General features: G+C 50.1%; 37 protein-coding genes. 29 read left to right on the forward strand and 8 right to left on the reverse strand.

Annotation, left to right across the window (positions count from 1 at the left end; genetic code table 11):
- Nucleotides 1-202: 202 nt before the first annotated feature.
- The 9 genes from GJ688_RS15300 to GJ688_RS15340 all read left to right on the forward strand — a co-directional run bounded on the left by GJ688_RS15300 (nt 203) and on the right by GJ688_RS15340 (nt 12,892).
- A complete protein-coding gene (locus GJ688_RS15300; RefSeq protein WP_155477427.1) occupies nt 203-1,057 on the forward strand; it encodes a carbon-nitrogen hydrolase family protein in 855 nt (284 codons plus the stop codon).
- A 310-nt stretch (nt 1,058-1,367) separates the two neighbouring features.
- Nucleotides 1,368-1,706, forward strand: a complete 339-nt coding sequence (locus GJ688_RS15305) for an Hpt domain-containing protein (RefSeq protein ID WP_170292051.1) — start codon at nt 1,368-1,370, stop codon at nt 1,704-1,706.
- A 51-nt stretch (nt 1,707-1,757) separates the two neighbouring features.
- On the forward strand, nt 1,758-4,526 hold the full coding sequence (locus tag GJ688_RS15310) for a response regulator (protein ID WP_155477429.1): 2,769 nt from the start codon (nt 1,758-1,760) through the stop codon (nt 4,524-4,526).
- 36 nt (nt 4,527-4,562) lie between these two features.
- Nucleotides 4,563-5,531: a diguanylate cyclase domain-containing protein gene (locus GJ688_RS15315; RefSeq protein ID WP_155477430.1), complete on the forward strand. Its 969-nt coding sequence runs from the start codon at nt 4,563-4,565 to the stop codon at nt 5,529-5,531.
- 259 nt (nt 5,532-5,790) lie between these two features.
- A complete protein-coding gene (locus GJ688_RS15320; RefSeq protein ID WP_155477431.1) occupies nt 5,791-7,791 on the forward strand; it encodes a DEAD/DEAH box helicase in 2,001 nt (666 codons plus the stop codon).
- A 92-nt stretch (nt 7,792-7,883) separates the two neighbouring features.
- Nucleotides 7,884-8,087, forward strand: coding sequence for a YwbE family protein (locus tag GJ688_RS15325; RefSeq protein WP_155477432.1), 204 nt, complete (start codon nt 7,884-7,886; stop codon nt 8,085-8,087).
- Nucleotides 8,088-8,350: 263 nt separating this feature from the next.
- Nucleotides 8,351-9,376, forward strand: coding sequence for a uroporphyrinogen decarboxylase family protein (locus GJ688_RS15330; protein WP_155477433.1), 1,026 nt, complete (start codon nt 8,351-8,353; stop codon nt 9,374-9,376).
- A gap of 560 nt (nt 9,377-9,936) precedes the next feature.
- On the forward strand, nt 9,937-11,409 hold the full coding sequence (locus GJ688_RS15335; RefSeq protein ID WP_170292052.1) for an N-acyl-D-amino-acid deacylase family protein: 1,473 nt from the start codon (nt 9,937-9,939) through the stop codon (nt 11,407-11,409).
- Nucleotides 11,396-12,892: a hypothetical protein gene (locus GJ688_RS15340; RefSeq protein ID WP_155477435.1), complete on the forward strand. Its 1,497-nt coding sequence runs from the start codon at nt 11,396-11,398 to the stop codon at nt 12,890-12,892. The genes GJ688_RS15335 and GJ688_RS15340 overlap by 14 nt, the downstream gene beginning before the upstream one ends.
- 235 nt (nt 12,893-13,127) lie before the next feature.
- Here the strand turns inward: GJ688_RS15340 and GJ688_RS15345 are convergent, their stop codons facing one another.
- The 5 genes from GJ688_RS15345 to GJ688_RS15365 all read right to left on the reverse strand — a co-directional run bounded on the left by GJ688_RS15345 (nt 13,128) and on the right by GJ688_RS15365 (nt 19,891).
- Entirely contained in the window at nt 13,128-14,507 is a 1,380-nt protein-coding gene (locus GJ688_RS15345) for an FAD-dependent oxidoreductase (protein WP_170292053.1), read from the reverse strand.
- A 135-nt stretch (nt 14,508-14,642) separates the two neighbouring features.
- Nucleotides 14,643-16,094, reverse strand: a complete 1,452-nt coding sequence (locus GJ688_RS15350) for a DEAD/DEAH box helicase (RefSeq protein WP_407928959.1) — start codon at nt 16,092-16,094, stop codon at nt 14,643-14,645.
- 99 nt (nt 16,095-16,193) lie between these two features.
- The gene (locus GJ688_RS15355; protein WP_155477436.1) at nt 16,194-17,009 is read right to left on the reverse strand and encodes a hypothetical protein; all 816 of its coding nucleotides are present in this window, start codon (nt 17,007-17,009) and stop codon (nt 16,194-16,196) included.
- Nucleotides 17,010-17,076: 67 nt separating this feature from the next.
- On the reverse strand, nt 17,077-17,619 hold the full coding sequence (locus tag GJ688_RS15360) for a DUF4255 domain-containing protein (protein ID WP_170292054.1): 543 nt from the start codon (nt 17,617-17,619) through the stop codon (nt 17,077-17,079).
- Nucleotides 17,620-17,626: 7 nt separating this feature from the next.
- On the reverse strand, nt 17,627-19,891 hold the full coding sequence (locus GJ688_RS15365; protein ID WP_155477438.1) for an AAA family ATPase: 2,265 nt from the start codon (nt 19,889-19,891) through the stop codon (nt 17,627-17,629).
- Between the two features lie 507 nt (nt 19,892-20,398).
- On the opposite strand from GJ688_RS15365, the gene GJ688_RS15370 reads away from it, so the two are divergent.
- From GJ688_RS15370 to GJ688_RS15435, 14 genes are all read left to right on the forward strand, one after another.
- Nucleotides 20,399-22,168 (forward strand): phage tail sheath family protein, encoded by a 1,770-nt coding sequence (locus tag GJ688_RS15370; protein WP_155477439.1) that lies wholly within the window; start codon nt 20,399-20,401, stop codon nt 22,166-22,168.
- Nucleotides 22,169-22,235: 67 nt separating this feature from the next.
- A complete protein-coding gene (locus tag GJ688_RS15375) occupies nt 22,236-22,667 on the forward strand; it encodes a phage tail protein (protein WP_155477440.1) in 432 nt (143 codons plus the stop codon).
- 137 nt (nt 22,668-22,804) lie between these two features.
- Nucleotides 22,805-23,179: a phage tail assembly protein gene (locus GJ688_RS15380; protein ID WP_155477441.1), complete on the forward strand. Its 375-nt coding sequence runs from the start codon at nt 22,805-22,807 to the stop codon at nt 23,177-23,179.
- Between the two features lie 41 nt (nt 23,180-23,220).
- Complete coding sequence (locus GJ688_RS21400; RefSeq protein ID WP_328597383.1) at nt 23,221-23,364, forward strand: DUF6760 family protein; 144 nt, start codon at nt 23,221-23,223, stop codon at nt 23,362-23,364.
- 29 nt (nt 23,365-23,393) lie between these two features.
- Nucleotides 23,394-23,855, forward strand: a complete 462-nt coding sequence (locus tag GJ688_RS15385) for a phage tail protein (RefSeq protein WP_155477442.1) — start codon at nt 23,394-23,396, stop codon at nt 23,853-23,855.
- 45 nt (nt 23,856-23,900) lie between these two features.
- Nucleotides 23,901-29,570 carry a hypothetical protein gene (locus GJ688_RS15395; RefSeq protein ID WP_170292055.1) on the forward strand — a complete coding sequence of 1,890 codons (5,670 nt, stop codon included), beginning with the start codon at nt 23,901-23,903 and terminating at the stop codon, nt 29,568-29,570.
- A gap of 3 nt (nt 29,571-29,573) precedes the next feature.
- On the forward strand, nt 29,574-30,200 hold the full coding sequence (locus GJ688_RS15400) for a CIS tube protein (protein ID WP_155477445.1): 627 nt from the start codon (nt 29,574-29,576) through the stop codon (nt 30,198-30,200).
- A gap of 5 nt (nt 30,201-30,205) precedes the next feature.
- Nucleotides 30,206-31,300 carry a phage late control D family protein gene (locus GJ688_RS15405; protein WP_155477446.1) on the forward strand — a complete coding sequence of 365 codons (1,095 nt, stop codon included), beginning with the start codon at nt 30,206-30,208 and terminating at the stop codon, nt 31,298-31,300.
- Nucleotides 31,297-31,992, forward strand: coding sequence for a phage baseplate assembly protein V (locus GJ688_RS15410; RefSeq protein ID WP_155477447.1), 696 nt, complete (start codon nt 31,297-31,299; stop codon nt 31,990-31,992). Before GJ688_RS15405 ends, GJ688_RS15410 begins: the two co-directional genes overlap by 4 nt.
- 27 nt (nt 31,993-32,019) lie before the next feature.
- Complete coding sequence (locus tag GJ688_RS15415) at nt 32,020-32,418, forward strand: GPW/gp25 family protein (protein ID WP_170292056.1); 399 nt, start codon at nt 32,020-32,022, stop codon at nt 32,416-32,418.
- A 50-nt stretch (nt 32,419-32,468) separates the two neighbouring features.
- Nucleotides 32,469-35,498: a putative baseplate assembly protein gene (locus GJ688_RS21405; protein ID WP_155477448.1), complete on the forward strand. Its 3,030-nt coding sequence runs from the start codon at nt 32,469-32,471 to the stop codon at nt 35,496-35,498.
- A 5-nt stretch (nt 35,499-35,503) separates the two neighbouring features.
- On the forward strand, nt 35,504-37,777 hold the full coding sequence (locus tag GJ688_RS15425) for a putative baseplate assembly protein (RefSeq protein WP_170292057.1): 2,274 nt from the start codon (nt 35,504-35,506) through the stop codon (nt 37,775-37,777).
- 39 nt (nt 37,778-37,816) lie between these two features.
- Entirely contained in the window at nt 37,817-38,830 is a 1,014-nt protein-coding gene (locus tag GJ688_RS15430; protein WP_170292058.1) for a phage tail protein, read from the forward strand.
- Nucleotides 38,831-38,866: 36 nt separating this feature from the next.
- Nucleotides 38,867-40,507, forward strand: coding sequence for a hypothetical protein (locus tag GJ688_RS15435; protein ID WP_155477451.1), 1,641 nt, complete (start codon nt 38,867-38,869; stop codon nt 40,505-40,507).
- Here the strand turns inward: GJ688_RS15435 and GJ688_RS15440 are convergent.
- Both GJ688_RS15440 and GJ688_RS15445 read right to left on the reverse strand, forming a co-directional pair.
- Complete coding sequence (locus GJ688_RS15440; RefSeq protein WP_155477452.1) at nt 40,483-41,835, reverse strand: MORN repeat-containing protein; 1,353 nt, start codon at nt 41,833-41,835, stop codon at nt 40,483-40,485. The two genes, GJ688_RS15435 and GJ688_RS15440, sit on opposite strands and share 25 nt — an antisense overlap.
- Before the next feature lie 43 nt (nt 41,836-41,878).
- Nucleotides 41,879-42,268, reverse strand: coding sequence for a DUF4280 domain-containing protein (locus GJ688_RS15445; RefSeq protein ID WP_155477453.1), 390 nt, complete (start codon nt 42,266-42,268; stop codon nt 41,879-41,881).
- 85 nt (nt 42,269-42,353) lie between these two features.
- On the opposite strand from GJ688_RS15445, the gene GJ688_RS15450 reads away from it, so the two are divergent.
- The 6 genes from GJ688_RS15450 (at nt 42,354) to GJ688_RS15475 (ending at nt 56,249) form a co-directional block, all read left to right on the forward strand.
- Nucleotides 42,354-45,332, forward strand: coding sequence for an adenylate/guanylate cyclase domain-containing protein (locus GJ688_RS15450; RefSeq protein WP_155477454.1), 2,979 nt, complete (start codon nt 42,354-42,356; stop codon nt 45,330-45,332).
- A 257-nt stretch (nt 45,333-45,589) separates the two neighbouring features.
- Nucleotides 45,590-48,076, forward strand: coding sequence for an ATP-dependent helicase HrpB (gene hrpB / locus GJ688_RS15455; protein WP_155477455.1), 2,487 nt, complete (start codon nt 45,590-45,592; stop codon nt 48,074-48,076).
- A 306-nt stretch (nt 48,077-48,382) separates the two neighbouring features.
- Nucleotides 48,383-49,567 carry a hypothetical protein gene (locus GJ688_RS15460; protein ID WP_170292059.1) on the forward strand — a complete coding sequence of 395 codons (1,185 nt, stop codon included), beginning with the start codon at nt 48,383-48,385 and terminating at the stop codon, nt 49,565-49,567.
- Entirely contained in the window at nt 49,548-51,062 is a 1,515-nt protein-coding gene (locus tag GJ688_RS15465; RefSeq protein ID WP_155477457.1) for a replicative DNA helicase, read from the forward strand. Before GJ688_RS15460 ends, GJ688_RS15465 begins: the two co-directional genes overlap by 20 nt.
- Complete coding sequence (locus tag GJ688_RS15470) at nt 51,059-51,823, forward strand: DUF6063 family protein (RefSeq protein WP_207708826.1); 765 nt, start codon at nt 51,059-51,061, stop codon at nt 51,821-51,823. The genes GJ688_RS15465 and GJ688_RS15470 overlap by 4 nt, the downstream gene beginning before the upstream one ends.
- A complete protein-coding gene (locus GJ688_RS15475; RefSeq protein ID WP_155477458.1) occupies nt 51,798-56,249 on the forward strand; it encodes a coiled-coil domain-containing protein in 4,452 nt (1,483 codons plus the stop codon). The genes GJ688_RS15470 and GJ688_RS15475 overlap by 26 nt, the downstream gene beginning before the upstream one ends.
- A gap of 140 nt (nt 56,250-56,389) precedes the next feature.
- On the opposite strand, the gene rsgA is transcribed toward GJ688_RS15475, so the two are convergent.
- Complete coding sequence (gene rsgA / locus GJ688_RS15480; protein ID WP_155477459.1) at nt 56,390-57,457, reverse strand: ribosome small subunit-dependent GTPase A; 1,068 nt, start codon at nt 57,455-57,457, stop codon at nt 56,390-56,392.
- Nucleotides 57,458-57,671 lie beyond the last annotated feature (214 nt).

Consider the following 57,671-nt stretch of genomic DNA (forward strand, 5'->3'; position numbering starts at 1 on the left):
CGAATCAGAGGATGTTTTTCGCCTTTATCCCTGAAAAATCAAGGCTTTATGTCATTTTTCTTACTGCGAAACTTGAGTTACTTAAATAAAATTATATTTTTATACGCCGCAATTTTACTTCTATTATCTCTAAAAACGGGCATCGGTCACTAACGAAATGATACATATAGGGATATACGACCTTATGCCAAGGAGGTTTTCTATGAAATTCCGAGTATCGGCGGTACAGTATCACCTGCATACCATTCGCTCCTTTGAAGAATTCGCTCAGCAAGTGGAGCATTATGTTAAAACGGCAGCTGAATTTGAAGCCGATTTCGTCCTGTTTCCCGAATTTGTGACGACCCAGTTAATGTCTATGGGAGATAGCCGGGAGAACGCTCTGACGATTGGAGAACTGCCTGCTTTTACGGAGGCTTATTGTTCCTTGTTTACCGGACTGGCCAAGCAAATGAGGATGCACATTATCGGTGGGACTCACGTTATTCAGGAAAAGGATCGATTGTACAACGTGGCCCATCTGTTCTATCCTGACGGCAAAATCGCCCGGCAGCCGAAGATACACATTACGCCCACCGAAGTGAAGGAATGGAATATGGGCGCTGGGAATGAAGTCAACGTCTTCGAAACGGAAAAAGGGACTATCGCCATATTGACCTGTTATGACATAGAGTTTCCCGAGATTGTCCGGATGGTGAGAGCCAAAGGAGCCGATGTGATCTTCTGTCCCTCGTGTACCGATGACCGCCATGGATTCCATCGGGTCCGATATACGAGCCATGCCCGGACGATCGAAAATCAGATCTTCGTGGTGACCACCGGAACGGTCGGTTCCTTGCCTACGGTTGATTTCATGCGGGCGAATTTCGGCCAAGCAGCTATTCTTACCCCCAATGATATCCCCTTTCCACCGAAAGGGATCTTAGCCGAGGGGGAACTCAACCAGGATATGATTGTGACGGCCGATCTGGATTTGGAACTGCTCTATCAGGTTCGGGAGCGGGGGGCTGTCACCACTTGGCGAGACCGGCGAACGGATCTGTATCCCGATTGGTAAGAACACAAAATGAGTTGCCAACATAAAAATGGGCTGCCCCTAAGATTGGGGAGCCCACTTTTGCGTATATGACGTCGATGCGTTTTTTTGAGTTCTTAAAAAGGGCGTTCTTTAATAGGAAATGGATGCACTAGCTGTCGGGAATATAGCATGATGTGTAATGTGATAAAAAGGTTTTTGTTATTCCTTCGCGAACATGTAACCTAAGTAAGGAGTCACCATTTCTGTTCGTTGGGTGGGGCGATGAGGTATGTCTTTTGGCGATAAAGAAAACTTGATAAGACTCAATCTAAAGTTTATGAGAGATATCGTGGAGGATTTGGAGCCGGCAGATGCAGTGAACCTGCTGGAACAACTTATTTCCATCTATCTTCGGGAAACCCCAAAAAAATTGGATGCCATACAAGAGGCAATAGAACAAGAAGATGCAAAAGCGTTGCGCTCCAGCGCCCATAGTCTCAAATCAAGCAGTGCCATGTTAGGAGCCGTCACGGTGACCGAGTTGAGTTGGAAACTGGAATCACTGGGCCAGTCCGGTGAAGTAGCCGGGGTAAGAGAGATATATGGGATTCTAGAAAAAGAGTGTGAACAGGTCTATCAACAGCTTTGCACACTACAGACGGAGCAATTTTCTGTGCTTATCGGGTAATACGAGCCGGAACTTAAAGTCGAAGTGAACGAAGGCGGGGGTGAGACCCAAATGGCGCTGGATTCCGAAAAGTGGCATCATCGATTAGGAAGAAACGAGCGATTGAATCGTCTAAAGACACAGCTTAACCTTTGGGGGATTCTCCTTGTCTTATTCCCAGCGATAGGATTTCTAGTGCTCTCCTCGTACGAAGAATATCATCATGTCAGAAGTGATAAGTATCAACAGCTTTCGCATGTCATCATTCTACAGCGCGATGCTATCGACGAATGGTTTGATCAATGCCGTGGGGAAGTACAAACCTTGTCTCGCCTTAAAACCGTTCGAAGCGGAAGCCAGGAAGAGATATACGACACTTTTTATAGCTTCGTAGCAGGTCATTCGGATTTTAACGGATTTGCTTTTATCAACAAAGAGGGCTATAACGAGATAGACACAGGCGGTCGGGCAGGAGCCATCAACCTGTCCGACCGAGCCTATTTTCAAGAAGGGAAGAAGGGCAATTCATATATTTCCGATGTGTTGATTGGACGAAATACGGGGCGTCCGGTCATTATCGTTTCTGCGCCCGTTTACGATGAACATAACCAATTCAAAGGCATCGTCTTTGGTTCCGTCAGTTTGTCGGCGATTGAAAACGTGATGAAACGATATCAACCAGGGGAGACCGGTGAAACCTATTTGCTCAATGACCAAGGCGTCATGCTAACGGAGTCCCGATTTACATCTCATTTGATTGAGCAGGGAACCGTCGCGGATACGACACGGATGAGGTTAAAAGTCGATAGTGTTGCTTTTCAGAGCGCCAGTCGAGGTATATCGGGCGCATCTACATACATGAACTACGATGGAAAACAGGTTCTCGGTGCCTATGGGTGGATGCAGAGGCAGCGTTGGATTATCGTTGGGGAAATCACCGAAGCAGAGGTGTTCCAACCCTTCTATGATCGACAGCGCAAGCTGATCGCTTATTTGGTGCTGATTGTCATAGGCACGATCCCATTGACCGTATATGTTTCCAACCGGATTCGGGAACCGATCGATCGACTCATTCACGGTTCTCGGCTCATGCAACAGAGAAAGTACAACCACCGGATTTATTTGCCTGAGCGCGGAGGTACCCCTTCGGAGTTACGAGAGCTCAGCCGTGCCTTTAATCATATGGCCGAGACGATTGACGGTCATGTAGAACAGTTGCGTTTGACCAACGATGCCTTAGAACAAGCCCGCGATGCGGCTTTGTCTGCGTCCAAGGCAAAGTCGGAGTTTTTGGCGAGTATGAGCCATGAAATCCGCACACCGATGAATGCCATATTAGGGATGACGGAAATTCTTTGGGAAACAAAGCTGACTTTGGAACAGAGAGAATATTTGCGGATTTGCCGTGCAGCCGGAGACACGCTCTTGACTCTGATTAACGATATTCTCGATCTCTCGAAGGTCGAAAGCGGTCATATACAACTGGAGAGCCTGGACTTTCATCTGTCTGAAATGGTGGAAAAGACAAGTGAAATCATGGCGGTACGGGCACACAAAAAAGGCTTGGAATTGGCCTGTTATCTATCTCCGGAAGTGCCTGCCTATGTCGTCGGTGATCCAGAACGGCTGCAGCAGGTGTTGATCAATTTGATCGGCAACGCGATTAAATTTACGGAGCAGGGAGAGATCATCGTACGGATCGAGCGAGATCCGGAGAAGCCGGAAGAGAAAAGTGCCCTTCGTTTTAGCGTGTCTGACACGGGAATTGGCATCTCGACAGAAAAACTGGAGATCATCTTTGAACGATTCACCCAAGCCGATTCGTCGACGACTCGACGGTACGGGGGCACAGGACTTGGATTGACGATTTCTCGGCATTTTGTGGAAATGATGAACGGTAAAATATGGGTAGAGAGCATCCTCGGCCGGGGCAGCACATTCTACTTTACCGCACAATTTGGAGTTGCCGGACAAGAAGGTATTTTGTCGGAGACGCCGAAAACACATGGACACACCTTGAAAGGACTTCGTGTACTCATCATCGATGACAACGAAACGAACCGAAGGATCCTTGTAGAAACCCTCAAGTCCTGGGAGGTTGTCGCTGTCGAAGCGACAGGGGGAGAAGCGGGAATTGTAGAAATGAAGCGCTCGGCAGAACGAGGAGAACCCTACCAGTTGGTTTTACTCGATTGCCGGATGCCCGGCATGGACGGGTTCCAGGTGGCAGAACAGATCCAGCGAGAAACGGAGCTTCAAGGTTCTACGGTCTTGATGGTGACTTCCGATAACCGGCAAGGAGATATCCTACGGGCAAAGCAATTAGGTCTCGCCGCCTATTTAGTCAAGCCGGTCCGGCGGGCAGCCCTGTATGATACGTTAGCAAGAGTGGTCGGCATCAATAGCAGAGTTACGGAGCAGGACGTAGGTTCGATAAACGCAGGCGAAGTCAAAGAAGAACGGCCCCTACGTATTTTGCTGGTCGATGATGCCGAAGACAATTGCCTGCTTGTTCGCACTTATCTAAAAGATATGCCCTATCAGATCGATATCGCTGAGAACGGCAGCATCGCTGTGGAAAAATACAAAGAGGGCAACTATGATGTTGTGTTGATGGATATGCTGATGCCTGTTATGGATGGGTACATCGCGACGGCGGAGATACGACGTTGGGAGAAAGAGATGGAACGGAAGGAAATACCGATTATCGCGCTCACAGCCAATGCGATGCAAGAAGATGTCCGGCGCAGTCTCGACGCTGGTTGCAGCGCCCACTTAAGTAAGCCGATTCGGAAAAAAACCTTACTGGAAGCTATCCGATGGTATACATCACATTCATAAAGCGGCTGGGCTTGGATGATGAGGAAGGGAAAAAGGATGCATATCTTAATCGTTGATGATGCCGAAGACGTCCGAATTTACTTGGATGCAATCCTGTCGAAAGCAGGCTATCAAGTAACGAATGTCGATTCGCCCCATAAAGCGCTTGCCCTGTTGGCAAATGGGGATGCCGAAGTGGACCTCGTTTTATTAGATGTGATGATGCCCGAGATGGACGGAATTGAGGTTTGCCGGATTATAAAGTCTCAAGAGGTTTCGGCGGATATTCCGGTGATCATGGTCACAGCGCTGACGAACATGGATGAACTGGAACGGGCTTTTGCGGCAGGGGCGATGGACTACATCACAAAACCGATCAAAAGGGTGGAATTGCTCGCCCGAATTCGTTCCGCCTTAACCCTGAAAGAGGAGATGGATCGCCGGAAGGCGCGGGAAGAGGAATTATTGGAAGTGACCCGCAGTTTGCAGGAAGTGGTCAAAAAGCTAAAGACATTGTCTGCCCTGGACGGACTGACCGAATTGGCTAACCGGCGCAGGTTTGATGAATACATTCAGGCAGAATGGAAGCGGGCCGTCCGAAACCAAAGAGCTTTTTCCTTGATCATGGCGGACATCGACTTTTTCAAAGCCTATAACGATACCTACGGACATCTTGGCGGTGACGAGTGTTTGAAGATCATCGCTCGACTGCTGGAGTTCTTCGCTCGCAGGCCGGGCGATCTGGCTTGCCGCTATGGCGGGGAAGAGTTTGCGTTGATTTTACCGGAGACGGACTGTGATGGGGCGCTTCAACTGGCCGAAGCCATTCGACTCGCCGTCGAAGAGAGGGGGATCCCCCATCAAGCGTCTTCGATCACCGATAAAGTGACCGTTAGCATGGGTGTGGTCACAGTAGTACCGAAACCGGGTGATTCGTTGGAAGCTTTTATAGACAGAACCGATCAGGCCCTCTATGAAGCGAAGCGGACCGGGAGAAACCGGGTGGAAAGTGTCTGTTTGTTGTAAATAGAATCTATGTGAGTCTGTCTATATCGACTATAGTGATAATGCCGCTGTGGGAGTTACAGCGGCATTTGCTTTGGTTTTGGATGACGGCGGTCCTATCGGCCAGGATATTTTGTTTGTATAGCTGGAGAATCTGTTTTAATAAGACCCGTATTCTTTTTTCGTGTGCAGAAGCATGCCTTTTTGCTTTTTTCTGTAAGGGTGATAAGATAAGCATAAGTATGGAAAAGAGTTTAGGGGCTGACAAGGAGATAAAACGATGAATACACCATGGGAACTGTTACAATCCTTCCAACCGTTCATCCAGCAAATCTGGCAGAAAGCGCACTTTGAACATCCAACGGCAGTCCAGCGTCAGGCGGTCCCGGCGATTTTGGCCGGAAAAGATCTGATCGCCGAGTCACCGACGGGGACCGGAAAAACGCTGGCTTACCTTCTGCCCATTCTCACCCGGGTGAATCCGGAGTTGAAAAGTGTGCAAGCGGTCATCGTGGCGCCGACGCGGGAACTGGTGGCGCAGATTCAAGATGAAGTGAAGCGATGGACTGAGGGCAGCACTATCGCCTCGGTGGCACTCATCGGTGGTGCCGATATTCGCCGCCAGACGGAAAAGCTCAAAGAACGGCCCCAGATCATCGTCGGGACTCCAAATCGCATCGTGGAATTAATCAAAGGCCGCAAACTGAAGATGCATGAAGTAAAAACGGTCGTGTTGGATGAGGCTGATCAACTGACCGATATGGGTTTCGCCGATGCTGTGCAGGACGTGATCCGTGCGACCCTAAGGGACCGTCAGTTGCTGCTTTTTTCAGCTACTCTTCCCGAGCGGGTGACCGAGTGGGCAAAATCTGTGATGATCGACCCGGAATTCATACGGGTCCAGCGGAACCAAGTGCCTACCGGTTCGGTTAAGCATCGTTACTATGTCTGTGAACGACGGGACAAGGCCGACTTGTTGCGTCAAATCGTGAAAGAGCGCGGGACCAAAGCGCTCGTGTTTATGAACAATACCGCCTTTTTAGAGCATATCCTCACACGCCTGCGAGAAAAAAATGTTCCCGCTGCAGCGCTGCAAGGAGAAGCGACGGCATCGGAGCGGGAACATATCTTAAAGAATTTCCGGGAAGGCCGGCTCACGGTACTCCTCGGCACGGATTTAGCCGCTCGAGGCTTGGATATTCCTGAGGTTACCCATGTAGTCCATTATGACCTTCCAGAGAGACTGACTTCGTTCATCCACCGAACCGGGCGGACGGGCCGGATGGGCGCCGCCGGGCAAGTCATCGCGTTAGTAACGCCTCCGGAGGAGGCACGCCTAAAGAAGTTCTATGGAGAAATGGCTGTAAAAGCAGAGCGAAAAACTGCACCAGCCCGGCAATTCACTGATAACAACAAAGGAAAACCAGCCGGTAAACCTGCGAGAAAGCTCACTGGAAAACTTTCCGGAAAACCGGGAGCGAGTTCCGTCGAGAACCGGTCAGAACATCCTTATGGTAAGCCGCAAGGGAAGCCAAACGAAAGACCGACAGGTAAATTTCAAGGCAAGCCCTTCGAGAAGCCCGATGGAGAATTCCGAAGCAAGTCTTTCCAGAAGACAGAAGGTAAATTCCCAGGGAAGTCTTTCGAGAGATCGGAGCCGGGTTTTCGAGGTAAGTCCTACGATAAGCCTGAGGGTAGGTATCAGGGAAAACCCTTTGACAGGTCTGAGGATCGGAACCAAGTAAAATCGTTCAACAGGTCCGACGGTAGGAACCAAGGAAAGCCGTTCGATAAGTCCGAAGGCAGAAATCAAGGAAAGCCGTACGATAAATCCGAAGGCAGGTATCAGGGAAAACCACAGGATAGGTCTGAAGGTAGCTATCCAGAGAAGTCTCAAGGTAGACCTGAAAGTAGATTCCAAGGCAAGTCATACGGAAGAGCGGAAGGTAAATTCCAAGGTACACCATTGAAAAAGTACGACGGTGATTTTCGAGGTAAGCCGGAAGAAAAAGCGCAGGAACGATTACAGGGGAAACCCTATGAAAGACCTCCTGAAAAGTTCCAAGGCAAGCCATACGAAAAGCCTCCCGGTAGATCACAAGGCAACGCCTTCGGAAAGCCCACCGGTAAATCACAAGGGAAACCATACGAGAAACTGGCCGGTAAACTTCAAGGCAAGCCATTCGAAGGACCGCAGGGGAAACCGCAAGGAAAACCGGGTGGTAAGCCTGGGAAACCGACGCGGCCCGGAGGAAAACCGTTTAAGCCGAAAAGAGGATAGTCATTAATTATTGTAAGGACGCTCTACGAACTCACTTCGCTAACCTTTTGCAACTTATGCAAGGAGTCTTACACCAAGGAGTACCTGAGTCAATGACGAAAGACGGAAAAAGCCGGAAAGACATCTCGCCCGGGCTGGAAGTGGAAATCGTTCTAAAGAAAGATCAATTGACAGGCAAAGGAACCCGCGGGGTCGTGAAAGACATCTTGACTAAATCGCCTCATCATCCCCATGGGATCAAAGTTCGCCTTCAAGACGGGCATATCGGCCGGGTGCAAAGCATCGTCGAAGAGTAAAAAAACGTAACAGTGGAACGATGGCGGCTCATCGAAGAGAAGGCAAGGTCTAGATTGGAAGAAGGTGACCGGTAAATCCTTGACAATGAGTTGCCGTAGTGATAAGATTCGGATAACATTCCTTAGGCATTTGATAGACGCTCTTAGCCGAGGAAAGTAAGCAACGAAAAACGAGTTGGCTGATCAGAAAGCTGAAGGCCAAGTTTACCCCGTTGGGGTGGACTTGGCTTTTTTGTTTTGCTTAAGGAAAAGGAGGGTTTGTTATGACGAAATGGGAGAGGGTAAGAGCTGCCTTACAGGGTCGGGACGTCGATCGTCCGCCAGTGTCTTTATGGATGAATTATCCCCTCGTCGACCAAGATCCGGTTCAACTGGCCAAGGCCCACGTTAACTTTCAAGAAAAATATGATTTGGATTTTATCAAATTGACCCCCTTTGACCTGTACTGCGTCGAGGACTGGGGATGCCAGATCAAGTACTTTTGCACAAAGACACAATCTCCGGTCATATTCCGGCATGCAATTGAACACATTTCCGACTGGCGGCGGCCGAAGGTGTTACTGCCGACGATTGGAACGTTGGGGAAACAACTGATTTTTACTCGCCACGTCAAAGAGTTGGTAAAACCGGATGTCCCCTTTGTCCAGACCGTTTACAGCCCTTTGACGATCGCCAGAAAATTGGCTGGAGATCGAGTTGTCGAGGATTTACGGGAAGACCCGAAAATTCTGCACAAAGCACTGGAAGTGATCACGGAAACTACGAGCGAATTTGTCAAGGCGAATCTCGCGGCGGGAGCTTCTGGAATCTTTTTTGCCACGGCATGCGCCAACGACGGTTTTTTGACACCGGATGAATATGAAGAATTTTGCCGTCCCTACGATCTGGATGTGCTGCGAGCGGCCAGTGAGGGATGGTTCAACATACTTCACATCCACGGCAGCCGGATCATGTTTGACGAACTGCTCGATTATCCGGTACACGCTTTAAATTGGCACGATTCTCATGAGTACCCGCCCTTGAAACAGGCCCGGGAGATGACCGATAAATGCATCATTGGCGGTTTGGATGAGGCAGGTCCGATCTCTTACGGGAATCCCTACCAAGTCATTCAAGAGGTAGCATCCTTTTTACGTGAAACCGATCTGCGCGGAGTGATGGTCGGGCCGGGATGTGTCACCGTTCCCAATCCTCCGGAAAACAATATCACGACAGTTCGGCTGGTCGTTGAGCGTTATGCCGACAAAGCGAATTGGAAGTACCTATCGCAGGATTCGGCTTGCTTGTGATTCAGTGGCATCGAGGGTAGCCGCTGAGTTTTTGCTCGATGGGGACAGGTTGCCAGGGGAAAAACAATGTCGAATGAGAACGATTTTCTCTTGAGAAAAGTTATCATTGGTGCTATAATAACAACGTACCCAAGATAATGAAAAACAAGGAGTGCTCGATATGTTTCAACAATTCTTCTCCGACGAAGTAGCAGAAGCCAAAATTAAGAATGCCCTCCGGCGTTTTAACCGCTTCCTAGAAGAACAGAATTACCCCGTAGTCAAAGTAAATATGGACTGAGTCTTCACGGTCAACCATAAACATATAGGCTAGAACAAAAGAGACAAGGATTCTCTACCATAGTGGTATAGAATCCTTGTCTTTTCTTTTTTGCCAAAAGATAGACAATAGTTTACAAAATTTTTTTCGTTACAAGTAAAATATTGCGACTAAATTGACGAGTTGTCTCATAAGAATAATATGGAAAAATTTTCTTCTTGCGTTTGTTATGGTGGGGGGTGATGGTATCAAGAACCGTTGTCATCGGACCGACGACAGAGAGAAAGAGGCCCAGCCGAAGATGAGACGTCGGGATTTTTTACAAATGGCCGCAACTTTTGTCGGCGCGGCAATGGGCGGGAGTTACTTTGCGAAGGAGTATCTCGTTCCCTTAATGGAGAACGACCTGCCAGTGCCAGCGTTACCGACAGGACTCGTCCCGCAACCGGTCATGTTCCCTGCCAAGACACAGGATGTGAGTTGGAACCTTTTAATACATAATGGAAAAATTGTCGACGGGTTAGGGGTACCCGCTTATGAGGGCGCTATCGCCATCAAGGGAGATCGGATTGAAGCGGTCGTGAAGGCAGAAGCAGAAACCCGTCTGGAGAAGGGTCTTTACATCAATGGAAACCAGCGCTATCGACTACCGGAACAATGTCAGATTATTGACGCCGCCGGTGGCTGTATCACACCCGGTTTTGTCGACATACATACCCATAACGAAGACTATCTAAAAGCCAATCCGATCGCCGGGGTACGTCTTTTTCAGGGGATCACCTCCCAAATTGGCGGCAACTGTGGCGACTCTGTCGACAATATCAAGGATTTTCGAAATCAACTGGGGTCGCTAGGGGTCAACTATGGACAGTTAGTCGGGTACTTAAACCTTCGCCGGCAGGTACTAGGCGGGGACGTAGACCGTAAAGCGTCGCCGAAAGAGATCGATCAGATGCGGAATTTGCTCCTTCGGGGGCTTGGCGAAGGTGCCACCGGGATGTCAGTGGCCCTTGAATATACGCCCCAGTACTCCATGACCAAAGAGGAGTTAAAGCAGTACGCTCAAGCCTTGAAGAGCAAAAAGGCTCTTTTGGCCGTGCATCTGCGCAGTGAGTCACAGTACCTGCTGGAAGCCGTGGACGAGATTCTTGAGGTTGCACGGGCGACCGGTGTATCTGTTCAAATCTCCCACGTGAAAGCCCTGCTGTCGGAGAACTGGTCTAAATTCCCCAAGATATTGGATAAAATACGGCAAGCGGCTGAATCAGGGCTGGATGTTTGGGGAGATATGTATGTCTACGACTATCCCTCCTGGGATTTTGGCAGCACTCAGGTCTTTATCTCCGAGGACAACATCGCCCTCGGATTGGCTCACCCGCGCATCTTCATTGCCAGTGACGCCGGCCTCTATGAAAACGGGGGAGCCGGACACCCCCGAGCTTATGGGAACTATCCACGAGTGATCTCGCGCTATGTTCGGCAAAACGGGGTACTCACACTGGAGAAAGCGATAGCCAAAATGACCAGCATGCCTGCAACTCGACTCGGATTGAGAGACCGAGGGCGGCTTACGGCAGGGGCGAAAGCCGATGTGATCGTCTTTGACTACGAGCGTTTCCGGGATCTCGCTCGAAAGGAACACCCGGACCTGTTACCAGAGGGGATGAAGCACGTCTTCGTCAATGGAGTGCAGGTGATCGACGGAGGGAAGCTGACAGGCAAGAGGCCTGGCGAGTGGTTGAAGGGAGAAGGGATCGAACATGCGCTACTGTGAACGCTGCGGATGGAAGCCAACGGAAGGCTGGGAGATCATCTGTGGAAAGTGCGGGGCACGCCTGATTGAGGGGGAGCCTTCGGAAGATACACAAAAAGAAAAATCCCTAAACGAGGACACCCCAAAAAGTGAATCGAATAACTCTGACGATCCAAAAAAGGGACCATCAATAACGGGTGAAACAGCAGAATCGGCAAAGGCGGATACGGTGACGAACAAGTCAGAGGCGATCAAACAGGATACAGCAAAACCGGATATGGGAAAGGCAGAGTCTTCTTCCTCGAAGGGGAGTTCCGCCAAAACGGAACAATCAGCAACCGTGGACGAACCGATTATTCTGAAAAGCAACGAAAAAGCTCCAGCAAAGGGCTCCAAAGTATCGTCACCGGAAAAGAAGAAGGGCGGGAAGTGGAAGATCGTTACGGCTGTCATCATCGCCGGAGCTCTCTTTGGCGGTGGCGGGGCGTACTGGTGGATCAACTACAGCAAACAAGTCTTAGCCGAAACGGATTATCTCCGGCAGATGCAGCAGGTCCTCGCTGATATCGACGGTGTCAACGGCGGTCTCATCCAGAGCCTGAACGATGTGCCTTTGAAAAATGATGGGAAGCTGAATGAAGACCAAATCAGCCAATTGGAAAAGAAGCTCGATGAAGCGAAAGACAAACATAGTTCACTACAGGCACCACAGAAATATGCGGGAGAGCAAGAAACGATCAACGAGGTGATCGCCCTCGAAAAAAACCTGATCAGTCAAGTGGAGGAAGCCTGGAAGACCTTGTTCAAGGCGAAAAACACCTATCAGGAACTCCAGCAAAAGGTGGAAGTGCTCAGGGGAATCAGCGATGTGGACATCCATAACAATTTGAATCAGATCGGCAGTCGGATCAGTGGAGTTTTAGATGTGCAGCGGCCGCCGGTGACCTTGAAATCAATTGCGCAACAGGTGGCGGAAGGAGCGAAAAATGGCGAAGGTAAGGCACCAGATCCGGTGTCGCCGGAAGCAAAACCAGCCGAATCGTCCGGTAATGGGGGAAATGCGGCTGCGAACAACGGCGGAAACACCGTCGTGCCTGATGCAAAGACATTTTTCGCATCGATGGATTCGATCGTGGTGCAGTATGATACCGCTAAGGTAAATCTGTCAAAGTCGTTCAACGAATTTAACTATGGTAAACTCGACTGGACCGGTCTCTCGAACGCAGTTGCAGAGGGGAAAAGAGTGCGCCTAGCTCTGCAAGCACAAATCGAAGCACTTCCGGCGCCTCAAGAGTACCAACCCCTAAAATATGAGCTTCTCGGAGCCCTGAACCAAGCCATCCAGTATTGCGATGCGGTACAGGAAGCAGCCAACTTGGCTTTAAAGGGCAGCGACAATGAATCCCGGGCGAAAATGACGGAAGCGCAACAGTTGAATGGTTGTATTCAAAAGTTTTATAACCAGTTTCTAAAGGACTATAACGCCAAGAAGGTCGGAGGCTAAGAGCGAACCTACGAAAGATAACGAAGTCATCGAGTGCATAGAAGGCATTGAAGTCATATAGCACGGCATCTTAATAACATCAGAAAAGTCCGATAACATATGAAATCCAAAATTACAACAAAAAAGAAGAGGAGAGGCCAACGAAAAATGTCATGGCCCATCCTCTTCTTTTGCTTTTTTCGGTTATTGTTGCGCTGACATAAGTGGATTTCAACTTTGGAGTATCAAAGAAGCGTCAGCCTTCCCCACATTCTTCTAAGAGCTTTTTCGCTTCCACATACATGGCGATCCCGGAAGCTACCTTTTTTGCTTCCCGCATCGCCAGAACTACTGTGGCCGGTTCGTGGACCACATCGCCGCCGGCAAAGGCGCCGCGCCGTGTTGTCATACCATAGGGCCGCTCCCGGGTGATTACGTAGCCGTTCCGGTCCACTTCGATGCCGCCAGTGGAAGTGATGATCCGTGCCGCTGGTCGCTGGCCGATGGCGAGAACGATCTTATCGGCTGGAAGGGTTTCTCTCTGGCCCGTACTGACGAGGTGTCCCTCAGAATCAAAGGTCGTATGTTCTACCTCGATGGCTGACAGGATCTCCTCGCCGATAAACTGAACCGGTGACGACATCCAGAGAAAAGAAACCCCTTCGGCTTTGGCGTCTTCGTATTCGCTGCGCAGAGCCGTGATCTCAGACTCGCCGCGACGGTAGACTACGGTCACTTTGGAAGCCCCGAGGCGAAGGGCGGTGCGGGCCGCGTCCATGGCCACGTTGCCTGCGCCGATGACAAAGACTTTATCGCCGATGGAGATGGGAATTTCCCGGTGGCTCACTTTCCCGGCGTTTGCGAGAGAGACCACACGCAGAAAGTAGGCCGCTTGGATGACGCCAGGCAATTCGTTGCCGGGGATGTCCATGCGTTTTGGCAGGGCTGTTCCAGTGCCGAGAAAAACTGCATCATACCCTTCCGCAAAAAGCTGATCCACCGTAATCTCTTGACCGATAACCACTTTGTTGCGGAAAGTGACGCCCAGGTTTTCAATTCTGGCAATCTCCCTCCGAACGACTTCCTTATTTAAGCGAAAGTCGGGGATACCATACATCAGTACGCCGCCCGGTTCTTCCTGGGCTTCAAAGACAGTGACGTCAAAACATTGCTTCGCTAAATCACCGGCCACCGTCAGTCCTGCAGGGCCGGAGCCGATCACCGCCACTTTGCCTTTATTCAGAACGGGACAGGCTGTAGGCTCTGTAATATCCATCTCGGCGTCAAAATCGGCGATGAACCGTTCCAGTTTGCCGATCTTGATCCCTTGGCCTTTTTTGTTGAGAACACAGTAGCTTTCACACTGTTTTTCATGAGCGCAGACCCGACCGCAAACAGCGGGCAGGTTGCTCCGCTGGGCAATGATTGCGCTGGCTTCGCCGATATTGCCTTTGGCTAATGCTTCGATGAACTGGGGGATTTCATTCTCTATAGGACAGCCGCTGCGGCAGGCAGGTTTCGGACAGCGCAGGCAGCGCTTGGCTTCGGCGACGGCTTGTCGCGGCGTGTACCCTTTGTCAATTTCTTCGAAAGAGAGTTCAACGGTGTCAAAATCGCTTCCTTTATCGATAATCACTGGAATCCCCCCGCTTTATTAGAGTTAGAATATTTGGACGTATACTAATTCCCTAACTTCTGAGGGATTCCTGCATGGGTAAAGAGCAAAGAAAGCTCCCTGGGACGTTGATGTCGTTCCGGGGAGCCTTTTGCTTTAATGAAGTGTTTGTTGGGGTAAGTTGCGAGGGGGCGGGTTGAATTTTCCCCGGTTGTTTTTGCCGCCGGCATAGACTCGCCCGCGGTTGCCAGCGCCTTTTTGCGTTTTCTTTTGAAAAGGCTTACGAACTCTCAGGGGTGATTCCGGGGTAAGTTGAATGGTAAGAGGGTTCGTTTCTTTGGTCAATAATTTCAAGGCAGCCGCCAATAGAGAGACCGAATCTTCTTCGTTCAGCAACTCTTCCGCTCGGGTTTTATAGGGGTCTATACGCCCTTCTTGGACGACTCGCAGCAGTTTGTCCATAGCCAAGCGCTGTTGGCCTTCCCGGGCTTCGGTGACGGTAGGGATCGACATGCGAAGCATCTTTCGCCGGGTCGACCGCTCGATGGTCCGCAGATGATCGATCTCGCGGGGGGTGATGAAGGTGACAGCTACACCGGTCTGGCCGGCCCGGCCCGTTCGTCCGATGCGGTGCACGTACCCCTCCGGGTCTTGGGGGATATCGAAGTTGTACACGTGGGTGACGCCGCTGATATCCAAGCCGCGAGCGGCTACATCGGTGGCGACGAGGATTTCCACAGTGCCTTCCCGAAACTGGCGGATGACACTGTCCCGCTTGCCTTGGGTCAGATCGCCGTGAATGCCTTCGGCCGAGTAGCCCCGTTTTTTCAAGGCCTCTGACAATTCGTCGACCCGCCGCTTGGTACGGCCGAAGACGATAGAACGTTCCGGCGATTGAATGTCTAAAAGGCGGGAGAGTACGTCAAACTTCTGGCGTTCCTGCATCTCGACGTACTGCTGCTCCACGAGAGGAATGGTAACTTCCTTGGCTTGGATTTTAATCAACTCAGGATCTTTCATGAACCGTTGGGCCAATGTTTGGATTGGTCTGGGCATCGTGGCGGAGAACAGGAGTGTCTGCCGGGTATCCGGCGTTTCTTGCAGAATCGTTTCGATGTCTTCTAAAAAGCCCATGTTTAACATTTCATCGGCTTCGTCGAGGACAATGATGTTGATTTGCCCGAGAAGGATCGTTTTTCTACGCATGTGATCCATCAGCCGACCTGGCGTCGCCACGACGATCTGGGGATGCTTTTTCAAGGCCCGAATCTGCCGGACGATATCCTGCCCCCCGTAGATAGGGAGCGATTGGACGCCGGCTTGATTCCCGATCCGGTTCAGTTCTTCAGCCACTTGAATAGCCAGTTCCCGGGTGGGCGTCAGGACGATCGCTTGCAGTTGCCCTTCTTTGTTCGTTGACTTTTCGATCAGGGGAATACCAAAGGCGGCTGTTTTTCCTGTGCCCGTCTGGGCCTGTCCGATCAGATCTTTTCCGGCCATAGCCGGAGCAATTGTTTGAGCCTGAATCGGTGTTGGCTCTTCAAAACCCATGGTATTGAGAGACTGCAGAATTTTATCAGAAACGCCTAATGCTTTGAATCTTTCCAACTTACCCCATCCTCCATTAACTATACTACCCTTAGGTTTGCCGGGGATGGAGCGGACTATAATTCGATTTTTATAGCGATAGGCCGGAACCCTGATTGATTACAATCGTACTACAGCCAGATTCACTTCTTTACCATCCTCCAGGGAGATCTCCTGCAGCAAAGAACGGGGCTCTTCTGAGCCATCGGGGGAAATTGTAAATTCAATCTGGGCATCAAATCGCCGGGAACTGGGATGACGAAAATAAAGGACGGCCTCTCCACGGGAATCGCTTCGGGTTTCAAAGATGGGCAATAATAAGGTCCCCGGTCCATATCGGTGTTCCAGGGGGTTGCGAAAACGTACTCGCCTTTGATCTTTTGCGTACGAGACCACTTGGGCCTGCTCCGCATAACCGTTCTCCCGGGCTTTGATCAGAAAACGGTCTTCCGGGAGAATTCGACCGAGCACGTTCATAAGGGCAAACTCATTTTCGCTGTCTTTTCCCCCGAGCGGAACCAGCCTTGCCCGGGCACAGTTGACGGAAAGGATGGTCCCCTGAACAGAGACATTGGACAGCGCTATCCCCTTATGATCTTGAACCCGGGTGCGGACGACCGTCGAACCAGAGGGAAAGGGGTATGCCGGTGCTGGTATGAGTTTGACAATGATGACAGGATTTTTCGGATCCAGTTGACTCAATTCGACGGGGAATGAGCAACTCAAATAAAAATCCGAACGGACGACGACATCGAAGGATTTCTCGGGGAGTTTCGTAAAGACAAAGGTTCCTCCGGGCTTACGAATGGGGCAAGCCGATATCCCTGCGATAGAAACATGGATATGGTCGTCGAGAGGAGACTCGGCGGTGAAATCATCAATGAATTGGATGACCAAGGAAACCGGGGAACCGAGGCGTAATATGAGTGGGTACACATGCCTCACCCGTTTCTTCTAAAAATCAGGGGAAGGCCGAGGCCGATATGAGGGCATTAGGCAACCCCTATAAGACCATGTTCATGTTGACGTTCATCGATTGCATCGTGTCAAGATAGACGGGGCCGACGGTGTAGCTGACGGAGGGTTTGAAAGTCACGTCGGCAAAACTCCACAGTTTTACGATCTCTTCAAAAGGCAGATTGTCCAATGTTACCCGGAGGGGCTCGCTGTTTTCAGCCAATGTACCTGTCAAAGCGGAGGACCGCAGGATCGGTTGGTTATGTAAGACTTGCATGGCTCGACCGAGAATCGTCGCTTCGTCCACGGCCCGGTTATTCAAGTCGGCCGATGAAAATGCGGTCAGGAGAAAGCGCAGGTAAATCTTTAATGGGGACAGAGAGGGTACATTCGATGGACCTGTCGATTCTCGATATTCCTTGATTTCGTACAAAAACAGGGTTAACCGAAAATCTCCTTTTTCATAAGGCGCACAAAAGCCGATCATATCGGGCTTAGGGATTGGTTCCGGCGTAAGGTTATCCCGTAAGAGTCGGAGGATGGTGTTTGCGGCATCGGCAAATACGGTATAGCTTCCGATGGTGTTCACCTCCAACTTAAAATCCCGAGTATGTTCCCAGGGCATCTTGGAAGAGCAGTTTTCCGATCTTTTGCATTTCCTGTTTGGCAGCGTGGATGAGATGTTTCATTCCGATAGGTTCTGACTGCTCTGCCGCGAGGAAGGCGGCTGCGACGACGATATTCTTAATGTTTCCACCGGCGATCTCAAATTGGGTGGATAAAAACTCAAAGTCTATATCGTCGCTTACTGGGGTGTCCTGAGTAAACATAGACCGCCAGATTATTTCCCGGTACTCCCCATCGGGGAAGGGAAAATCGATGACATAGGTGAACCGCCGCAAAAAGGCGTCATCAATATGCTTGGACAAGTTGGTAGCGAGAATCGAGATGCCGTCATATTCCTCAGCCTTTTGCAGCAAAAAAGCGGTTTGAATATTGGCATAACGGTCATGAGAGTCTTTCACGTCGGAGCGTTTTCCAAATAAGGCATCACATTCATCGAAAAAGAGGATGGCATTGCTTCGTTGGGCTTCTTGGTAGACTTGCCGTAAGTTCTTCTCCGTTTCACCGACGTACTTGCTCACGACTTGAGACAAATCGATCTTGTACAGTTCCAACTGCAGTTCTTGGGCGACCACTTGGGCGGCCATCGTCTTTCCTGTGCCGGGAGGCCCCGCGAAGAGCATACTCAACCCTTTTCCGTAGGGAAGCTTCTGCTCAAAGCCCCATTGTCCATAGACGATGTGTCGATAGCGCACGTGGTTACAAGCGCTCTTAAGTTGTTCCTTCTGAGCACGAGGAAGAACAAGTTCCTCCCAGCGGTAGTTGAGGCGGATCCGTGTGGCTTTATCGGCTAGTTTGTGGTCGCTGACGGATAGGCATGCCTGATGAAGGTCCTTGCTATGAATCGGCGATTCGCCCGATCTATCGGAGGGATTCCAATTCGCCAGGGTTTGGGCTGTCATCAAGGCTTCTCGGATTTGTCCGGCTGTAAAGCGAAACTTACCTGCCAACGCTGCCCAGTCAAGAGGAGAAACAAACTGGTACTCCTGGGCAAAGGTTTCCCAAAGGCGTATCCGGTCTAGTTGATCCGGTGCCTTCAGTTCTACGGCGAGAAACGCTACGGAGTGATGGAAGCCGGATGGTTTCCAAACCCGGTCAGCCAGCATAAAGATCATTCCGGGAAAGGATGGTATCTGCCGCAGCAGTGTATGCAGCGATCCTTGAGGCATACGGCTTTCTTTGAGGGATGGATCCGATTCTTCAATTAAAGTATGAACATTAGCAAAGCAGAGGACAGCATTGCGCAGCCGTGCTTCCCGGAAAAGGAGTTGTAGGATTTCTCTAAAGCGGTCTAATGGCATGAACATCCTGTCCAGATGGGCGATCAAAAGTGGTCGTTTCAAAAAGGCGCTAAGGTGTCGAACGTGCAAGGTCTTCCCTGACCCGGCAGGTCCCCATAGATAATAGATCCCCTGCTTCCCTGTAAAGCGACGGAGCTTCGATTGAATTTCCTGTCCCGCAATCAACTCATCCGGGCGGTCATCTTCGTGGAACAGGTCGACGAAGCTTTCGATCTGCCGATCCAGCTGTTCTCCGCCCAAGAGAAAACTGAGCACCCCTTCTTCCAGGTATAAGGCTCTTTTATAGATACTTCCGGTTCCAGGTTCGAAGCGGAGGATTTGGGAACGGAAGAGTACTGAACTGGGTAGCAATGCAAGCTGCAATAAACGACGTTCTTCCCCGGTGGAACAGAGCAACTGCATCGCTAAATCAGCGGTAGGATATTTACAGTTGAGATCATCTTGTAAATAGGCATAGAGCTTTTCATATCTGCAATCACATTCCAGCGCCAGGCATAGCAGGATACACTGTTCTTCCAGCGGTGAAAGGGAGAACGTCTGGGAGAGGTGATCCAGCGGTAAGCGCAGGCCCTTTTTTTGACTCCATTCTCGCTTGGACTGGATCTGTCGTGTCCACAGGTCGATCTCCTCGGTCATCCGACGAATGTCCTCATGGGATTCGGGATGAATCGGATGATTGCCGAGCAGTTGCTCCACTTCCTCATCGGACACAACCAATCCCTTAAATGGACGTGGCGGGCTTTCCGGTCGTCCTGTTTGACGGATCAAAAGGAGTCTGCGGATCCGAAGTTTGAGAAGCTCTAGCTCGTCTACCAGGTGATCATGGATGTTTCTGTAACCCTGATTCATGACGTAGACGCATCGGAAAGGGGATTGACCAACCACCCTTTCGATCCGTGGAATTTCCACCTCCTGTTCTACCTTATAGGTATTCAATCCCAGTCTTTTAGATAAGTGAATATAGAAACATTTGTAAAAATATAAAATAAACGACCATGTTCCATGTTGTTTTCTAACAACTGCGTTTCTGTAAATAATTAGGGTTTGTTTTTATTATAACAAGCAGATAAAAAATATTCCAACAATTATTGCATAATTATAGAAGGGCGTGCTAAGATTTTCATAACATGATCTAGAAATGACAATGCTTTGGAGCTTGCTAAAGGGTTTAATTGGCTGCAGTGTCAGTTGTCTTCAAGGGGTTATTTAGTTGTTCGTGCTTGTTTTCTTTTTTTGTTGACTTCATGAAATAACTTCAATGACATAAGAATATTTTTCCACATAAGAATGTATCTTGCACTAAGAAAGGGGGATTACGGTTACCAAGGGGAAAGCGGTCTTTTGCAAAGGGGTATCCTTCGTTAAGCCAGTTTTGCGGTGAACGACGGAACGATTAGGTACTGAGAGGAGGGACTGATCCCAAGTCATTGGGATCGGGAAGGTATGCCAGAATATCTTTCACCAGGGGTTTATGTGGAGGAGTTTGACAGTGGTGCTCAGCCACTGGAGGGCGTCAGTACCAGTACAGCGGGATTTATTGGGGTAGCCCAACGGGGCCCTGCGGAAGGTCTCCCGCAGTTAGTGACTAGTTTTGCTGATTTTCAGCGCCAGTATGGAGGCTATCTATCTGAAAATGCCTTTGGCTCTTACCGATACCTGGCGTATGGGGTGGAACACTTTTTCCTAAATGGCGGTTCCCGTGCCTACATTATGCGTGTAGCACCGCAAAATGCGGCACAAGCCGCCGTGGAATTACCGAACGGTTCAGGACAGAGCCCACTGCTGCAGATTACGGCAAAGAACCCCGGTTCCTGGGGGAATCAAATTCGGATCAAACTATCCCCGGCCAGTAAGGCAAGAACACAGATTTTAGAGATTATCGGAGATCCTGCATCGTCGAAAAAATATAAGGTCAAAAACTGCGCTGGTTTTAACCCCGGTGACAGTGTGGCTTTTATGAGCGGTGGAGCGACTCAATACAACCGGGTCTTGGTGTCCCAAGATGACATCATCGAACTGGCACAGCCTCTCGACGGTGGACAAGATGTCGTGGATCAGAAACTGCTTCCGGAAAAAGTGCTGCGTACGGCAGAGTTTACGTTGGACGTTTATTTTGGCGATGAAGCCGAAACCTTCAGCAATCTGTCCTTGAACGTTTCGGCGGCAAACCATGTGGAAAAGATCTTATCCCGTTCCAATTTGATATCTGTAAAGGATAACAGCCAAGGCGCAACGGCCGATAATCTACCGCCATTTCAAGCCATTACAGGGCTGGCGGAAGATACGGTGAAAGATGAGAAAAGCAAATTCGTGAGCGAGTTGACAGGTGGGAGCGACGGAGCAGTATCGAGCTTGTCTCCGGCCGATTTCATGGGGGAAGACCGAGGGCCTGGCAAACGGACCGGTATCCAGGCATTTATCGATAACGATGAAGTCAGTGTCATCGCTGTCCCAGGGATTACCGATCCAAATGTGCAGCTTTCGCTCGTCGCTCACTGCGAAAATTTGAGAAGCCGATTTGCCTTGCTGGATGTGGCAGTGGAAAAAACTAAGGTGGCTGATGTAGAGAGTCACCGAAATATTTTTGATTCCAATTATGCCGCCATTTATCATCCCTGGCTGCAGGTGTTCGATCCCTTGGAAAAACGAAGCGTCCATATTCCCCCTTCCGGTTCGATGGCAGGCATATACGCCCGGTCCGACAATACCCGAGGTGTTCACAAGGCGCCGGCCAATGAAGTGGTGCGGGGGGCGACAGGCCTGTCCGTACAATACAACAAGGGCGAGCAGGATATCCTCAACCCGAAAGGGGTAAACCTTATCCGCTATTTTACTGGACAAGGGATCCGCGTATGGGGCGCCAGAACGGCGTCTTCGAATGGGTTGTGGAAGTATGTCAACGTCCGAAGATTGTTTATCTTCTTGGAAGAGTCGATTAAACGCGGTACCAACTGGGTCGTTTTCGAACCGAACGATGAGCGGCTCTGGGCTCGGGTCAGCCGAACGATCGACGCCTTCCTAACTCGTGTATGGCGGGACGGCGCTTTAGAAGGCGGCAGCCCGGCTGAGGCCTTTTATGTCCAAATCGGCCGTACGACGATGACACAGGATGACATCGACAATGGCCGCTTGATTTGTATCATCGGGGTCGCACCGGTGAAACCGGCAGAATTCGTCATCTTCCGGATTACGCAGAAGACGAGAGAGCAATAACAGTTGAACCTTTGGAATCACATCTCTGGTGGAACACCAGTGAGTAGGGATATGGAGGTGTACCGATATGGCCGATCGTAAGGACCCATACCGCAATTTTCGGTTTCGAATCGAAGTGGAAGGGATACAGCAGGCTGGCTTTAGCGATGTATCTGGTTATAACGCGTCTATCGATGTGATCGAGTACCGGGAGGGTAACGAAGTCACGACACCCAGAAAACTGCCTGGGTTGTCGAAGTATGGCAATATCACATTGAAGTGGGGCGTCACGGACTCCATGGACATGTATAACTGGATTCTTGAATGCACCCAAGGGAAAATCACGAGAAAAATGGTGACGATCATCGCTCTCGATGAAGAAGGCAAAGACGTGGCTACGTGGCAAGTGAAAGAAGCTTGGCCTTGTAAATATTCGGCCCCTGACTTTAGCGGAAAGGGATCCGATGTAGCGATCGAAGTCTTGGAATTGGCCCATGAGGGCATGACTCGAACGAAATAGGGACTTATAAGTCGTCTTTTTGAGGCAAGTAAACCCACGAAGCGGACAGATTCTTTACAGCCAAACGTCAAGCCCGAGAATAACCGGATCGGGCTGTTGGCGGAGTCACCGATGAAAAATAGCAGGAGGGTTTCTCCATGGTGTTTCAAACGGAATATCCCTTTGAGCTCCCCCGAGGTTATGTGGACGAAAGTGGTAATCTACATAAAAGAGGTACCATGCGTTTAGCGACGGCGGCCGATGAAATCTTGCCTTTACGAGATCCTCGAGTACAACAGAACCCGAGCTATCTGACGATTATCTTACTGGCCCGCGTAATTACCAAACTGGGCGATCTGAGGGGCGTCGATACCAAGGTGATCGAAAACATCTTCTCTGCCGATTTGGCCTATCTGCAATCGTTGTATCAGCAGATTAACCAGGCGGGAGAGAGCAAAATCAACGTTTCTTGCCCCAAATGCAACCATTCCTTTGAGGTGAAGGGCGCTTTTTTCGTGCAGACGGAGGAATAAGCCTCTATCCTGCAGAGCGGATTTTCGAAGAAGTCAGTTTTATCGCCTATTACTTTCACTGGTCTCATGATGAAGTGATGGCGATGGAGCACCGGGATCGGCGCCGTTGGTGCGAAGAAATTACTCGGATAAACCGAAAACTGAACGATGAGCCGGAAAATATGTTTGACGTCTTCAAACGATAACGTTGACAGAAAGAAGGTTTGAGAGAGCCTTGGGGGGAAAAACTCAAAGTTCTCAAAAGAGCGATCAACAGGTTACCGCGGTATTTCGTTTTTGGGTCGAACTTGACGGAGTGCTCGTCGGGGGATTTTCCGAAGTCACTGGACTGGAGAGCCGGTTAGAAACAGAAGAATATCGAGAGGGAGGCCTTAACGATTATGTGCATGTCTTACCGAAAGGGAAGCGGAATACCCCTCTTGTGTTCAAACGCGGCATCACGAAGTCCAGTGCACTTTGGGATTGGTATATGTGTGAGCAAAAAGATCCCAAGAAACGCAAAAACGGTTCGGTCATCTTACTGAGCTATGCCGGAGAAGAAGTATGTCGGTGGAATTTTTTCGATTCCTATCCGGTTCGATGGAGCGGGCCGGACTTGAAGTCCGATGGGAACGCGGTGGCCGTTGAGGCGATTGAAATTGTGCACAAAGGCTTAAAAGTGACCTTTACGCAATAGTACGGGTAGGTGATTGGGTTGCTGATTAGAAAAGGGATCGAACGAATGGATAGACTATCCATTCACTCTCAAACGTTTAGTCAAACTGCAGCAACATCAAGCAGACCGACTTTTGCGGAAGGGATCATGAAAAGATATCAAATCGGGATAAAAAGTACTTTTTATCCCTTATCTTTGATCTATTTGACAATGGGCAAGAGGCTGGTTAAACCAGGCCAACCATTTCTGCACCCACTAACTTTGCCTGTTTCCGTCAGGGTGCCTGTTGTCGCTAAGGTGCCGGTTTCCGTCGGAGTGCCTATTCCTGTTGGGGTACCGCTTCCTGCCGGGGTGCCTATACCCGCCCGGGTGCCGATTTCCGCCAGTGTGTCTAATCCCGCTGGGGTCCCTGTTCCCGTCGGGGTGCCAACTCCCGTTGGGGTGCCCGTCACCGTTAAGGAGAAGAGCCTTTGGAAAGGCTGCTATGCTGGGCAGCCGGAGAACAAGACGGAGATTCAGTCTCTGGCTGCTCAGTCTCTCATCATGGGTACAAATCAGTTTGGGTCCAATAATTACCCTATTTTTGAACTGCCTAATACCCGTCCGGAAAGGGGGTTCCAAAGGGCCAAGGGAATAAGCTCGTCCCAGCGGACAGGTAAACAGCATAGAGAAGTTTCCACAGTCACCTTCGGAGGATTAAACCAGAGCATCGTAGCGATGAGGTCTCGGCTGGTGGCAGTGGCACTGGTGATTCAACAGCCTTCTTTGTGGATTCGGCTAAATCCCGTGCAGGCGTATTTGGCGAATAGACAGCCGAATAGAATGACGCATAGATGGGACTATGAAATTAAAAGGGTTTATGGTTCTAACTTGACTGAAGATGCCCAACAGGGAGAGAAAACACCTGGTCATCGTTTAAATTTGCCCCAAGCTGCCAGACCGGGAGAGAGCGCGCCCATCCCTGCTTTGGCGGTGGATATTCCCTCCCCGTGGAGCATGGAAAGAGAAAAAATCACCACCTCCCTTTCAATAGATCTATTTCCGTATAGATATCTGTGGAAGGGAGCCTTGGTAGAGGGTTCTTATCCGACTCCGATAAGAAAAGAACGGATCGCCATTGGGATATCGCAAAGGATGACTCGGCATTATTCCCAATCCTCTCTGTCGAGGTTGGTTAGGGTATTCCGCGTTGATCAAGGACGAATAGTTCCAATAAGCATATGGAGTAAAAAGAACATAACCACTCGTTGGGGGAACGATAAACCTACTGTTGGTGAAAGCAACAGCCCGATTTTTGAACGTAGTACCACTGCAACGATAGATCTTGGTATGGCAAGTTATCCAGTAGTGAAACCTCAATGGATGACGGAAGTTTTGAAAACTACCGAAACATTCTTTTTTCAACTTCTTCAGAAAAAACGTCAAAGATTGAATATCCAAAAGAACTTACATAAACTCTCGCGGCAATTGAAGATATCCGTGAAACAACCTATAAGGTGCTTACTGCAAGAGTGTCTCCGAAGGACGGTGGAATGTTCTCCCCAAATCGACATATCAACTTTCAGGGGAATCCAAGTATATCGAGGATTCTCTGTAAACCATGGACCCGATCAACAACCGGGATTACATGTATACCAGGGAATCCATATATATCGAGTTGGCCAGGTACCCCTAGGATTTCTAAAAAAACGTCACCAATGGGATATGAAGCAGGATAGACCAGGGCGCTCATGGTTGGCGAAAGATGATTCGGATGGAACACAAAGCACCTATTTGTCTTGGTTGGGCAAAAGAGAAAAAGAAGTTTTACGGTTGAACAAAAACGGGTTAAAGCAAAACGTAATGGCAATCTCGGCTCAACTGGTGTCGATTCAGCGCCCCTATCTTTGGGCAACGACAGATGCTCATCCCGTGAAGGTTGCTTCAACATTTACTCAGCTTTCCGAAAGGGCTGTGACGCAAAGAGGGGCCTACGAAAGAATTGGGGTTAGTAATGAATACTTCATTGCAGATGCAAAACAAACATATCCGCATCCAAGGTCTCTAAGGAAGCCATCCCTGGCGGAAGTTTCTTTCCCAGAACCAATTATGGGAGAACGAACCGCCACAGCTATATCGCATAGGGTGACTTGGCAAGCTTTCTATGTTTCTCAGTCCAGGTTGATTAGGGTATTCAACGCTAAACAACGACGAGTAGTTTATACGAGTACACAGCGTAATAAGAACCCAATCGTTCATTGGCCAAGTGAGAAATCCCTTATCGATAAAAGAAACATCCAGATTATTGAACATAGCACATCCGCAAAGATACAGCTTCCTATGGCAAATTTGCCAGCGTTGAAACTTGGAAGGACGGTAGATGTCTTAAAAGCTGCCGAACTCAACATTCTTTGGATGATTCAAAGCAATCGTAGTCGATGGGACTCAGAAACGACTGTACGGAGACTTTCCTCGTTCCGGAAGATGATCGAGAACCAACCAATGGGGAATTACCCGAAAAAGAAGCCTCAATGGATGGTGAAACGTTCCCCTAAAACCGAGAGCCTTAATTATCCGGAAATCTACATACACCAGGGATACTCTATTCACCGAGAAATCGGCATACACGAGAGAGTCCATATACATCAAGGGGACCGTGTACATCAGGGGTTGCCAGGAAAAAACAATCGATGGGATATAGAATACGAGGGTGTACATGGGATTCAGAGATGGGATAAAGGCAAAAAAATAAGTTATCCCAGTTCAAACTCGTTCGTAGTAGCCAGACCAGGTGAGGAAAAGTCTAAATATAGTTCAACCCTAATAAAACTCAAACACTTCCCTTCCACTCATTCCAAGTTGTCCAGTGTATTCCGCGTTGATCAACGACGAATCATACCAGCGAGTGTACAGCGTAAGCAGAATTCAACCTTAGCTTGGGCCACCGAAACAGACATCCTTCCGATTCTCACGATAAAAAATATAAGATGGGACTTAGAAAAGACTGTACACAGACTTTCGTTCCCCCGGGAGATGCACGCGAATCAATCAATGGGTAATTCACCAAAAACGAGTCTAGGTGAAGGCTATCGGTGGAATTTGAAATGGGATAAACAGAGGCTTTCATGGACTGCGGAAGTGTATGTGGACCAAAAACAAACACCCCGGTTACATAAGATAAGTAAAGAACAAAAAGAAGCTTTAAGGATAACTTTAGAAGCATCAAGCAAAAGCATACTATCGAAAACGATCCAAATGGTGATGCTGACGATTCAAGGGCCTCACAATTGGACAACAACTGATAATCATTCTTCAAAGGCAGTTTCAGCTGATACACAGACTTCAAAAAGGGTTGCCATACAGAGAAGGGACAATGGTATAAAGGAAGGTCGTCGCAGTGTAAGCTCGGCCGCAGGAACAGCAGGTCTCTTTTCGATGGTCCCCTTTTGGTATCCAAAGTCTCTGTGGAGGACAGCCTCAGCGGAGGACTCTTATTCGAATCTAATGAGAGAAAAAGAGGATGACGCAGGAAGAACAGAAAAAGCGGCGTGTGTATTCAATACTGAGCACCGACAAGTGATCTCTGTGGACGTACATCGCAAGAAGAACCTTATCATGGGTTGGATGATTGAGAACCCCGCTGTCAACGAAAGAGAGAGTCACGCAATAGAGCCAGGTTCCACTCCCCAAACGAACACTGTACTAGTGATTCGGAAAAAACACCGAGGGTCTGACTTAGAAAAGGCCACACATAGACTGTTACGGTTTTGGAAGAGTCCCATAAGTCACCGAATGGAGACCTTGCCAAAGGAGAATCCTCAAGGGACAGTGGAACGTTCCCCCAAAACCGAAAAATTTATTCCCCGAGAAGTCAGCATTCACCGGGGGCTCTCTTTACATCAGGGACTTCGCTTACATCGGGAAATCTCTATACATCAAGCAGTTCAGGCAAAACAGGGATTACCGGCAAATCAATATCAGTGGGATTTAAGCTGGGATGAACGCGAGATATCATCATTAGAAAAAGGATATGTGGGCCAAAAAAGAACAACCCCGATACATATGGTAAGTAATGATAAGGTAAGTAAAAGGCAAAAAGAAGCTTTCAGGATAACTATTCAAGAACAAAATCAACGAATATCAACGAAAACGTCTCAACCGGTGACTATGGGGATTCATTGGCCCCTCATTTTGATAACGACTAATGTGCGCTCCTTAGAGGCGGTTTCAGTAAATCGAAAGACATTAAAAAGGGATAGGACGCAAAGACAGGACAATCGTATTGAAGGGGGCTATGCCCGCTCAAACACGATCGCAGGTAGCCAACTGGCAAATAGCCAACGGAGAGAGGGAAAACCGAACTATGGTTTACTCTCAACTATCGCCGCAAAAACAGAAAGAAAGGAAATTCTCCCGTCTTCGGCGGCTGTAAATCTATCTTTGTGGAACAGGGTAACCGAAAAACCAGACGTCCCTATCTCGATATTTCAGTTTTCACATCAAAGGCTTCTAGGGAGGACACCCGCGACAGAAGAGCCAGACCCACAATCACATCCGATAATGAGTCAAAAGGCGAGCGAAAAAGCCGCTATAGGTGTATCAGAAGGAGCAATTTTGCTCAATAACTATTCCACTCCATCAAGCTCGCTTAGGCTATTCAGTTCTGTTCAACGAACAGCAATCTTGACGAGTGTTCAGCCTAAAATGAAACAAAACATAGGTTGGTCGATTGAGAAAACTGCTGTCAACGCAAGAGACGGTCATGTAATTGAAAAACGATTCACTGCGAAGGTGCAGTTTACCAAGGCGATTACAACGATGGTGAGACCTCAATGGGCCGTGAAAGCTTCGAAAATTACCGGAACATTCATTCATCAGGTGCTACGAAAAAATCAGGAAGAACAGGCAAGAGGGGAATCTAAAAACACGATAAACAGGCTTATGCAAGTGCTAGAAACAAAAGTACCAGAAACACGAGTGCTGGATACACAAGTAGATACGCAAATGCTAGAACTGAAAGCATATGGCGGAGAAATACGGATCATCGAATCACGTAAAGCCGGCCCTAACAGAGGGCTCTCTACCCCGGCTTCATCACAGAGACGAGAACAAGAAAAAAATCGACTCGCCCACCGCTCAAACTTAGCTAAATTGACAAAAAAGAGTGCTGAAAAACATATCCATATAAAAGGGCTATATCTGCCTATAGGGATCCTGAACCCCGTGGGCAAGCCACTGCGAGAACATTTACGAATTTTATACCCACCCAAGTCAGAGAGAGAGCAGGAACCCAAACCAGGCCGTGGGCTAGCTTTTATCCGGGAAAGCGCAAAACCCATAGATCAACCGATAAGAGCCATGGTCCTTTCAGATTTGACCCCTCGATGGACTCAACCTGCTGAACGGAAGAGCCAAGCGGAACCCTTAGCACCAGTTCCTTCCCGTAGGGTCAACGACGAATTCACCACTCTTGACCAGGCGGCGAAAGTACACCATCAGACAGATCAAAGCTACTTAAGCAGTGTGAACCTTGAATTTCGAAAAAAGGAACCCATGGATAACCCTCAGACCGTTCAACAAATATCTCAACAGAAACCGTTACCGGCTGTCCCTGTTGAAGAACCCGCTTCTCGAAAGGGAAGGAAGAGCCCAACGAATGGCAACGGAACAGAAATCAATATTCAACGCATTACCGATTTAGTGTTTGCAGAGATAGAAAAACGATGGAGAACGGCTAAGCAACGAAGAGGGATGTAGACGATGGCATTAAGCAAGGCGAAAATTATCGCGTATCGAGGTTCAGGAACCGATACGATCGAGGTTCTTTTTAATCCAAATGCCTATTCGCTGCAATCAAAAAATAACTTCGCCTGGGATAACAGCCCTGGACTTTCAGCGCCGATTGGCCAATTCATCAACGGTGGTGCAACCACCCTGACGATGGAGCTATTTGTAGATACCTATGAAATGGGGACAGACGTTCGGGAAAAGACAGGCCAAATCACCGGCTTGATGGAAGTCGATTCGGAATTGCATACGCCGCCCATCTGTCGTTTTGTCTGGGGCTCTCTCGACTTTAAAGGGGTCATCGAAAATATCTCGCAACGATATACCATGTTTCTCGACTCGGGCATACCTGTTCGAGCGACGCTCAATGTAACCTTTCAAGCTTGCGAAAACGTAACGGAACAACTGCAAAAGACACCGAGACACTCGTCTGATCGAACGAAAGAACGGATTCTGAAGCAAGGGGAACAGTTGTGGATGATCGCCGGCGAGGAATTCAATAATCCAGGGCAATGGAGAGAACTGGCCAAGGCCAACAGCATAGATAATCCCCATCGACTGGTGCCGGGGACAAAACTGGTCGTGCCGCGACTGAGGTGAGCTTTTTGAAAGATCTGGAGTTGACACAAGATAAGTACGAATACACGCAGCTAGAAAAAAAGTACCGGAATTTCCTCGGGCCGTCCTTCAAGATCGTCATCAATGGAGCCAATCTCAGTCAACAAGGTATCGTCATCTCCGAGGTAACCGTCGAATTAGATGTCGGAACCAAAGCCGATTCATTTCAATTTGATGTGGTCAACGCCTATGACCCGACCGAAAGAGAATTTCGATGGATCGATGATTACTTTTCCCTCGGCAACTATGTGGAAATCTACATGGGATACGTCGATGAACTGGTCATGGTCTTTTACGGGCTCATAACCAAAGTGGAATATGCCTTTACCGAGGAAGAAGTGCCGTCTCTGCGCATTTCGGGCATGGATCTAAGCTTCTTGATGATGAAAGGGTCCGATTCGAACGTGTGGACCCAAAAGAAATACAGTGAAGTCGCCCAGAGCATCGGTGCCAGCTATTCATTTACCAACAAAATCGATGATACGAAAGTAAAGCTCCCTATCATCGTTCAAAAAAATAAGACCGATTATCATTTTTTGTCTTGGATGGCGGAGATCAATGATTTCGTCTTTTTTATCAAAGGAAGGACCCTGTACTTTCAAAGTCGGTTTACCAATACGGTTCCCGTGGTGACCCTAACGATCGGAGAGAATCTTTATCATTTCAGCATCGAAGCCAATCTTTCCGCTCCCACGTATAAAGTCGCCGTACGAGGGTGGAATGAGAAGTCCTTTGAGGAGATCGAAGCGACATCGACAAACGTACATAAACTAGGAAGCTCTAAAACAGGGTGCGATATGGTCAAGCTCTTGAGCGAGAAGACGGAGTATGAGCTGGCCAATGTGTCCTCCAAAGAAGAAGCCCAACAGATGGCCGATGCCATTTTAAACCGTAAAGCCATGGATTTTGTTTTGGGTTTTGGCGAGACCACAGGCCTTCCGGAAATTCAAGCGGGTCGCTACATTCAAGTGGACAAGCTGGGAAAACAGTTTAAATCGCCATTCTATCTACAGACGGTGACCCACCGGATCGATGAGTCGGGATATACGACACGGTTTACAGTGAAGGGAAATGGAATATGAGCGTCTTTGAATGGGCACTTGGCAGTTCAGAAGCGAAAACAGGCGGTGTCATGATCGGAGTCGTTACCGATAACAACGATCCCGACGGCCTGGGGCGGGTGAAGGTAAAACTCCCCTTCAAAGCACCTCCTGTGGAAACCGACTGGATTCGGGTCGCCACGTTGATGGGTGGTCCCGGTCGAGGAACGCTGTTCATCCCGGAAGTAGACGATGAAGTGCTTTTAGTATCCTACCAAGGCGACTTTTTTCATCCCGTTGTCATCGGATCCCTCTGGAGCGATAAGCAAAAGCCCCCTCAGGATAAGACCGATAAAGAGAACAATCTCCGGAAAATCCGGTCACGAGCCGGCCATGAGATTGTCTTCGATGACAGTTCCAAAGGTGAAGTGTCGATCAAAACGGCAAAAGGAAATCAAATCGTTCTCAATGACGACAAGGGAACCCTGACCATCAACAACCTGGACGGGAAGAAGATTGAGGTCGCCAAAGAAGGAGTTACCGTGACCTGCGAACAGTCCACCGTCAGCCTAAAGCCGTCAGGCCAAATCGAAATCAAGGGTACAAATACGAAAATCGAAGCCCAGCAAATCGAGATCAAAGGGACGACGTTGAGTATCAAAGCGGACGCTCAATTGACCGTTGAGTCTTCCGGAATGCTGACGCTAAAAGGAAGTTTGGTGAAGATCAATTAACGGCGAGGGGCGCTAGGGGTGAACAAGGTGAGCGATTTCTTGGGAAAAGGGTGGAAGTTCCCCATCCAAGTCGACCCCAATACAGGACGCATAAAGATGTCTCAGTATGAAGAAGACATCGATGAAGCGATACGAATCGTTCTTTGGACCGCCAAGGGAGAGCGGGTGATGCGCCCGAGTTTCGGAAGCACGATACATCAGTTTGTCTTCGGGGGGACCGACGTAACGACATTACATATGCTGGGAAATGAGATCAAAGAAGCGCTGCGCCATTGGGAACCTCGTGTCGAGGCTGTCGATGTTCAGGTCCAGCGAGATCCCAGGGAAAGCAACAAACTGTTAATTCATATTCAATACAGAGTGCGAAAAACAAATAACCTTTTTAACCGTGTCTATCCCTTCTATCTGGATGAAGGCGTGAAGTGATCCGGTTTGCCGGACGCCTGAGAAAAAAGTGTTGAGGAGGTGAAAAACAGGTGCAAACACCGCTATGGGATGATCGAAAGAAAGAAGACCTCATTCGCAAGATGGAGGAAATGGTTCCCCATTATACACCGGAGTGGAGATTTACCCCCGATAATCCCGATGCGGGGACAGCTTTATTTTTGCTATTTGCAGACATGTTTCATGGCAACGTGCAACGGTTTAACCAACTTCCTCGGAAATATCTTATTTCTTACTTGAATCTGTTGAACAATTCTCCGATGACGGCAAAACCGGCCTCTGTGTATCTGACCTTCAACGTCGTCACCGGTGCAACCCAGTCGGTTTGGATCCCCAAAGGAACCCAGGTCGTCGCTACGCAAGCACAGGAAGAAGTCCTCTTTGAGACAGAAACAAACCTATGGGCTTCACCGGCCCAACTGACAAGTATCTATAGTGTGAGTAAACGGTGGGATACCATTACTCGGCACCCCGTAAACAGGCCATTTCCAATGTTTGAATCTCGGCAGGAGAAGAACCTGCAGAAACATTGTTTATATATATCTCATGATGATCTGCTGAATCTTCGTAGCGAGGCGATCATCGAAATCGAATTCATCCCTAGTGTCGAATCGTATGCAAATAAAATAGATGCAAGACGTTTCAGCGATCCCCAATTAATTCAGTGGTCTTTTCAGGGAGAAAGGGATTGGGTCCCTTTTGATCGCATCGAGGCAAAAGACAACCGCTTATGGCTGACCAAGGGCGATGGCGAGAGGATCGTCCAATGCGAAGTCGGAGGCGCCACCGGACGCTGGATCCGATGTGAATTAGCCGCCGGGGCAAAGGAGACTGCCTATTTCGAAGAGAGCTCCATCGCCGGCATAGGGATGAACTCTAGTTTTACGAACGGAGAAAAGCTAGACGGTCGCCCGCCGGACATGCTCTTTACCAACGACATACAGATCGAGCCAGATGGCGCTTATCCCTTCGGTAAGTTCTTTGCCAACCATGACAGCTTTTACATCGCCAGCGAAGATGTCTTGAGCAAACGAGGAAGCATAATCAAAATCCAGATGGATTTGCTTTGGAAGATCAACCGGTTGGTCGAGCAGCCTCAGCCAGAGATCGAATGGAAACTGATCATGAAACGCAGCGAAATTCCGAAATCACGACCGCCTCTGTATACCGCCGTGAAGGAAGTCCTGTGGGAGTATTGGAACGGTAAAAGTTGGACAAAGTTGAGTCTGGCTGCCGACGGAAGCGGCTCCTTCGACCTATCGGGGACGATGCAAGGGATCGTCGAGTTTTGTTGTCCCGAAGATTTGAAAGCGACAGAAGTGAATAGCCACTTTGGCTATTGGATTCGAGTACGTATTTTACATATAGAAAATATGTATGGCGGAGATCAGGTCTATCTTTCTCCCTGGTTGCAGAAACTGACGCTGACCTATGCCTATAAACGAAGCCGCATGCCCGAACAAGTCCTCACCTTTAACAATCTTGAGTGGAATGCGATTACAGAGGCCTTGCAGGAACCATCGGCAACAATTCGTCCCTTCTACTCACTGGAAGGAGAGCACCCGGCCCTATACTTAGGTTTCGACAGACCCCCCGTTGGCGGTGGTCCACTGAATCTGTATTTCTCTTTGGAAGAACAGACGAATATGCAAAAACCGTTAACGCTGAAATGGGAATGCTGGGTGAAAACAGACAAGGAAGCTCGCTGGGCAGAACTCAAGGTGATCGATGGTACCGGCGGCTTCAAGGAAAATGGAATCGTCCAATTTTTTTGCCCGGACAGTATTTGCAGTAAAAATTTTTTTGCAGAGTCCCTTTATTGGATACGAGCGAGTCACGTCCGTGCCCATCCGGATAACCCCGGCCAGTCGCAGCCGTTCGTGCACCGCATTCAAATGAATACGGTACGGGCTGTCCAACAAGAGACGATCTGGAATGAGATTCCCCGAAAAGTGACCAACGATCCCCCCACATTCAGCTTGTCCCGTACACCCATCCTGGATCAAGAGGTGTGGGTCGATGAAACAGGCCAGCTCACAGAAGTTCAAATCAAACAACTGGAACAAGAAGGGCTGTCGCTGCGGTTTCACCGGGATGGGGAAGGACAGCTTCAACAAGTTTGGGTACGATGGAGTCCTGTCGAAAATCTGCATCGCTCTTCACCGGAGGACCGCCATTACTGCGTGGACGCAGTCGCCGGGAAAATCTACTTCGGCGATGGCAAATTGGGAAAAGCGCTGCCCCTGGAGATCGCCGAAAGGATCAAGGTGACCTATAAGGTGGGCGGCGGTCAGAGAGGTAATCTAGAGGCGAACCGGATCAACCATCTCGGACGAGCGATTCCTTTCATCGAAAGCGTGACCAATCTGGAGCCTTCCGGAGGGGGATGTGATAGGGAAACCCTCGAAGATGCGCTTCAACGAGGACCGCAGCGAATAAAACACCGCCATCGGGCGGTGGCGGCGGAAGACTTTGAGTGGCTCGTCCGGGAAGCTTTTCCGGGTATCGCAAAAGTAAAATGTCTCTCCCACTATAATGGGGAGATGAACCTCGAAAAGGGTTGTATTACCATCGTCATTTTCCCCAAAGATGAGGCGAACATGGCGGCTTTTTCGGAAACAAAGAAACAGGTTCTCCAGTATATTCTGGAGCGCAGTCCCAGCCATATCGCCATGGCGGGAAAGATCGATGTCATCCAGCCGGCCTATATACAAGTTTCCGTCTCCACCGTGATCCGAGTCGAAAAGCTGGATGATGTTGTAGCGACGGAAAAAGAAGCCCAGATTAGACTTTCTCGTTTTTTACACCCGCTTCATGGCAATTTCGATGGCGGAGGATGGTTCATCGGGCAGGGACTTTATACATCGCAACTACTTACCTTATTAAAATCGATCCGTGCGGTAAGAAATGTAGACAGCCTATTTATGACCGTTCACAAAATCGGACATGGGCAGCTCCAAGAAGTCCGATTCCATGAGATAGCGAAGATCCCCCATGGCTTGATCATGAGCGGAAGTCACAAGATCGTCGTTAAACCCTTAGAACTACGGAACAAAGGGTGAAAGGTATGTTGCATGTTCCCGATTTGGATGATCGTACATTCGAACAGATGGTCGACCAGGGGTGCAGAAAGATACCCGCCCTATATCCCGCCTGGACCGATGAAAATTATCATGATCCAGGGATAACGCTGGTCGAGCTGCTGGCCTGGCTCGTGGAGATGCAGCAATATTACTTGGATCGAATTACACCTAAACATGAGCAGAAAATGCTCAAATTGCTCGGAGTGGCTCAGAAAGAGGCAGCGGTGGCCCATACTTCTGTCCTGATTTCCTGGAAATCGAAGCAGCCGTTAACGGACTCGTTGTCGAATGGATGGGTGCTCCCGCGAGGAACTCCCTTTCTCGCCGAGGATGTACGTTTTGAGTCCCAGAAAAGCGCCCCCTTGGTCAAGGCGAAGTTGACCAAGGTAATCGTACATCCGGCAGGTGCGAAAGCGAATGACGTGACCGTCCATAATGACCATCCGGGAATTCCCTACTACGCTTTCGGCCCCCAAGCCCAGCAAGGAAGTATTCTCTATCTCGGTTTTGACAGCCCGCTGCCATTCACAGAGGAAATCGAGATCATCATCAAAAGACATCTCGAAAAGATAGCAGATTCGATGGAGAAAGATGAAGAGGCCTACGGTGCTCCTTCCAAGCTTCTTTGGTCATCAGGCCGAAAGGAGACTTCGCAAGTCATAGCGTGGGCACCATTGGAGGTTGTGGCGGATCATACCCATGGATTCAATCACAGCGGAGCGCTCATCCTTCGCCTAGGTCAAGAGATGAGTGCCCATGTACTCCCCGAGGCTGGCGACGATATCCTGAGATACTGGCTGCGCTGTATGGTCGTCGATGAGTTAGAATCTGTCCCTCGGTTTGAACAGATCAGCCTGAACACAGTCCCTGTGGCCCACTGTGAGACACTCAGTACCTATGTTACTTTCTTATCGACAGGCCAGCCGGACCAACGGTTTGCCCTGCAGGAGTACCTGGCCTACAAGGGCCAAGTGGATGTGCAGGTACAAACCGCCGACGGTGCTTGGCAGTCCTGGAAAGAGAAGCAAAGCCTCGATTACGTCGGTGACGACGTACCCGCCTACGCTATCGTGAAAGATGACGCCGGTCGGAGGCAGATCCGCTTCGGCAATGGACGGGAAGGGAGAATCCCGCCGGCAGGACGGCAGATTCGAGTGATTCTCTGCCAGAAGGATTTTTATGAGTCCTGTTTCATTGGACGAACGAACGGCCTGGCCTGCCAATTCTTCTACGTGGAGAAGATCGAACGGCAAAACCTGATCAAGAAGTCCTTCCAACTACAGGTGGCAAGGCTCGATAGGGATGGCACCTGGTGCTGGGAAGACTGGCACCGGGTCGATAATTTAGATGCGTCGTCGCCGGAAGATAAGCACTACGCGATTTCCGATTCGGGAGTCATCCAATTTGGCGATGGCGAACGAGGTAAGATCCCTTCCGCATTTCCCCGGATAGAAATGAACATTCGCATCATCTCCTGTCAAATCGGCGGAGGAAAAGCGGGGAATGTCAAGGCGCACCAGATCACCCGATTTGACCAGCCCCTAGCAGGGTGGCAGCATCTTCAGGTGACGAACCCTTACGGCGCGAAGGGTGGCGCCGATAAAGAAACGCTGGAGCAAGCCAAAGTACGCCTTTTAAACGAATTACATAAACCTACCCGGGCGGTCACTGCCGAGGATTACGAAGAAATTGTACGCGCCATACCGGACCTATCCGTAGCCAAAGTCAAAGGCCTTCCCTTATACAGAGAAGGCCTTAAAAACTACCCGGTGAACAGAGTACATGGGCTGATGACGATCGTCGTGGTTCCGCAAAGCAATCGGCCTGACCACTGCCCAATGCCTAGTGATAAATATTTAAAGAGAGTTCGAAACCATTTGGAACCGTATCGACTGATCACGACGGAACTGCATGTCATCGCACCGGTCTATATCAAAGTGACGGTGGCTGCACAGGTGATGGTAGAAGCGACGACTCTGCCCCATCGCATCGACGAAGAGATCAAAGACATGTTAAAAGAACTGCTTCGACCGTTTGATGGGGAAAGGCGACAAGAAGGGTGGCAATTCGGCCGGGCTGTATACCTCAGTGATATCATGAGCGCCATCAACCGGATGAAAGAGGTCGCTTTTGTAACGGATCTGCAGCTTCACGCCGAAGGGCCCGGTGCGGTTAAGAATGGGGAAGGTGACATCTTGATTCCTCCCCATGGTTTAGTCTTCTCTGAGAATCATGAGATTCAGATCAAATTCAGATGAGAGTGGGTCTGACGAATGGAGGAGAGACTTCAATATTTTTTGATCCATCAACCAGCGATCTCGGGAAGTCTCCGCGAACATCGCTTGTTTGGCCCCTTGGACTGCGGGAAGGAAGGAACTCCATGGCATAAGGTCGTTGCCGATGCCCATTACCCTGGCGAGTCTCAAGTCCGCTTTTCCTATTTCTGTTCCGACGATCGAGCCGAGGGTGACGATTCCGCGGCCATTCCATTTTCGAAAGCGATTCTCAACCCGAAAGATGCCTTGCTCCTGGGTGCCAAGGGACGGTACCTTTGGTTTCGGCTGGAACTTATCGGCAAGGACAAGGAGCTTCCCGTCATCAACCAGTTGAAAATCTATTTCCCGCGCTTTTCCTATCTGAACTACCTTCCTGCCCTATATCAGCAGGACAAGGATAGTGCCGATTTTTTGGAGCGCTTTTTGTCGTTGTTTGGGACTTTTCTTGAGGATATGGACGGCCGTATTGAACATTCTCCCCGTATGTTAGAGCCGGCCAGTCTATCGGGAGATCCTCTGCGCTGGTTGGCGCAATGGCTGGGAATGAAGATAAAAGGACCGATGGACGATCAAAAGATCCGCCGATTGATCGCGGCGGCGCCGGAGATCTACCGGTTTCGAGGGACAAGGCGGTCCATCGAACTCCTGATCGAGATCTATACAGGAACGAAGCCGATCATCGTCGAGTACTATCAGTATAAACATCTACTCCGGTATGAGGGTAATAAAAAGTGGCTGACGGAACTCTTTGGCGGCGATCCTCACTGTTTTTGTGTCCTGTTGTATTCGTGGGAGTTGACGGGAGACAAGCCTTCCCGAGGGACTGCTTTGGAAGAGGCTTATGCTGTGGTCACAAGCATATTGGAAGAACAAAAACCGGCCTTCACCGAGGCTAAGGTGATCATCGTAAAACCCTGGATCTGTTTAGATGGTCATTCCTATCTCGGGATGAACAGTTTTCTGCAAGAACCTTCGTCTTTTGTTTTGGATGACAACGCCCAAATACCGTACAATACAATGCTCACTGACCTCTAGCCGGGAATGATTCATTGAAGGAAAGGAGTGGCTGTCTTGAATAACAATCTCCAGTACCCCTTCAAGCGTAACCACTATTATCTCGGAAAGCTGCTGCGGGTACAAGACTTTAAAGTAGAGCAAAAATACTTCAACGACAAACGCCGGCTGCTCAATCGCTTGCTCTTCGGCACCGGGATCGTGACAGGCTTGAGGGTAGACCGGATGGATGCAGAACACGTGACCATCACACCGGGCGTCGCCCTAGATGGTCAAGGGAGAGAGATCGTCGTTCACTCTCGGGAGACACTGAATCTGTTCAGCTTGGAAAGCTATAAACGGGGAAAAGTCGGCAGTAAAGATATCTATCTTTGTATCAAATACAAGCAAGAGCTCGATGAACCGGGAGCCCTCGTCGACTATCCCATCGCACAAGAGAAGGATGGATACAATCGGGTCGTCGAAAGCTATGAATTTCTCATCCGAGAAGAGGTACAGTCACTGACCGGATTTGAACTTTCCGACCTCTATGAAAACGTCTGTGTCATCTACGAAGCCCCTGGGATCAGAGTCTACCAGAAAACACCCCGTTACGTGCACCCGGGAGAGACCTTTGATGTGGTTTTGGGGATTGAAAAAACCGTTGAGAAATCGACCGTTTCTATCAATTACACGTTAACATCAGAGGACCTTGTTCCCGTCTCTCCAGAAGACTGGGTTATAACCTATGAAGAACCGTCGGGAGGGTTTCGCAATGAAAAACGGATCAAGTTTACAGCGAAAGAGAAACTCAAAGAGTCAGCCCGATTACATATCAAGGATGAGACCCTCAAAGTAAAAGTGGGGGATAGGCTGGTCCAGACGGTGAACGGTTGTTACAACCAGATCGGCTTGACCCGTCAACCGGACGAGCAGGCTTTGGAAGAATACTACAAACGAACGTTAGACCAGTGGATCAACATCAACGATCCCTACGTCTATTTAGCCAAGATCAATGTGATTGAAATCGGCTCCCAATATTTTATCGACAAGGTGGAGCAGGCGCCCTTTGTAGAGCGAGTGTACAGCAATGCACTGTTACGACGCATGATCCATGCACAGAAAGGAAGTCCCCCAGATAGAGCTTTTCGAGCGGAGACTAAAGTGCTGCCGGCTGATCAATCGCCCTATCTCGATGTCATCGAAGATCGAACGAATCATACTTGTACCTTTTCACTCGGTTTACCTGCCTGCGAAAGAGGAGATACGGAAATCAGGACGGGTCGGGTAAATATTCCGCTAGAAACGGAAAAACGAGGCGGCGATAAGTGGTTCGTCGTCACCGAACGAATCATCTATTCCGACGAAATTGCGCACGGATTGGGCAAAGGAGAGATATGGCTCCAAGTCGGCCTGGAAGATGCGGCAGAGATAACGGAGAAAGAAGAGACGCGGGCAGAAAGGCGGATGTATTTTGGAACGCCGGGGCTATTTGCCAACTCCATCTATGACAGCCCCTTGCAAACGGTTTCAACGGGAATCGTGGCGTTCCCAGAACGGGGCACCTTTGTCATCGCCGTGAAAGTCCCTGCGGCCCTCAACCGGGAAGTCATTTCCCTGCGCTGGTGGGCTTATAAAAAGACGGCGGCGGCCCCGTCTGTCAATAGCCCGGAAGCCGCCGCCGCTAGAGATGGTTACTTTAGTATTTCCGGCTCATGAGAATCGCCCGCACCGGCTGTAGTGAGTTCGTAAACGAAGTCGTCCTTATCGGAATAGGCCAGGATGGAGTAGTTGGTATAGGGGGGAGCAGCCGGGAGCGCGATAGAACTGTTGCCCATCGGTCCAAATACCTCGTCAAAATGGTTCTTGACGATCTGGGCAGCCACCCCTGTCAGACGGACCGATCGAAGGACCAACGGTTGATCTTTATCGGGGAGTGTATCTACCGTCACTGAAAGATTGAAATCGCTGTAGAGTAACAACTCGGCTTGACTTGTCTGGGGGGGAACAGAAGGCTGCGATTCTTCGAGAACGGGAGAAGCGGCAGTGGAAACTGGGGGGGCAGGATTGAGTAAAGGAATCGTTTGCGTAGGATCGCCAAGAACCTCGATCACTTTCTTTTTCGATAGCCCCAGAAACCAGGCGCTTTCGATGTTCCCATGGTCAAAGTAGCCTTTGTAAATCACTTTTCCGTCGGGATGGTAAAGGGTTCCGATGCCGGCATACAAGCCTTGCGTAAACTCGCCCGTATAGACGGCGTGACCGTTTTCATCAAAGAGGGTACCTGTACCGGAGTAGGCACCAGCGAGAAAATTCCCGTTATATTTCGGCAGTCCGTTGGCGAAATATTCGATCCCCGGGCCGGAACGTTTCCCGTTGAGATAATTCCCAGCATAGGCGAGAGCTTTTTCTTTGCCCAGGAAATATTCCTTTCCCTCTCCGCTTTTTACACCGGCTTCAAACTTGCCGCTAAAGCAGATGTTCCCTTCCCCGTCGAAGAGTGTCCCCTCTCCCTGGTAGAGATCATTGGCGAATCCGCCTTTGTACAGCAGAGTACCATCGGCGTACTGCTCACCTTGGCCTTCTTTCATTCCCTCTTTAAACTCACCGATGTAGATTGGACGATCATTTGGGTCATAGAGCGTGCCCGGACCGGCGAATTTACCATCTACTAAATTGCCGATGTATTTAAAGGGAGACTTGTCCGGTTGAAGCACTTGAATCAGCGCATTTCCGGAAAAACCGCCTGCGTCGGCTAAGGTACTGAATTTTACATAGGGACGAACCCATTTGATGAGAAACGCCGGAGGTTTCAGATATACGACTAGGATAAGGCCAAGAAGGGCGACGACCCCCCAGGCAACCAACCGCTTATGTAGGTAATACTTTCCCAAAGGGATGTAGTCTTCGAGTGTAGTCTCTTTGGGTGTAAGGAATTCTTGCATTTGTTGTAGACCGAGTTCCTCTGCCTGTTTAGCCAGCTTCTCAGGAGGTTGTACGACTGTTGCCAACGTATCCTGAACGATCTTCGGGTTCGGTCCGTCCACAAGAGATCCCTCCTCGTATTTCGTTTTCGAAATTGAGCACCTACTAGGGAACTTGGACTTCCATTTGGCCGGGGTTGGCAACCTCAATGACGCCCCCCCAGCTGCACATGAGTTTACAATTTTGCGTAAGCGCCGGCATGTTACCGACCAAAACAGTCGGTGAACCGGGAGCCCATGGTGCAGCTGTCACAGGAACACAAGGCATAGGAGTTAATACACCCATCGCGGCGGAAGTGGCTGATGCAACTGTCGGATTGGCTAGGGAAGAGCAGAGACCGAAAGGGAGAATGTTTATCAGAGGCTTGTTGTCCATAATGTTGGCCATGGGCATCGCACCGATCTGGACCCGGTTTACCGGGAGAACCATCAATGTGCCGGGAGCTTGTCCAAATGAACACCTGAGCATGGCTGAATTGACGACGGCATTCCCCATTCTATTCACCCCCTTGGGATTAGTATCCGATCCCTATAACGTAGAGTTCCTCTCTTATGAAATATGTATAGGGAGGTAATACACGGTGGACCAACCGACCAAAATCGCATTGCTGAGAAAAATCCTTCTCGCGCTGTTGGCAGGAATCGTGGTAACGGGAGTGATTTTGTTTCAGTACAGTAACTTATTCATGAAATTGTATGGAATCGTATCGCTGAAAGACTTGTTGGATCAGATCACACGATCGAATCAAGAAAAGCAGCTAGAGTATCTGTCACCGCTAGATAATAACGTAACGATTGATGATATGTTCAATGTCGCCGTAAGTAAGGATTACATATATGTGTTACATAACGGGAAAAAGCAAGTCGATGGAATCAAAGTGATGCAAGGCCGTGGACAAATTGAGCGGCCGATGCAAGTAGAAGCAGGTAATTATATTATAAACAATCTCACAGTGGATTCCTCGGATAATTTTTACTTTCTAATTACTAGATTGGACGATCGGCGGATCAAGGTCATAGAAGACCAGATTGTCAGGTATCCTCCCAATGGCAAATCGGGAGAAGTGCTCCTTTCTCAAGGATATGACGATGACAACTTAATCCGAACAGGGGAAATCGTATCGTTAGAATATTACAACGACGGTGTTTATTACTATCGTTATCTTTACGATAAGAAACAAATAGAGCTAAAGAAATTAATCCTGCCGAAATTAGCCCCAGCGGAGAAGAAGAACGGAGAAATCCTTAACGTAGATATTTTGAAGTTTGATGTTTCTCCAGGTGAAAAAATACATGATATAACCGGCTATGAGAAGGGAAAAGTTTTTTACATCACCCAAGCCGGAAACCTCTATAGGGTGGACGAGAACGGAACGAGTGTATGGATGACAAACATGGCAGGAGGGGAGCGAAAACCGATTCCCCAGAAGCTACGCCTGTCGGGAGATTATCTTTATTTCATTCAACCGAATGACGAGGAGATTCGCCGAATTTCTATCACCGACCCGGCCGTTGTTGAAACCGTTTTTAAGAGCCCCGCCGGAAAGGATAACATTATCAATAACTTTACCATTTACGAGGGACAGGATGATTCTCCCAAATCGAAAGACTTGATTGCGATTACAGACAAACAGATCTTCCGAATCAATGATATAGACAAGCAAGGAAACAAAGATATCCTTCAGATAAATTCATTCTATAGTAGCTCGGACACAATGAATAAACGCCGCTGGATATGGCTCTGCCTGATTCTACACCTGTCGATGACGGGGATCGCCCTATATGGCGCGTATCGACTTTACCGTATGCATAGTACCACTAAAAAAATTAGGGTTCCTCTGATATACAAACAGATCGGGGTGTCAATCCCCGTATTCATATTCGCAGGCTTGCTTTCTATGTATTTTTTAGAAGCTTGGTATGAAGATAACATACACCAAGAGAGCAAGAAACAGATGATGCTATTGGCCTATGATGGGGCTAGACAAATCAACGCCGAATCATTACAAGGATTGAGTACAGTCAGCGATGCACAGATGACGTATATCCGGAAAAGCGCCTACGAGCATTTTTCCAAAGCTAAAATCCTTCAAGAGATTTCAGAGGAAATCCCAAACAATACATACTATGCTTCTGTCTATCAAGTATCATCGGGGGAATCTATCCCCATCTTTCTGGGTAACACACCAGGACATAGTCCCTTTCAAAAGCTGATCCAACGGCCGACCGACGGATCGAAAGACTTGTACAACCATCCCGTTCAAAACTTTCCGGAGAAAAAGGCGCAGTTCGGAAGTTTTTCCAACGAGTATGGGAAATGGGAAGTCGCCGTGATGCCCATAGTTAACGCGAATCAACAGTTAGTTGGGATGTACGAGGTCGGAAGAAGCTATTCCGCCTATGAAAACAAACTCAGTGAGACCAGTGCAGAACTTATCCGGTATCCGCTCGTAAGCTTGCTGGCGCTCTTTCTCGCTTTTTCTATATTGTCCTTTATCCTTCAGAAATCGCTGCGCCAAGTCAGCGCTCAAATTAGCAGCACCAATCTGGTCATCAGCGGCGATGAAAGGATCGATAGTGAGGAACTCAAAAAGTATGTCATACAAGTGGACTCGAACGATGAAGTGGCCGACTTAGCCGATAGCTTTAACAAGATGATTACCAAAATCTATGAAAACCTTGAAGATATCGCATCATTGAATAGTTTTTATCACCATTTTGTGCCCGAAAAAATTCTCATGAAGTTGGCAAAAGGTAAAAAAATACATCAAGTGGGTAAAGCGGATATGGACAGGGGAGAAAAAACCGTCTTTATCTCGACGATTCGCAACTTGGATAAATTTGAAGAAAGTAAGCAGCAGCTCCTCAACAGGTATTTCACCCAACTAACACCGGTCATCCACGGGGGAGAGGGGGTCATTATCGAGTATTCGGGAGATGGAATGACGGCGTTGTTCGAAAACAGGAAAGATGCCTTGGAGGCTGCGGTCACCGTTTGCAAAAAGATTCACCTGTATAACGACCAATCGAAAGAACCCTTTGAATTTGGCATCGCCCTGCACTACGGGTGGGTTACGCTGGCTATACTCGGAGACGAGCATCGGTGGCAAGGTAAAATAATTGAAAAAGCAGTCACGCAGACGGAACGATTAGATGAGCTGGCTCGGACTCTGGGTGTGACCGTACTTGCAACGGAGAGCATGCTCGATAAAGATAGAGATAAGGATAACGATGAATTCGGTTACCGTTGTATCGGAAAGGTAGACTTCCAAGGTTGGGGATTGAAGGAACCCTTGTTTGACCTTTTTGAGGCGGACCGGGATAAGCAAAAGGCCGTAAAGAATGAGACCAAAGCCACCTTTGAAGAGGCGATCAGACAGTATCAAGCTGGTGATTTTCAAAAGGCACAAGAGCTATTCCTAGAGGTGATTCGGAAGAACCCTGAGGACAAGGTGGCTATACGGTACTTTCATGGGAGCTATGAGAAGTTTAAATTTATCGAACAAGGTGGGGATGTGCAGGATTGGGATGGTGTACTGAAGGTGGAGAAAAGTTTTTGATCTCTTCCAACAGAAGATTTCTTTAACTATAGGACGGTCAGAGCTAAGGAAGGCCAAGGATGAGATAAGCGAAGTTACTAATCGGCGAACCGACGAGTCTGGATATGTATGGACATGAGATGAACGTGCTAATATTGCAGGACTTCTGACAAAAAGCTAAACTATCGAAGGCAACATGTTTTTAGTTTATATGTAAATTGCGAGGAGCGCTTTGGCACGAATCCGATGTAAGGTAAAGTGTTCAACAGGTGATGTAATTGATAGAACTCCCCATTGATTCGGCACTGCCGTCACTCGTCGATAAGCTGCGGGATCACTCGAATGTGGTACTGGTGGCGCCGCCTGGAGCGGGAAAAACGACCCGAGTGCCACTGGCGCTACTGGAAGAACCTTGGCTTGCGGGGCGCAAGATCTTGATGCTGGAACCGCGCCGTCTGGCGGCCCGGTCGGCAGCCCGTTTTATGGCCGCTTCACTCGGAGAGTCGGTCGGGGAACGAGTGGGCTACCGGGTCCGTTTGGACAGTCGTGTCGGGCCGAAAACAGGGATCGAAGTCATCACCGAAGGCGTACTGACCCGCATTCTACAGGCGGACCCTGCCCTGGAGGATGTGGGGCTGGTGATTTTCGACGAGTTTCATGAGCGAAGTCTCCAGGCCGATCTAGGATTGGCGCTCTGCCTTCAGTCGCAGTCGTTTCTTCGGGAAGACCTCCGACTGTTAGTCATGTCGGCTACGCTCGATACCGAACCGGTGGCCGCGCTTCTGGGAAATGCGCCGGTGATTCAAAGCGAGGGCCGTATCTATCCTGTGGAGACTCAATACGTGGAGCGATCTCGCGACGAGAGCATCGAGCCGCTGGTGGTCCGTGCGATTCAGCAGTCCCTGCAACAAGATCCCGGGGATATTTTAGTCTTTTTACCGGGAGCAGGGGAAATCGGTCGGGTAGAAGATCGGCTGGTCGAAGTGGGTTTAGATAAACAAGTGATGATCTGCCCGCTCTACGGCAACCTTAGCCAGGACGCTCAGGACAAAGCCATTGCTCCAAGCCCGCCGGGAACGCGCAAAGTGGTGCTGGCTACATCGATTGCGGAGACAAGCCTGACGGTAGAGGGAGTTCGAGTGGTCGTCGACAGCGGGCTTATGCGAGTGCCGCGCTTTTCCCCTCGAACTGGAATGACTCGATTGGAGACGGTGATGGTTTCCCGAGCTTCCGCTGACCAACGGCGGGGACGGGCAGGCCGGTTGGCACCGGGAAAATGCTATCGTCTGTGGACTCGCCAAGAGGATCTTCGCTTGCTTCCGCAGGGCACGCCGGAGATTTCGCAGGCCGACCTGGTCCCCCTTGCCCTCGAACTGGCTGCTTGGGGAATCTCGGACCCCGCAGAGCTTTCTTGGCTCGATCCGCCGCCGAAGGGCGCCTTTGACCAAGCCTGCGCGCTGCTCCGGCAACTGGGTGCCCTCGGCGGTGATGGCAAGATCACCTCCCATGGACGGCAGATGGCCGACTCGGGATTGCATCCCCGGCTGGCTCATATGATCGTGCAGGCGATTCCGCTCGGATACGGAGGACTTGCCTGCGAACTGGCGGCTATCCTCAGTGAGCGGGATATATTTCGGGCCAGCGGAATGAATGATGGAGATATATGTCTTCGAGTGGAAGCGCTGCGTGCTGACACGGAAGACCTCTACGGAGTGGACAAGGCGGCCCTTCGGAGAGCCCGCACCGAGGCAAAGCACTGGAAGAGAGTATTCCAGATCCCTCTGAACAACGAATCCAGCGAGATTAGCGCGAGTGGACTTCTGCTGGCCTTTGCCTACCCTGACCGGATCGCCCAAGGACGGGGCGGTGGTCGGTATCTGCTTCGCAACGGGCGCGGTGCAGCCTTGGCGAAGGATCAACCCCTGGCAGAGGAACCGTACCTCGTAGCTGTGGAACTGGATGATCAGGGCGCAGAGGGCCGCATATTCCTGGCAGCGCCGGTTGAACTGTCTAATCTGATGGGTTGCTTCAGAGAACAAGTCGAAATAGAATCGGTGGTCGCCTGGGACAGGTCGGCACAAGCGGTGCGGGCACGAAAACGCGAACGGCTCGGTTCGCTCATCCTAAAAGAAGTAAATATGACTGATGCCAATCCGGAAGCAACGGTGGCGGCGCTTCTCGATGGGATCCTTGAAGAAGGCCTTGAAATTTTACCGTGGACGAAAGCGGCTCGCCAGTTTCAGTACCGCTTGCAATTTATGCACCGGCAAAATCCAACCTGGCCTGATATGTCTGAGAGTGTGCTGAAAGATCGTCTTTTCGAGTGGCTTGGTCCGCACTTATACGGGCTACGAAGCCGGGAAGACTTGCAATCGCTGAACCTTGTGCCCATTTTTGAAGCGATGCTTTCGTGGGAGCAGCGCCGGGAACTGGATGAGAGCGCTCCCACTCATATGCATGTGCCCAGCGGCCAGCGAATTCCCATCGACTATAGCGTTCCCGAGTCGCCAGTGTTGGCTGTCCGGCTGCAAGAAATGTTCGGGTTGGCCGAAACTCCGATGATCTGCCGGGGACGGGTTCCCCTGACCCTGCACTTGCTCTCGCCAGCCCATCGCCCGGTTCAGGTGACCCGCGATCTGGCTAACTTCTGGCGGGAGACCTATTTTGAGGTGCGCAAGGACTTAAAAGGACGTTATCCAAAACATTATTGGCCCGATGATCCCTGGAATGCGATCCCGACGAACCGGGTTCGGCCACGGGGGTAGGGATATAGGGATTGCACAATTGTTTAATTACGCTTATGGCATCGGCATAGGCGTTTTTCTTTTGGTGTAGGCAAATAAGGGAAATATCTTAGCTTACAGTTTTGTCCATAAAGGAATATGTACATAGCTATAGAAAAATAGAAGAGTTGGATTGAATAATCCGTCGATTTATCGAGATTTAATGAGGAATGACGACCTTAATTACAACCAACGGAGTTTTGCTGTCGACCAATGGAGATTTACTCTCAGCAATGTGAAATGGCTTGGAAATTACTTGGAGAACAATCAACTAATGGGGATCTGCTGATGAATGATGACATTCTCAATCCTATTTTACAAACGATTAAAAACCACAAATTAAAGACGATGGAACTCTCTCTTTTGCAGGATACCATGCCTGGAAACACCGATTATCGAAGCTTTGCGTCAATCATCAACAAACTCATCGATGACGGGATTTTAACACCGATCAAAGCAAAAGGGACGAATCGGAAAACTCCGCCACTGCCCAACAAGTTCACTATCGGGCACGGAAGAGTTCACGAAGAACACTATCAGAGGCTCAAACGTGCCCGGTTGCGGTTTCACTCGTTGATTGACTTATCAAGTTATTACCGACTGAGCCCCACTGTTTGGGAAAAGGATCAGGATTCACTGACCAAGCTAGACACCTACCTGCAGAGGCAGGGCCTACCGCAAAAAGCCGCTTCCCTACAGGAACGTTCCTATGAAATTTTTGATCATGAGAAATGGTTGGAAAGCAAAGAAGGGACCGATTTCTTAGCCCGAGTCGGCCTGTCTCTTGAAAGGCTCTCGGTCGTTCCCGTCCCCGATCCCTGCATGTTTGCGATTCAATCCGAATTGTATAAAGATCCCCAGCGCCTATGTCATGAACATTTGATTGTTGAAAATAAAACGCCCTACCATGTGCTCATGCCGTTGATGAATCAGCAACGCGTCTTCACGATGCTGATTTATGGACAAGGTAAGGCGATCATATCGACCCTGCAAGGGTTTACGACTCAGGCTGGTTTTTGTTCAGGCGGTTTCATTCAGAAACAGCCCCAAGTTGATTGCTATACCTTACTTCCCCGAAGAATACTTCCCGAAGTAACACTTTCCGAATCAGCACTTTCTGAAAATGCTCTTTCCCATGCCGCACCATCCTGCAAACAGGACCACATCTTTCACTACTACGGCGATCTAGATCATGAAGGCATCAGCATCTGGTACAGCTTGCAGAAGCGTTACCCTATTCGCTTGGCCATGCCTTTTTACCGCGCCTTACTGCAAAAAGAGTATGCTATCGGAAAAGAGAACCAGAGGCCGAACCCGGAAGCTTTCGCCCTTTTTTTAACGAACTTCTCCACAGAAGAACAAGCCGCGATTCAATCGATGATGGGCCAGGGGGGCTACTTGCCCCAAGAGGCCTTGTCGGCGGAAGAGACAGCGAATATATGGAGGAACCAGCATGGATCAGCGTTTGGCTGACTTGACGAGAGGCTTTCGCGAGCGCATCAACCGCCTGGCCATCTTTGATCCCCTCTACGAACTGGGACGGAAGGTCAGTCGGGACCAGCAGAATAACCCCATCGACTGGTTCAGCCTCGGCATGGTCAGCCTGCTCTTTTTCTTCGAAAGCATGCTGACGCGACGCCGGCAGACCTCGGTGAAAGATTTGGCGGCATACCTGCAGGAGATGAACCAGGAAGGTCCCATCAGCGCCGATGAAGCGGGATTTCAAAAAATCGCCCGGGAGATTATTGACGCCTTCCGAGACGCCTCGGGTAAGCGAAAAGAAAAAGTATTCTTTAACTGGGAAACGCGCCAAGAGGAGCGGATTTATTACTCTCTCATTGAAGTGAGCGACTCCGACTTGAGCCAAAACATCCAGAATTACCGCCTGACTGAACGAGGCCTAGAACTGATCTTTGCCACGAAAGAGTATTTCAGTGAGTTTCATCTTTCCATCAGTCAATTGGTGCTCCGGAAACAGCTCGAAAAGGGCGAGCTAAATGGTGCCTTGCGCGAAATCGATGAGATGCGGATCGCTGTGGAACAACTGCAGCGGAAAATGATTCAACTCAATCTGGAAGTGCAGCGCAACATCATCTCCCATGAGACGCAAAAGAAATACACGGAGATCCTCGATGCCATCCATAGCCGCCTGACCCGGGAAGAGGAAGAATTCCGTGAACTCTACGGCTTTGTCTTGGAGAAAAAACGCAAATTGGAATATGAGATGACGGCGGAGCGCGATATCCGAGCCTACAACCTGCTCATCCAGATCGCGAAAGAACTCGATGAGGTCCACCGTATGCACCGCTCCCTGTTGCATGACAGCATCACCCTCAAACGAAAGGCCTTGCATGCAGCAAAAGAATCGCTCTACCACGCCGGGCTCATCGCCTTCAACTTCAACCAGGATGTCACCTCCCGCGTCGTGACCTCACCCATGCCTGCCTTTGCCTTGGAAGGGCTGATCAAACCGCTGCTCGGGCCCTATGTGGAACGAAATTGGTCTCCCTTAGACGTGTTTGCGCCCCAGCGAACGGGGGGCGATGACGAGGGCGAATGGGAGATCCCCCATTTTGCGGAAGCGGACGACCGCACGGAAGATCCGTCCTATCTCCAACAGCAGCGGCAAAACTTTCACCGGCTCAGTCAAGAACTGCAAGCCTTTCTGGGAGAAAAAACCGAAATCCGCCTGTCTGAGTTCCTGGAATACCTGCAGGCCGACCCAGAACGGGCTCCTTTCGTCGAAAACCGGTCGCTCTATGATTACTGGTTGCTCCTTCACCAGCGTACGCCTTTACAGATCCATCAAGGACGCAATGAAGACGGAAAGAGCTATCTCCTCGACGACATCATCGCCGCTTTTTCCCACGTGGAAGAGATTGAAGTGCAGGAAGAACCGGAACTGCTGCAGCCCCATCCCCGCTATGAGATCCAAGAAATGATCTTACGATTGAAGGTGAACGCGTGACGACCGTCGTTGAACATGCTCATATGGAACTGGCCTTTCGTCTATATGCACAATTGCTGCAAAAGGGGCAGTTGTCCCAAGACCAGCCGGGGTTTCGGGAATATATCGCCCAGAGTGAAGTACGCAGTTTGGTCGACACCTTTGCCACCGAGATGGACAGCGTCGTCGTCAAGACCTCAGACCACCTCTACTTGGTGCCCAAGTCAGGCCAGTCCCCCTTCGGCATGAAAAATGCCTACATTAAAAGAGAATATCTCGGCTACCAGGCAACCAACATCGATCTCTACATGATGTACTTTGCCATCATCGTCCTCTTCGGCGAGTTTTATGACAGCTATGAAACGCCGGAGGCGACGCGGGACTTTTTGCCGATCGGTGAGTGGATGAGCAAGATTCGGGAGCGTCTCGATACGATCAAAGAACAAGGGGAAGAACAGCTTGCCCAGAACGAAGGCGAGACCGAGTGGAACTGGGTCGGCGTGATTCACTTCTGGGACTCCCTCGACGATCTCAAGGAGACGGCAAAGCGGCAAGATACGAAGCAGCAGAGCCGGCTCGGCTTTTTGAAGCGGGTCATCCGCTTTCTCGACGCCCAGGACCTGGTGCAAGATCAGGGCAACGACGAACTGAAACTGACGGAAAAAGCCAAGATCATCGTCCAACGGTACTACATGGACCGGGAATACAACCGGGACCTCTTGGCCTATATGTATCAGTTCGATCAAGTGAAAGGGAATGATCCCGATGCCGGCCATCGCTAAAATCCGCCTGACGAACGTGCAATATGAACAGGGCAACAAACGGTACACGGACCAGACCTTCCGGTTTGACGGCCATAACGGCGCCATTCTGCTCGAAAACGGAGGAGGTAAATCGGTCCTCGTGCAGACGGCCGCCCAGGCGGTCATCCCCAATGGCATCCTGGCCGATCGCAAACTCCGTGACACCCTCGACGTGTCGGCGGCGCCGGCCCATATCGCTGTAGAGTGGATCCTCAACGACAAACCGCGACAGTACGCCCTGACCTGCGTCACTTTTTATATGGGCAAAGAGGGACTCGAATATCTGCTCTATGCCTATGACTACCCGGCAGGAGACAAGGGACAGATCGAAAACCTCCCCTTTGTGCAGAAAGACCGCTCGGGCAAACGTCCGGCCAGCCGCGAAGAGATCAAAGAATACTACCAAAGCATGTCCTACAGCCACATGAACGCCAAGACCTTCGGCACGAAAAAAGAGTACCAGGCATATCTCGAAGAAACATTTCAAATCGTCCCATCCGAGTGGGAAGCGATTCTTAAAATCAACGGTGCAGAAGGTGGCGTAGAAAAGTTCTTTGAACAGTGCGCCACGACGGGCCAACTGGTTGACCGGTTGCTCATTCCGGTGGTGGAACAGGGCATGGCTGGTAACGGCACCAAGGATTTCGCCCGGCTCTTCGATAACCACCGGCAGCATTTTCGCGAATATCTGGAACTGACCGAACAGACTAAGGAATACCAGGACGTCATCTCCCGCGTCGGTCAAGTGGTGGAACGGTACAGCCGCTTCGACCGGGAGGAGCAGGCCTATCAATCGCTGCAAGGCCGCGCCAAGGGGCTGCTTCTGCATGTCGATGAGGAACTGGCCCAGTCGGTAGAGGCCCAGGAAGAATTAGACCGAAAAGAACGGGCTCTGCAAGAGCAGGAGAAAAGGCTGCGTCAAAAAGCCCTTTCCCTAGATATCGCTCGCCTACAGCGGGAACGATCCGAGGCGGAGGAAAGGCTCTACCGCTGTGAGCAGCGGCGCGATGAAAAACAGGCAGAGCATCGCGAGAGCGCAAGCCTGCTGGAATCATTGAAACTGGCCGCGCTGTTGGAACAACTTCAAGATAAGCAAACAGACCTGAGCGCATACCAGCGCCAACTGGAGGAACTGGATCATTCGCCCGATATCGCCCATCTGCAAAGCGAACGGGCACAGGTTCTCTCCCAATTGCGCTATCACTTCGACCGGCTGGAAGAGGACTTCCGTCAGCTGCAAGATCGGGCCCAGGCGACTTTATCGGAACTGGCCCAGGAAGAGCAGACGAAGAAAAAGGCACTCCTCGAAGCAGAGGAAAAGAGGAGAAGCCTACTCGTTCTCTGCACAGAGACTCGGACGCATATCGAGAATAAAGAGCAACAGATGCAGAAAATCGTCCAGGCTATCTTGCACGATCCGCTGCGGGAGCAAGTGGAGGAACAGCTTCCCCACTGGCAGAAACGGTCTATCGCCCTCGGTGAAGACCTCAATGGGCTCATCGCCGACATGAGACGCTGGCAGGCCGAGAGTGAAGAACTGCATCGCCAAGAAAAGCAAGTCCAGACAGAATTAACTGCCCTCCGCCAAGATCTCACCAAGTGGGAGACGGAACTGTCGACCATCGATAAACAAGCGCAGCAACTGATCGAACGGTTACACCTTCTTTCCCCGGAAGACCGGGAGCTCAACTCTATCTACAAACGGCAGCCGACCATCCGGGCGCGCCTCCATGAAGCAAGGACCTTACTGGAAGAAGAGAAGAATCAACAGATGGAGCAGGAACGGATCCTGCTGCGGTTTTATGACCTTTACAAAGACAGCCAACTGTTCACGGCCGATCCGGGGCTCGAACGGCAGTGCCGTCGGTGGCAATCAGACATCCCCTCCTTACAACTGGGTACGGCCTTCCTGCAAATCCTTTTGGAAGAGAAGCCCCAGCTGACCTTGAGCAGACTCTATGAGCATTATCCCTTCTGGCCCATCACCCTGATCTGCGGCGCTGCCGATCTGGACAAGGTCAAGAAGCTCGTCGAAGCAGCCGCCCAGCAGTGGACTCACCCCGTGTTCATCTTGACGGAGCAAGAAGCACAGGAGCGTTGGACGACCCCCTTTGAACTGCCGGCGGTCCATGTGGCACCGGGCCAATGGCCGCAGATCTCAGAACCGATCCCTTTTCAGGCCTGGCTGGAAGAGAGCCGTCAAAAAGCTGCCTTCGTCGTCGAGGAACGAAAAGTACTGGAAGAAAAGCTTCGCCAGTGGCATGCGCTGGCTGATGCCGTCGACCGCTTTTGGCAGGAATATGATTTTCAACAGATCTATATACCGTTAAAAGAGAAGATCAGCCAAGGTAAAGGGCGTCTGGAAGAGCTGCACAATGCCGTCGCTCAAATCGATGGTCAAAAGCAGAACTTGCAGCGCCAGTTAAAGGAAGGCGCCAGCAAGAAGATTCGCTGGGAAGCCGAACAGGCTGATGTGACGGAGCGCTACCGGAAGGGGCTTGAATGGAAGCGACTTCAAGAAGAGCGTAGCCGTTTGACCGAAAGGCTGGAAGGGCTGAGCGCCGACGAGAAAGGGGTCGCCCAAAAGGTAGACGAGCTAAAGACACAGATGGACGATCTGGAATCGAAGCAGCGTCAGCAGGAAAAGCGCACCTGGGAACTGGACGAGAAGCTAAAAGATATTCGCAACGACGTCGATAACAAGGAAAGCCAAAACAGCGCTCCCGTAAAAGCAGAGCTCTCCCTCAACCTCTTAAAAAGCCGCAAGGCCGAGTTGACCGACAAACTGCAGGGTATCCAGCAAAACCGCAAATCCTTGCAGGCGATGATCAGTAGCGCAGAAAAAGATGTGCACCGGTTGGAGCAGCAGATTCGCAGACAGCGGGAACAATTCAGCGACATCCTCCAAGGGGAAATCACCTTCCCACCGAATGGGGAAGAAGAGATTGAGCGTCTGACCGAAAGGACCCGGTCCTTGAAACGAACCCTCGATCGGTTGAACCAAGAACTGAGCGACGCGCAGACGAAAGCTACGGAGGCCCGGACACGGGTGGCGGCCAAAGAAGAACAATTCTTCAACACCTTCACCGATGCAGCCATAGTTGACTTTGGCCGGCAGCCCCTCGAAGAGGTCGAGATTGTCCTTCATCAAGAATCACTGCGCCTGAGTCAAGAGGGTGTGCAGGTAAAAGGGGAACGACGGCGATTAGAAAAACTTTATGCGGAATTGAACAGTGTCAAAAAAGCCTTGGAAGTGGCCCGGGGCGTCCATAAATTCGGGCGAGAAAGCATCACCGCCATATCGCTGAAGGAAGAGGACTTGAGGGAGTATCCCTATAAACGGCTGGCCTTCACGAACGAGCTGGCCCTGCAACTGGAGAGAGCGCAAGAAAAGGTGGACCTGGAGCGCAAAACGGTGGAGCAGGAGCGCAAGCGCTTTGAAGCCTACTGCCTCCAAGAGATCAAGGATGAAAAAACGAAGCAACAAGCCGTCAACGGCATCCGGTTAAAAGACAGCTTCAGTGAAATCCACGATTGGGGATTGCGACTGCAAGAGCGGATCGAAACGGCCATCCGGATTGCCGAAGAGAGCTTGCGCAGCCTCGATGAGCAGGTGCAGATTTTCATCAACCATCTCCATTCCCACCTGGTGCGGATCTGTGAAGAGTTGAAAGCGATTCCCAAGATGACCGCCGTCAAAGTGGAGGAGAAACGAAAAGAGATCTTCGACTTTACCGTTCCCCACTGGCCGGAACTGGAAGGGAAGACGAAGCTCCGCCAACATCTCGAATGGATGATGAAGGCACTGGAAAATGAGAAGTACCGCAACGAGCAAGGCCTGGAAGATACGGCGAAAGTGCAGGCTCAGATCGAAAGCTGGCTCCACCCGAAGCAACTGCTGCAAGTGGTCTCATCGAGCCAGGAGATCAAAGTACGCTGCCGGAAGGTCACCAATGATAACCGCGTCAGCAGCGCCTTGACAGATTGGCCGACAAGTGAAAAGTGGTCAGGCGGGGAGAAATGGAGCAAAAACATGACCCTCTTCCTGGGCATTCTCAACTACCTTGCTGAAAAACGCCAGCATATTCGCAAAGGCCAGGGAAACCACCGCGTCGTCATCCTGGACAACCCCTTCGGCAAAGCGTCGAGCAGCCACGTCTTAGGTCCGGTCTTCTTCATCGCCCAGCAGTTGGGTTTCCAAATGCTCGCCCTCACAGCCCATGCGGAAGGGAAATTCCTTCGCGACTATTTCCCCATTATCTATAGCTGCCGGCTCCGCCCGACGAAAGATCCCTCCATCGCTATCGTTGAGGCGCAAAAAGAGATCCGCTACGCCTATTTTCAGGATCATGCGCCAACGAGCTTGGAGCGCTTAGAAGAGGTAGAGCAATTGACGCTGCTGTAGCATCTATGAAAGAACTCTTCACAATACCGACTGAACAACGTTAAAACGATAACGATGCCTCTTTTGTATGACATTTTGCCCATTTCTCAGATAATGTAGAAAAAGGCCCCCTTCCGTCACATGGAAGGGGGCCTTGCCTTTTATCGCTTAAAATTAAAATGTTGTTTTATCTGTTTGTGAATCTGCTTCCACTTTTCTTTCTCAGCGAGCTGCTCCCGTTGATTTTCCCGGCGGGACATGTAAGCCAGCTCTTTTTGGAGCTTAACATAGCTTTCATATCGACTGGCATCCAAATCCCCACGCTGTAAAGCATTCTGGACGGCACAACCGGGTTCTTGCTCGTGGCGACAGTCCCGGAACCGGCACTGTTCGGCCAAGGCCAAAATATCTTCAAAGGCGTCTTGGATACCTTCAGAAGATCCCGTCATGTGCAGTTCCCGCATGCCTGGGGTGTCGATGAGAATCCCGCCCCCGGGCAAGAGGATCATCTCCCGGTGGGTGGTGGTATGTCGTCCCCGGTCGTCGTCAGCCCGGACAGATTGGGTTTTCTGGAGTTCTTCTCCCATCAGGCAGTTGATCAAGGTCGACTTACCGACTCCGGAAGAGCCGAGCAGGGCAACCGTCTGTCCGGTCGTCACATAGCGCATCAAATCCGTTACCCCTGCACCGGTCATCGCACTGACCGGGTGGATAGGGACACCGAAAGCGACCGTTTCGACGGCGGAGATTTTTTCATCCAAATCTGCACAGAGATCGGCCTTGCTGAGCACGATGACGGGGCTGGCACCGCTGTCCCAAGCTAAAGTGATATAGCGTTCCATGCGCCGCAGATTGAAGTCCCGGTTTAGGGCCATCACGAGAAAGACCGTGTCCACGTTGGAGGCGACGATCTGCTCATCCGATGTCTTGCCGGCTATCTTACGGGAAAACTTGGTCTGGCGAGGGAGCAAGGCGTGAATGACAGCCTGCTCACCGGGAAGGGAACGGTTGAGAACCACCCAGTCACCGACAGCCGGGAAGTCTTGCCGGCCTTGCGCCTGGTACAGATATTTTCCGGAGACGGCGGCGAGGGTTTCTCCGTCTTCACAATAGACACGGTAAAGATGGGTATGCTCCACAGCTACCCGGCCCACGCGGTAGACTTGTTCATCATAGGCAGAAAAATGGTGGGCAAAGTGTTCATTCCAACCGAGAATAGAAAGTTTCAATGGGGTTTCCTCCTTGACCAAGTTCAATCGATGGTCGCAGAAGGTCCCCTTATGCCTGTCAGGGGAATCTGCGACCTAGCAGCTAAAAACCTCGGCAGGCGTAAATACAGACATCAATCCCACTCCTTCTACTAAACTATGGAAACATTATACACCCTGGACGGACCCAAGTATACGAGAGATGTACGCGCGACGTGGCGCAGCTACAGGAAAT

It is taken from the genome of Heliobacterium mobile (genome assembly GCF_009720735.1).
Lineage (GTDB): Bacteria > Bacillota > Desulfitobacteriia > Heliobacteriales > Heliobacteriaceae > Heliobacterium > Heliobacterium mobile.

Excerpts from the sequence above, each read along its gene's own strand:
- GJ688_RS15300 (WP_155477427.1), top strand. The coding sequence starts at position 203 with ATGAAATTCCGAGTATCGGCGGTACAGTATCACCTGCATACCATTCGC.
- GJ688_RS15310 (WP_155477429.1), top strand. The coding sequence starts at position 1,758 with ATGGCGCTGGATTCCGAAAAGTGGCATCATCGATTAGGAAGAAACGAG.
- GJ688_RS15315 (WP_155477430.1), top strand. The coding sequence starts at position 4,563 with ATGCATATCTTAATCGTTGATGATGCCGAAGACGTCCGAATTTACTTG.
- GJ688_RS15320 (WP_155477431.1), top strand. The coding sequence starts at position 5,791 with ATGAATACACCATGGGAACTGTTACAATCCTTCCAACCGTTCATCCAG.
- GJ688_RS15325 (WP_155477432.1), top strand. The coding sequence starts at position 7,884 with ATGACGAAAGACGGAAAAAGCCGGAAAGACATCTCGCCCGGGCTGGAA.
- GJ688_RS15330 (WP_155477433.1), top strand. The coding sequence starts at position 8,351 with ATGACGAAATGGGAGAGGGTAAGAGCTGCCTTACAGGGTCGGGACGTC.
- GJ688_RS15335 (WP_170292052.1), top strand. The coding sequence starts at position 9,937 with ATGAGACGTCGGGATTTTTTACAAATGGCCGCAACTTTTGTCGGCGCG.
- GJ688_RS15340 (WP_155477435.1), top strand. The coding sequence starts at position 11,396 with ATGCGCTACTGTGAACGCTGCGGATGGAAGCCAACGGAAGGCTGGGAG.
- GJ688_RS15370 (WP_155477439.1), top strand. The coding sequence starts at position 20,399 with ATGCCAGAATATCTTTCACCAGGGGTTTATGTGGAGGAGTTTGACAGT.
- GJ688_RS15375 (WP_155477440.1), top strand. The coding sequence starts at position 22,236 with ATGGCCGATCGTAAGGACCCATACCGCAATTTTCGGTTTCGAATCGAA.
- GJ688_RS15380 (WP_155477441.1), top strand. The coding sequence starts at position 22,805 with ATGGTGTTTCAAACGGAATATCCCTTTGAGCTCCCCCGAGGTTATGTG.
- GJ688_RS15395 (WP_170292055.1), top strand. The coding sequence starts at position 23,901 with ATGGATAGACTATCCATTCACTCTCAAACGTTTAGTCAAACTGCAGCA.
- GJ688_RS15400 (WP_155477445.1), top strand. The coding sequence starts at position 29,574 with ATGGCATTAAGCAAGGCGAAAATTATCGCGTATCGAGGTTCAGGAACC.
- GJ688_RS15410 (WP_155477447.1), top strand. The coding sequence starts at position 31,297 with ATGAGCGTCTTTGAATGGGCACTTGGCAGTTCAGAAGCGAAAACAGGC.
- GJ688_RS15425 (WP_170292057.1), top strand. The coding sequence starts at position 35,504 with ATGTTGCATGTTCCCGATTTGGATGATCGTACATTCGAACAGATGGTC.
- GJ688_RS15445 (WP_155477453.1), bottom strand. The coding sequence starts at position 42,268 with ATGGGGAATGCCGTCGTCAATTCAGCCATGCTCAGGTGTTCATTTGGA.
- GJ688_RS15460 (WP_170292059.1), top strand. The coding sequence starts at position 48,383 with ATGAATGATGACATTCTCAATCCTATTTTACAAACGATTAAAAACCAC.
- GJ688_RS15465 (WP_155477457.1), top strand. The coding sequence starts at position 49,548 with ATGGATCAGCGTTTGGCTGACTTGACGAGAGGCTTTCGCGAGCGCATC.
- GJ688_RS15475 (WP_155477458.1), top strand. The coding sequence starts at position 51,798 with ATGATCCCGATGCCGGCCATCGCTAAAATCCGCCTGACGAACGTGCAA.